General features: G+C 69.3%; 52 protein-coding genes and 1 tRNA gene (2 of these 53 running past the window's edge). 25 read left to right on the forward strand and 28 right to left on the reverse strand.

Features of this window, described 5'->3' with window-relative positions; translation table 11 throughout:
- Positions 1-71, forward strand: the final stretch of a protein-coding gene (locus tag HQ308_RS00760) for a DUF2398 family protein (protein ID WP_222645222.1). The gene continues 1261 nt to the left of window position 1, outside the view; only the last 71 of its 1332 coding nucleotides appear in the window; the start codon falls outside the window, past its left edge; the stop codon is at positions 69-71.
- Complete coding sequence (locus HQ308_RS00765; RefSeq protein WP_222645223.1) at positions 68-4210, forward strand: TIGR02680 family protein; 4143 nt, start codon at positions 68-70, stop codon at positions 4208-4210. Before HQ308_RS00760 ends, HQ308_RS00765 begins: the two co-directional genes overlap by 4 nt.
- Positions 4211-4287: 77 nt before the next feature.
- Here HQ308_RS00765 and HQ308_RS00770 read toward each other — a convergent pair whose 3' ends face one another.
- The 6 genes from HQ308_RS00770 to HQ308_RS00795 all read right to left on the reverse strand — a co-directional run bounded on the left by HQ308_RS00770 (position 4288) and on the right by HQ308_RS00795 (position 9698).
- Positions 4288-5115, reverse strand: a complete 828-nt coding sequence (locus HQ308_RS00770; protein WP_222645224.1) for a DUF559 domain-containing protein — start codon at positions 5113-5115, stop codon at positions 4288-4290.
- A 177-nt stretch (positions 5116-5292) separates the two neighbouring features.
- Positions 5293-6531, reverse strand: a complete 1239-nt coding sequence (gene mshC, locus HQ308_RS00775; RefSeq protein WP_222645225.1) for a cysteine--1-D-myo-inosityl 2-amino-2-deoxy-alpha-D-glucopyranoside ligase — start codon at positions 6529-6531, stop codon at positions 5293-5295.
- Positions 6532-6578: 47 nt separating this feature from the next.
- Positions 6579-7418, reverse strand: coding sequence for an SCO1664 family protein (locus tag HQ308_RS00780; protein ID WP_373425285.1), 840 nt, complete (start codon positions 7416-7418; stop codon positions 6579-6581).
- The gene (locus HQ308_RS00785) at positions 7415-8011 is read right to left on the reverse strand and encodes a DUF3090 domain-containing protein (RefSeq protein WP_027505335.1); all 597 of its coding nucleotides are present in this window, start codon (positions 8009-8011) and stop codon (positions 7415-7417) included. Before HQ308_RS00785 ends, HQ308_RS00780 begins: the two co-directional genes overlap by 4 nt.
- Before the next feature lie 65 nt (positions 8012-8076).
- Positions 8077-8805, reverse strand: coding sequence for a histidine phosphatase family protein (locus HQ308_RS00790; RefSeq protein WP_222645226.1), 729 nt, complete (start codon positions 8803-8805; stop codon positions 8077-8079).
- Between the two features lie 47 nt (positions 8806-8852).
- Positions 8853-9698 (reverse strand): undecaprenyl-diphosphate phosphatase, encoded by an 846-nt coding sequence (locus HQ308_RS00795; protein ID WP_027505333.1) that lies wholly within the window; start codon positions 9696-9698, stop codon positions 8853-8855.
- A gap of 161 nt (positions 9699-9859) precedes the next feature.
- Here HQ308_RS00795 and HQ308_RS00800 point away from each other — a divergent pair, with 161 nt between their 5' ends.
- Entirely contained in the window at positions 9860-10789 is a 930-nt protein-coding gene (locus HQ308_RS00800; protein ID WP_222645227.1) for an aldo/keto reductase, read from the forward strand.
- 3 nt (positions 10790-10792) lie between these two features.
- Here HQ308_RS00800 and HQ308_RS00805 read toward each other — a convergent pair whose 3' ends face one another.
- Positions 10793-11149, reverse strand: coding sequence for a hypothetical protein (locus HQ308_RS00805; protein WP_027505331.1), 357 nt, complete (start codon positions 11147-11149; stop codon positions 10793-10795).
- Positions 11150-11289: 140 nt separating this feature from the next.
- On the opposite strand from HQ308_RS00805, the gene HQ308_RS00810 reads away from it, so the two are divergent.
- The 3 genes from HQ308_RS00810 to HQ308_RS00820 are packed head-to-tail and all read left to right on the forward strand — an operon-like array spanning position 11290 to position 13741.
- Positions 11290-12333: a hypothetical protein gene (locus HQ308_RS00810; protein ID WP_222645228.1), complete on the forward strand. Its 1044-nt coding sequence runs from the start codon at positions 11290-11292 to the stop codon at positions 12331-12333.
- A gap of 48 nt (positions 12334-12381) precedes the next feature.
- Positions 12382-12600 carry a DUF5703 family protein gene (locus tag HQ308_RS00815; protein ID WP_037185612.1) on the forward strand — a complete coding sequence of 73 codons (219 nt, stop codon included), beginning with the start codon at positions 12382-12384 and terminating at the stop codon, positions 12598-12600.
- Between the two features lie 55 nt (positions 12601-12655).
- Positions 12656-13741: a quinone-dependent dihydroorotate dehydrogenase gene (locus HQ308_RS00820; protein WP_307108861.1), complete on the forward strand. Its 1086-nt coding sequence runs from the start codon at positions 12656-12658 to the stop codon at positions 13739-13741.
- Positions 13742-13752: 11 nt separating this feature from the next.
- On the opposite strand, the gene HQ308_RS00825 is transcribed toward HQ308_RS00820, so the two are convergent.
- A complete protein-coding gene (locus tag HQ308_RS00825; RefSeq protein WP_027505328.1) occupies positions 13753-14283 on the reverse strand; it encodes a YbhB/YbcL family Raf kinase inhibitor-like protein in 531 nt (176 codons plus the stop codon).
- Positions 14284-14316: 33 nt separating this feature from the next.
- A complete protein-coding gene (locus HQ308_RS00830; RefSeq protein ID WP_081821196.1) occupies positions 14317-15681 on the reverse strand; it encodes a M20/M25/M40 family metallo-hydrolase in 1365 nt (454 codons plus the stop codon).
- A gap of 153 nt (positions 15682-15834) precedes the next feature.
- On the opposite strand from HQ308_RS00830, the gene HQ308_RS00835 reads away from it, so the two are divergent.
- The 6 genes from HQ308_RS00835 to HQ308_RS00860 all read left to right on the forward strand — a co-directional run bounded on the left by HQ308_RS00835 (position 15835) and on the right by HQ308_RS00860 (position 22881).
- Positions 15835-15920 (forward strand) — tRNA-Leu (locus HQ308_RS00835).
- A 78-nt stretch (positions 15921-15998) separates the two neighbouring features.
- Positions 15999-17471: an SDR family NAD(P)-dependent oxidoreductase gene (locus HQ308_RS00840; protein ID WP_037185609.1), complete on the forward strand. Its 1473-nt coding sequence runs from the start codon at positions 15999-16001 to the stop codon at positions 17469-17471.
- Between the two features lie 57 nt (positions 17472-17528).
- Entirely contained in the window at positions 17529-19025 is a 1497-nt protein-coding gene (locus HQ308_RS00845; RefSeq protein WP_222645229.1) for a glutamate-cysteine ligase family protein, read from the forward strand.
- A 38-nt stretch (positions 19026-19063) separates the two neighbouring features.
- Positions 19064-20365, forward strand: coding sequence for a trans-acting enoyl reductase family protein (locus HQ308_RS00850; RefSeq protein ID WP_222645230.1), 1302 nt, complete (start codon positions 19064-19066; stop codon positions 20363-20365).
- Positions 20362-21825: a CoA transferase gene (locus tag HQ308_RS00855; RefSeq protein ID WP_222645231.1), complete on the forward strand. Its 1464-nt coding sequence runs from the start codon at positions 20362-20364 to the stop codon at positions 21823-21825. Before HQ308_RS00850 ends, HQ308_RS00855 begins: the two co-directional genes overlap by 4 nt.
- A 12-nt stretch (positions 21826-21837) precedes the next feature.
- Complete coding sequence (locus tag HQ308_RS00860; protein WP_222645232.1) at positions 21838-22881, forward strand: nucleoside hydrolase; 1044 nt, start codon at positions 21838-21840, stop codon at positions 22879-22881.
- 2 nt (positions 22882-22883) lie between these two features.
- On the opposite strand, the gene meaB is transcribed toward HQ308_RS00860, so the two are convergent.
- The 3 genes from meaB to HQ308_RS00875 are packed head-to-tail and all read right to left on the reverse strand — an operon-like array spanning position 22884 to position 28104.
- The gene (gene meaB, locus HQ308_RS00865; RefSeq protein WP_027505321.1) at positions 22884-23894 is read right to left on the reverse strand and encodes a methylmalonyl Co-A mutase-associated GTPase MeaB; all 1011 of its coding nucleotides are present in this window, start codon (positions 23892-23894) and stop codon (positions 22884-22886) included.
- 2 nt (positions 23895-23896) lie between these two features.
- Positions 23897-26176: a methylmalonyl-CoA mutase gene (gene scpA, locus HQ308_RS00870; protein WP_235578919.1), complete on the reverse strand. Its 2280-nt coding sequence runs from the start codon at positions 26174-26176 to the stop codon at positions 23897-23899.
- Positions 26173-28104: a methylmalonyl-CoA mutase family protein gene (locus tag HQ308_RS00875; RefSeq protein ID WP_222645233.1), complete on the reverse strand. Its 1932-nt coding sequence runs from the start codon at positions 28102-28104 to the stop codon at positions 26173-26175. Before HQ308_RS00875 ends, scpA begins: the two co-directional genes overlap by 4 nt.
- Before the next feature lie 274 nt (positions 28105-28378).
- Between HQ308_RS00875 and HQ308_RS00880 the strand changes: the two genes are divergently transcribed.
- The 3 genes from HQ308_RS00880 (at position 28379) to HQ308_RS00890 (ending at position 30292) form a co-directional block, all read left to right on the forward strand.
- On the forward strand, positions 28379-29002 hold the full coding sequence (locus HQ308_RS00880) for a TVP38/TMEM64 family protein (protein ID WP_285186007.1): 624 nt from the start codon (positions 28379-28381) through the stop codon (positions 29000-29002).
- Between the two features lie 115 nt (positions 29003-29117).
- The gene (locus tag HQ308_RS00885) at positions 29118-29714 is read left to right on the forward strand and encodes a hypothetical protein (protein WP_027505318.1); all 597 of its coding nucleotides are present in this window, start codon (positions 29118-29120) and stop codon (positions 29712-29714) included.
- Positions 29714-30292 carry a hypothetical protein gene (locus HQ308_RS00890; protein ID WP_037185388.1) on the forward strand — a complete coding sequence of 193 codons (579 nt, stop codon included), beginning with the start codon at positions 29714-29716 and terminating at the stop codon, positions 30290-30292. The genes HQ308_RS00885 and HQ308_RS00890 overlap by 1 nt, the downstream gene beginning before the upstream one ends.
- Before the next feature lie 3 nt (positions 30293-30295).
- Here the strand turns inward: HQ308_RS00890 and HQ308_RS00895 are convergent, their stop codons facing one another.
- The 3 genes from HQ308_RS00895 to HQ308_RS00905 form a co-directional block, all read right to left on the reverse strand.
- Complete coding sequence (locus tag HQ308_RS00895; RefSeq protein WP_051613228.1) at positions 30296-31525, reverse strand: SPFH domain-containing protein; 1230 nt, start codon at positions 31523-31525, stop codon at positions 30296-30298.
- The gene (locus tag HQ308_RS00900; protein ID WP_027505316.1) at positions 31526-31957 is read right to left on the reverse strand and encodes an NfeD family protein; all 432 of its coding nucleotides are present in this window, start codon (positions 31955-31957) and stop codon (positions 31526-31528) included.
- Between the two features lie 63 nt (positions 31958-32020).
- Positions 32021-32869, reverse strand: coding sequence for a DUF3097 domain-containing protein (locus HQ308_RS00905; RefSeq protein WP_056444639.1), 849 nt, complete (start codon positions 32867-32869; stop codon positions 32021-32023).
- Between the two features lie 133 nt (positions 32870-33002).
- On the opposite strand from HQ308_RS00905, the gene HQ308_RS00910 reads away from it, so the two are divergent.
- Positions 33003-33824 carry a hypothetical protein gene (locus HQ308_RS00910; RefSeq protein WP_222631088.1) on the forward strand — a complete coding sequence of 274 codons (822 nt, stop codon included), beginning with the start codon at positions 33003-33005 and terminating at the stop codon, positions 33822-33824.
- Between the two features lie 103 nt (positions 33825-33927).
- Here HQ308_RS00910 and HQ308_RS00915 read toward each other — a convergent pair whose 3' ends face one another.
- The 8 genes from HQ308_RS00915 to HQ308_RS00950 form a co-directional block, all read right to left on the reverse strand.
- On the reverse strand, positions 33928-34980 hold the full coding sequence (locus tag HQ308_RS00915; protein WP_222645234.1) for a ferrochelatase: 1053 nt from the start codon (positions 34978-34980) through the stop codon (positions 33928-33930).
- 63 nt (positions 34981-35043) lie between these two features.
- Positions 35044-35868, reverse strand: a complete 825-nt coding sequence (inhA, locus tag HQ308_RS00920) for an NADH-dependent enoyl-ACP reductase InhA (protein ID WP_222637578.1) — start codon at positions 35866-35868, stop codon at positions 35044-35046.
- Between the two features lie 68 nt (positions 35869-35936).
- A complete protein-coding gene (gene fabG1 / locus HQ308_RS00925) occupies positions 35937-36695 on the reverse strand; it encodes a 3-oxoacyl-ACP reductase FabG1 (protein WP_037185384.1) in 759 nt (252 codons plus the stop codon).
- A 108-nt stretch (positions 36696-36803) separates the two neighbouring features.
- Positions 36804-37799, reverse strand: coding sequence for a VWA domain-containing protein (locus HQ308_RS00930; protein ID WP_027505310.1), 996 nt, complete (start codon positions 37797-37799; stop codon positions 36804-36806).
- A complete protein-coding gene (locus HQ308_RS00935) occupies positions 37796-38800 on the reverse strand; it encodes a DUF58 domain-containing protein (protein WP_222645235.1) in 1005 nt (334 codons plus the stop codon). Before HQ308_RS00935 ends, HQ308_RS00930 begins: the two co-directional genes overlap by 4 nt.
- Positions 38801-38802: 2 nt before the next feature.
- Positions 38803-40035, reverse strand: coding sequence for a MoxR family ATPase (locus HQ308_RS00940; RefSeq protein ID WP_222645236.1), 1233 nt, complete (start codon positions 40033-40035; stop codon positions 38803-38805).
- Between the two features lie 95 nt (positions 40036-40130).
- A complete protein-coding gene (locus tag HQ308_RS00945) occupies positions 40131-41741 on the reverse strand; it encodes an NlpC/P60 family protein (protein WP_374197704.1) in 1611 nt (536 codons plus the stop codon).
- Between the two features lie 289 nt (positions 41742-42030).
- Positions 42031-42600 (reverse strand): DUF6676 family protein, encoded by a 570-nt coding sequence (locus HQ308_RS00950; RefSeq protein WP_231476272.1) that lies wholly within the window; start codon positions 42598-42600, stop codon positions 42031-42033.
- Between the two features lie 379 nt (positions 42601-42979).
- Between HQ308_RS00950 and HQ308_RS00955 the strand changes: the two genes are divergently transcribed.
- Both HQ308_RS00955 and HQ308_RS00960 read left to right on the forward strand, forming a co-directional pair.
- A complete protein-coding gene (locus tag HQ308_RS00955; protein WP_308115428.1) occupies positions 42980-45784 on the forward strand; it encodes an aconitate hydratase in 2805 nt (934 codons plus the stop codon).
- 134 nt (positions 45785-45918) lie between these two features.
- Positions 45919-46488: a TetR/AcrR family transcriptional regulator gene (locus HQ308_RS00960; RefSeq protein WP_027505306.1), complete on the forward strand. Its 570-nt coding sequence runs from the start codon at positions 45919-45921 to the stop codon at positions 46486-46488.
- Positions 46489-46494: 6 nt separating this feature from the next.
- On the opposite strand, the gene HQ308_RS00965 is transcribed toward HQ308_RS00960, so the two are convergent.
- Entirely contained in the window at positions 46495-48126 is a 1632-nt protein-coding gene (locus HQ308_RS00965; protein WP_027505305.1) for an ABC-F family ATP-binding cassette domain-containing protein, read from the reverse strand.
- 140 nt (positions 48127-48266) lie between these two features.
- Here HQ308_RS00965 and HQ308_RS00970 point away from each other — a divergent pair, with 140 nt between their 5' ends.
- From HQ308_RS00970 to HQ308_RS01000, 7 genes are all read left to right on the forward strand, one after another.
- A complete protein-coding gene (locus tag HQ308_RS00970; protein WP_222631078.1) occupies positions 48267-49037 on the forward strand; it encodes an SDR family oxidoreductase in 771 nt (256 codons plus the stop codon).
- Positions 49034-50161: a lycopene cyclase family protein gene (locus HQ308_RS00975; RefSeq protein ID WP_222645427.1), complete on the forward strand. Its 1128-nt coding sequence runs from the start codon at positions 49034-49036 to the stop codon at positions 50159-50161. Before HQ308_RS00970 ends, HQ308_RS00975 begins: the two co-directional genes overlap by 4 nt.
- A 43-nt stretch (positions 50162-50204) precedes the next feature.
- On the forward strand, positions 50205-51227 hold the full coding sequence (locus HQ308_RS00980) for a Ku protein (protein ID WP_027505303.1): 1023 nt from the start codon (positions 50205-50207) through the stop codon (positions 51225-51227).
- 183 nt (positions 51228-51410) lie between these two features.
- Complete coding sequence (locus HQ308_RS00985) at positions 51411-52661, forward strand: SDR family oxidoreductase (RefSeq protein ID WP_261775613.1); 1251 nt, start codon at positions 51411-51413, stop codon at positions 52659-52661.
- 40 nt (positions 52662-52701) lie between these two features.
- Positions 52702-52941, forward strand: coding sequence for a hypothetical protein (locus tag HQ308_RS00990; RefSeq protein ID WP_155956982.1), 240 nt, complete (start codon positions 52702-52704; stop codon positions 52939-52941).
- Positions 52938-53699: a phosphatidylserine decarboxylase gene (locus tag HQ308_RS00995; RefSeq protein ID WP_222645237.1), complete on the forward strand. Its 762-nt coding sequence runs from the start codon at positions 52938-52940 to the stop codon at positions 53697-53699. The genes HQ308_RS00990 and HQ308_RS00995 overlap by 4 nt, the downstream gene beginning before the upstream one ends.
- Complete coding sequence (locus HQ308_RS01000; protein ID WP_222645238.1) at positions 53696-54886, forward strand: GNAT family N-acetyltransferase; 1191 nt, start codon at positions 53696-53698, stop codon at positions 54884-54886. The genes HQ308_RS00995 and HQ308_RS01000 overlap by 4 nt, the downstream gene beginning before the upstream one ends.
- Positions 54887-54893: 7 nt before the next feature.
- On the opposite strand, the gene HQ308_RS01005 is transcribed toward HQ308_RS01000, so the two are convergent.
- The 4 genes in view from HQ308_RS01005 to sufC are tightly spaced (each overlapping or abutting the next) and all read right to left on the reverse strand, a layout consistent with a single transcriptional unit that may run on beyond the window.
- Positions 54894-55241, reverse strand: coding sequence for a metal-sulfur cluster assembly factor (locus HQ308_RS01005; RefSeq protein WP_027505300.1), 348 nt, complete (start codon positions 55239-55241; stop codon positions 54894-54896).
- On the reverse strand, positions 55238-55708 hold the full coding sequence (sufU, locus tag HQ308_RS01010; protein WP_222645239.1) for a Fe-S cluster assembly sulfur transfer protein SufU: 471 nt from the start codon (positions 55706-55708) through the stop codon (positions 55238-55240). Before sufU ends, HQ308_RS01005 begins: the two co-directional genes overlap by 4 nt.
- The gene (locus HQ308_RS01015; RefSeq protein WP_222645240.1) at positions 55705-56973 is read right to left on the reverse strand and encodes a cysteine desulfurase; all 1269 of its coding nucleotides are present in this window, start codon (positions 56971-56973) and stop codon (positions 55705-55707) included. The genes sufU and HQ308_RS01015 overlap by 4 nt, the downstream gene beginning before the upstream one ends.
- On the reverse strand, positions 56970-57671 hold the 3' portion of the coding sequence (gene sufC, locus HQ308_RS01020) for a Fe-S cluster assembly ATPase SufC (protein WP_027505297.1). It continues 72 nt past the right edge of the window; the window shows 702 of its 774 coding nt (coding positions 73-774); the start codon falls outside the window, past its right edge — the gene reads right to left on this strand; its stop codon occupies positions 56970-56972. Before sufC ends, HQ308_RS01015 begins: the two co-directional genes overlap by 4 nt.

The raw sequence follows: 57671 nt of genomic DNA on the forward strand, positions 1-57671 counted from the left end.
TCCGAGAACAGGCGTCCGCCGGCCTCTTTCCCACCGATCACACGAGCACCCTCGAGGAGCACACCCCGTGACGCGCAGCACCCGATTCCGGCCCACGCGCGCCGGCATCATCAACCTCTGGGACTACCGCGATCAGGAGTTCTCGTTCGCCGACGGTCGGCTGGTGTTGCGTGGCCCCAACGGATCCGGCAAGACCAAGGCACTCGAGGTGCTGTTCCCGTTCGTGTTCGACGGCCGGATCGAGCCGCGTCGCCTCAACCCGTTCGCGGGTGAGGAACGCACCATGAAGTCCAATCTGCTCTACCGCGGCCAGGATTCGGCGCACTCGTACGTGTGGATGGAGTTCGCACGTGGCGATCGGGACGAGCCCGAAGCGGTGACCGTCGGCATCGGCATGCGTGCGACACGGTCGGCGGACAAGGTGACGCGCTGGTACTTCGTCGCCGACGGCCGCGTGGGCGTCGACTTCTCGCTGCTGGGCACCGACGACAGGCCGCTGACGAAGAAGCAACTGGCCGAGCAGATCGGGACCGACGCCATCGTCGATCGGCCGGTGGACTACCGCGCCGCCATCGACGCGCGACTGTTCGGTCTCGGCGCCGAGCGGTACGACCAGCTCATCACCCTGATTCTCACGCTGCGACGCCCGCAGTTGGCGAAGAATCTCGACCCGAAGGGCTTGTCCCGTGCACTGTCCGACGGACTGCGCCCCCTCGACGAGCACCTCGTCCTCGAGGCGGCGCGCTCCTTCAGCGACATGGAGGAGGTGGGCCGCGCCCTCGAGGGACTGGTGCAGGCCGACCACGCGTCGAAGAGGTTCGTCGAGGTCTACTCGAAGTACCTCGCCGTCCAGGCGCGCACCGACGTCGATCAGGTCGGTCGACGTCTCGAGGCCGTCGACCACGCCACGGTCGCCCTCTTCGCCGCCAAGGGCTTGCGTGAACGACGACGGGTCGAGCGCGTCGAGGCGGAGAAGCGGTACGAGGCAGCCGAGCGCGCACTCGATCTCGCCGTCGCCGACCAGCAGACCCTGCAACGGTCCACCGCTTACGAGGGCAAGCAGCAGCTCGACGATCTCGCGGATGCGGTCCGCAAGCTCGAGGTGTCCACCGCGCAGCAGCGCGACAAGGCTCGCAAGGCGACGGAGGCCGTCGACGTCCGGCGACGAGAGGCGGACGAGGCCGCAGTGGCGCTGCGGGAGTCGACCGCGTCGATCGTCCGCGCCGAGGACGAGCTCCTCGCGGCCGCCGAGGACGCCGGCATCGCCTGGACGCCACTCCCCCGCGACGCCCGTACCGACCAGATCACGGCAGCGGTACGCGGTCATGCCGAGGAGCGGGACGGGGACGTCCGGGCCGTACGTGCCGCGCTGTCCGTCGTCGACCGTGCCACCACCGAGCGTGCCCGTACCGAACGGGCCGCCGACCGCGCCCACACACTGCACGACGCCGCGGTGGCCTCCGTCCGCGAGGCCGAGGCCGCCGTCGAGTCGTCCCGTGCCGCGACGGCGGAATCGCTGCGGGCGTGGTGGGCCACGCACGCCTCGGTGCTGGACGACGGCGAGATCCTCGAGTCGTTGCACACCGCGCTCGCACGCGTCGGCGAGGACGACACACCCACGCTCGGCGAGGTACTCGGCGACGGAGTTCGCGAGCTGCTCGACACGGTGCGGGACCGACGGAGTGCTGCACTGCAGGACCGGGACGACGCGGCGCGCACCATCACCGAGGCCACGGCCGAGCGCGCGTCGGTCGCCGCCGAGCACGACGACGCTCCCCCGGCGCTGCGCACCCGTACCGGCGACCGTGCGGGTCTCGACGGCGCACCGTTCTGGACACTCGTCCGCTTCGCCGACGACGTCACCGCCGACGATGCCGCGGCCCTCGAGGCCGCGCTCGACGCGGCCACACTGCTGGACGCGTGGGTCGCCGACACGGCTCCGACGGGGCTCGTCTCGGATCAGTACCTGACCGCCACCGCACCGGTGACCGGGCGATCGCTGGCCGACGTCCTCGTGGTCGAGGACGACATCCCCGTGCAGCACAGCACCGTGCGGGCGATCCTCGACTCGATCGCGCTGGACGACGTGGGCAGTTCTGCGGGTGTCGGACGGGACGGGAGCTTCGCGCACGGTCTCGTGCGCGGCGCGCACCACAAGGACGCCGCCGAGTACATCGGCGCGACGGCACGAGCTGCACGGCGCACGTCCCGCATCGCGGAGATCGACGAGGCCCTCGAGGTGGCCACCGCGCGGCGCGACGAGGCCGATCGAGTCGCCGAGCAGTGTCGAGAACGTCTCGACTCGATCCGCGCCGCCGTCTCGACGGTTCCTCGTACGTCGGAGGTCACCGCGGCGCTCCGGGCGGTCACGTCGGCCGCCGGCGCTCTCCGATCGACGACCGAGTCGGTCGCGTCCGCCGACCGAGAACTGGACCACGCGATCGCCGAACTGTCTGCCGCCGAACGACGTCTGCGGACGGACGCCGTCGCGCGGCGGGCTCCGTTCACGCCGCGAGACCTCGACGCGCTCGCGGCGGCGATCCGCCACTTCGAGAACACCGGTTCTGCCATCCTGCGCCACCGCGGCGACGCGGACCGGTCCGCCGAGCGCGACCGGGAAGCTGCCGGGCGCCTCGACGAGGCCATGATTCTGGCCGAGGAGTACGCGGAGGAAGCGGCCATCGCCGAGTCCGACTACGAGCAACAGCACGCCAAGTTGGAGATGCTGCGGGACTCGCTCGGTGCGAGCGCCGAGAAGATCGACGCCGAACTCGACGCGATCAGGATGCGCATCGAGGCGTGCAAGACCGAGCAGCGCGCCGCCACGAAGGCGGACCGTGAATCGGGCGAGGCCATCGGCAAGGCGGAGGGCGCGCACGAGACGGCCGTCGCCGGACTGACGACCGCGTTGACCGAAGCGCTCAGCGACGCCGCGCGACTGGCTCCCTACGCGCACCGCGATCTGCTGGCGGTGCTCGGTGCGGCGCGCGACTGCTCCTGGCCGGCGAGCGACGCGGCCTGGTCGACGGTCGAGCAACTGCTCTACCGAACCGACACGGCTGCCGGGCCCGACGAGGCCCCGGACGTACTGCCCCCGGAAGTGCACCGACTGCACACCGAGCTCACCGAGGCGACGGCGCAGGTCAAGGTCAGCGATGCGAGCCGACGCTCCACACGCAGCGCGCTGACGGCGGCGTTGCAGGAGTTCGACGCTCAGCTGGCCGCGTCGGGTCAGGATTTCCGGCTCAGTTGGGACGCGGCCGACGGGGTCACGGTGGTGCGGGTGCAGGACGAGCAGGGCCACTCCACCATCGCCGACTTCGCGGATCGCATCGACGCGGCACGACGCGACCAGGAGACGCTGCTCACCGATGCCGAGCGCCGCATCCTCGAGGACGCTCTGCTCACCGGCCTGGCGCAGCAGATCCACGAGCGCACGGTCGACGCCCGCGAACTGATCGCCCGTATGGGATCGGAGATGAAGCAGCGCCGCATGTCGTCGGGCAACACCATCGGCGTGCACTGGGTGCTCGCGGACAACCTCGACGACAGCACCCGTGCCGTGTCGAAGCTGCTCGAGCGGGACGCCTCCGCGCTCGGACCCGAGGAACTGGCCGAGATGCGTGTGCACTTCGCGGCACAGATCCGGACGGCGCGGGCGCAGCATCCCGAGCGCTCGTACCCCGAGATCCTCAGTGCCGCACTGGACTACCGGCAGTGGCGCGTCTTCGCGTTCACGCTCATCTCCGGTGACGGCTCCGAGGACAGGCTCACCGTCGCACGCCACAGTGCGCTCTCGGGCGGCGAGCAGTCGGTGTCGCTGCACCTCCCGCTCTTCGCGGCGGCGCACGTGATGCTGTCGTCCGCGGACCCGCACTCACCGCGGTTGCTCGCACTGGACGAGGCGTTCGCGGGTGTCGACGACAACGGTCGCAGCGAACTCCTCGGTCTCAGTGTGCAGTTCGACCTGGACTTGTTCATGACCGGCTACGACCTCTGGATCACGTACCGCGACGTGCCCGGGTGCGCCCACTACGACCTCGCGCACTCGACGGTCGAGAACACCGTCAGCGCAGCGCTTCTCGTGTGGGAGAACGGGGAGTTGCTCGCGGAGCACGACGGGTCCGACCTCGCCGCGGCACTGGGCTCGCCGTTGAGCCGCCGCGTCGACCTCCCCGCGGAGGGTGGGCTGGACTTCGCCGAGGTGTGATGGTGGGTGTGGTGCTCCTCTCGTGACCCCATTCGAGCGGGAACCCGCTTGAAAGCTGGGCGAGCGGAGCAGAACCATCACCGCCGCGCGTGCCGGCGACGTCGTACCTCTGCGACGATCTCGTCGGCGACGGCACCGGGATCCTTCAGCACGTCGAACGCGGCATACCGCAGAACTCGCAGATCGCCGAGGATCAGAAAGTTCTGCCGTCGCCTGTCGTGGCAAAACACCTCCGGTGCACTGTGGAATGCGTACCCGTCCACCTCCACCACCAGGTTGGCGAGCTCGTCGTAGAAGTCCACCACGAACGCACCCACCCGGACATTGGTCTGCATGCGGAGATGTCGCCGAATCAGCTCACGCCCGAGAACTCGCTCGGGCTCGGAGGCGAAGCCGCGCGCAGCGGTGTCGACGAGGCGCCGCGCACGGATGTGCCCGCGCCGGCCAGGTAGTGCGTCGAGGAGCGCGCGAACGCGGTTCTCGTCGACCTCGTGCACCAGAGCGTCGTCCACGAGTCGCTCGGCAGCGGCATCGCTCAGCACCGCCGCGCAGTCGATGAGGGTCTGCTCCCGAGTGGTGACCGGCAACCCCAGCACCTCGTCGCAGGCACCCTGCCTGCGTCTGTGCACCGTCAACCATTCAGGTGCCCGTGGCCTTGCGAATTCGCCGACCAGTGCGTGAACACCGGACGGTTCGCCGATCCACCCGTACAGCCGGGCAGCACTCGTATGACTCAGCAACGCGTCGGGGCGCCACAGAGTCACGGCCAGGCAGCGGTCGAACCAGGCGGGCTCCTCCTGGCAGAAGACTCCGGGCAGCACGCGGTGGAAGCGTCGACGAATCGTCGTGGCGGACATTCCGGCACCGGTCAACTGGGCGAGGGTCGACACTCGAGTGACGGGCACAGCATCGACGATGGCCCATCGCGGACACTGCCCGATGACGGCGATCTGCGGCGATGGTCGACCCCGGGGACGGACGGCTACCTGTGGATGTGGAGTTTCTGCTCCGCTCGAGCGCCGAATCGGCGGGATCCCGCTCGATATCGCACCGAGAGGAGCAAAAACACCACTCCCGACGAGCTAGAGCTTCACACCCAGCAGCGCGTCCACCGCCAGCGACACCAGCCCCGGCGCCGCGGGGTCGGAGCCGCCGAGCGTCACGGCGTCGTGTGCCCACGCATCGATCGCGTCGAGTGCCTTGGCGGAGTCGAGATCGTCGGCCAGGTGCTGGCGTACGCGGGCGACGGTGTCCTCGGCGGACTGTGCCGACTCGAGCGCCACGGCCTTGCGCCACAACGCGAGTCGGTCCTGCGCAGCGGCGAGGATCTCGTCGGTCCAGGTGCGGTCCTGCCGGTAGTGGCCGGCGAGGAGACCGAGGCGGATGGCACCGGGATCGACACCCGCAGCGGTGAGCTTCGAGACCAGGACGAGATTGCCCAGCGACTTGGACATCTTCTCGCCGTCGAGGCCGATCATGCCGGTGTGCACGTAGTGTCGCGCGAAACGGTCTGCGCCCGTGAGCGATTCGGCGTGAGCCGCGGAGAATTCGTGGTGCGGGAAGATGAGGTCACTGCCGCCACCCTGCACGTCGAAGCCGGATCCGATGCGGTTCAACGCGATCGCCGCGCACTCGATGTGCCAGCCGGGGCGCCCCGGACCGAACGGCGAGGGCCACGACGGCTCGCCCGGACGCTCGGCCTTCCAGACGAGGGCGTCGAGAGGGTCGCGCTTGCCGGGGCGGTCGGGATCTCCGCCGCGATCGGCGAAGAAGGTGTCCATCGTCGCCCGGTCGTACCCGGACTCGTAGCCGAACTGCTCGGTGGCGTCCGCGCGGAAGTACACGTCGGGGTACTCGGCGTCGTCCACCACGTAGGCGGCGCCCGAGGCGACGAGCTTCTCGACGAGCTCCACGACCTCGGTCACAGACTCGACCGCGCCGATGTAGTCGCGCGGCGGGATGACGCGGAGCGCGGTCATGTCCGACCGGAAGAGGTCGGTCTCGCGCTGTCCGAGCGACACCCAGTCGTCGCCGTCGCGTGCCGCGCGCTCGAAGAGCGGGTCGTCGACGTCGGTGACGTTCTGGACGTAGTGCACGTCGTGGCCGGCGTCGCGCCAGACCCGGTTGACGAGGTCGAACGTCAGGTAGGTGGCCGCATGGCCCAGGTGCGTCGCGTCGTACGGGGTGATGCCGCAGACGTACATGGTGGCGGTCGAACCGGGCGCGACGGGACGCACGGCGCGATCGGCCGTGTCGTACAAACGGAGCGGCGGGCCCTCGCCCGGCACGCTGGGAACGTCCACTTCGGGCCACGACTGCATGGGTGAAGACTATCCGGTCGGGCCGGAGCCGCCGCCGCGTGCCCGGTCTAGAACGCGGGCCAGGGAATGGGCCTGCTGGAGTCGGGCGCCGGCATGACCGGTTCCGCGAGCAACCGCGACACGCGACCGGCCAGCGCCTCGATCTCCTCGTCGGTGATGTGTGGCGCGAGGGTGTCCCCGAAGGCACCGCGCAGGTCGCGGGAGAAGTCGACGAGGTCGGCCACCAGAGCGGCGTCGACGGGTCGACCGGCCCACCCCCACAGCACGGTCCGCAGCTTGTTCTGCCGGTGCAGGGCGATGCCGTGGTCCACGCCGTACACGGAGCCGTCGAGTGCCTCGAGCACGTGTCCGCCCTTGCGGTCGGCGTTGTTGATGACGACGTCGAGAACAGCCATCCGGTGCAGCCGCGGATCGTCCGCGTGCACCAGTGCCACCTCGTCGCCGGCATCGTCGTAGGCCCGGAGCACGGGGATGTAGGACGAGGGCACGAGGTCGGGGCGGCAGAGGTCCACCATGTCGTAGCCCTCGCCCTTCTCGGGGAGGCGCTCGACGGTGTCGATCCACCGCTGCACCATGCCGACACCGAGCGGACCGTCCCGTAGCACGGTCGTGGGCACGACGCCCCAGCCCAGTGCGTCGGAGATCAGGTAGGACGAGATCTCGCGGCCCGCCAGCGTGCCGTCGGGGAAGTCCCACAGCGGCTGTTCCCCGCGCACCGGCTTGTAGACACATCGCAGTGCCGGCGCCGGATCCTCACGCTCGATCTCGCACACGAGCGTCGCGTTGGACGCCTGCACCACGCGACCGACGATGGTCATCTCGCCGTGCGCGAGCAGGTCCGTGTCGTCGTCGGTCCAGGGCGCGGTGGCGTCGCCGGCGGAGGTCAGGACTCGTCCCCGAACTCGGTGGTGTCGCTTCCCAGCACGGTGCCGCGCCGGTACCCGTTGGTCCGCACGCACATGTGACCACCGGGCGCGAGGGGCTCCCCGCAGAGCGGGCACGGGGGCCGACCGGCAGCGATGACGCGCTCGCTGCGCGCGGCGAACTCACGGGCCTGCTCCGGACTCAGGAACACCCGCACGGCGTCCGGACCCTCGTCGGTGTCGTCGAGCACCACCGACTCGTCGATCTCGGTCTCGGTGATGGCGAGCAGCTCCACCACGACGGCGCCGGCGTCGGCGTCCCAGCCCAGACCCATGGTCCCGACCCGGAACTCGGCGTCCACGGGCATCACCAGTGGGTCGACGTCGCTCGGATCGGCTTCCTCGGGTGGCACATCGGTACCGAAGCGCCTCGCCACCTCGTCGAGCAGGAGCCCGACACGGTCGGCCAGGACCTGAACCTGCTGCTTCTCGAGCGCCACCGACACCACTCGGGCGTCGTGCACTGCCTGGAGGTAGAAGGATCGATCGCCGGGCTCACCCACCGTTCCGGCGACGAACCGGTCGGGGGTGCGAAAGACGTGAATCGCGCGTGGCATATCTGCACCTCCAAAGATCGCGCCGCCGAACTGCCGCGGCTGTGACTCCCATTATCCGCGTGTTGTCACTGTCCGGTGGAACCACCGGGGACGGCGTCCGATTCCGACGCGGTCGGAGCCTGGTCGGACGGGGCCTCGGCAGTGGTGTCCGTCTCGGCGGGCGACGTCGGAACGAACTGCGTCAGATCCCCACCGAGATCGCCGAGACGATGGACGAACGGCCGCGTCTCGGTGTACCGGACGACACTGATCGACGCCGGGTCCACCACGATGCGCTGGAACTGGTCCAGGTGCGACCCCAGAGCATCGGCCAGGACGGACTTGATGACGTCGCCGTGCGAACAGGCCACCCACAGCACGTCGGCGCCGTGCTCGGCGGCGAGCCGCGCGTCGATCTCGCGGATCGCGCGCACCGCCCTGATCTGCACATCGGCGAGGCCCTCACCCCCGGGGAAGACGGCAGCGGACGGGTGCTGCTGCACCACCTTCCACAGCGGCTCCCCCACGAGATGCTTGATCGGCTTGCCGGTCCACTCGCCGTAGTCGACCTCGAGCAGCCGATCCTCCACGACGGGTTCGAGCTCGCGCGCCGCAGCGAGGGGCGCGACCGTCTGTTCGCACCGGAGCAACGGTGATCGCACGATCGCCGCGAGCGGAAGCACCTCGAGACGGGCGACGACACGCTCCGCCTGCTCCCGACCGAGATCGTCGAGTTCCACGCCGTCCGACCTGCCCGCGAGCGTGCCGGCCGTGTTGGACGTCGAGCGTCCGTGGCGCAGAAGTATGACCGTCATGACCTCAGCCTAGTGAGACGCGAGGGGCGCCCGGCGTCGCGGTGGCGTCAGTTCGCTGCGACGACACCCGTGGCGAGGAGGCCGAGAACCGCGACGCCGACGACGATGCGGTACCCGACGAACCAGTACAGCGAGTGGTTCTCGACGAAGCGCAGCAACCAGGCGATGGAGGCGTACCCCAGTACGAAGGCCACGAGCGTCGCCACGACGAGCTGGGATCCCGACGCCTGCAGACCTTCGCCCGCCGGTTCGAAGGCATCCGGCAAGGAGAAGAGTCCGGACGCGGTGACGGCCGGGATCGCGAGCAGGAACGAGAAGCGGACCGCGGCGGCACGCGTCAGGCCCATGAACAGACCGGCACTCGTGGTGGCGCCGGATCGGGACACGCCCGGGATGAGCGCGAGACACTGCGCGGCGCCCATGACGAGGCCGTCGCGGGTGGTGAGCTTCTCGATCGGTCGCGTCTGTCGGCCGACCTTCTCCGCGACGGCGATGACCACGGCGAACACGATGAGCAGCGTCGCGATGATCCACAGGTTGCGCGCACCCGTCCGAATCGCGTCCTTGAAGACGAAGCCGAGCACCCCGATCGGGATGGTGGCGAAGATGACGTACCACCCCATGCGGTAGTCCAGCGTGTCGCGCTGGGACTTGTCGGCGATACCGCGGAACCACGCCGCGACGATGCGCCCGATGTCGCGGGCGAAGTAGAGCAGGACCGCGGCCTCGGTACCGAGCTGCGTCACCGCGGTGAACGACGCGCCGGCGTCGTCACCGAAGAAGACCTCGGAGACGATGCGCAGGTGTGCAGAGGAGGAGATGGGGAGGAACTCGGTCAACCCCTGCACGGCGCCGAGCACGAGGGCCTGCACCCAGGACATCGATTCCGCGATCATCGCTGCTCTCCTGCCGTCCGATTCCGCGGCGCGCAGACGCCACCGACGAGGTTTCCTGTCGAAGTCACGAGGCACGACCGTACTAGGGTCGTGCCTCGACCACCGTGTCGGCAGGACGAGACACGGACGGAACACGGCGAAACGGATGCACTGCCTTCATGAAGCACAGAACGGTCGGGAGCAGCGGGCTGCGGGTGTCACGCCTGGGACTCGGAACGGGTGAATGGGGACGCGGAGTCGACGGTGACGACGCCGCGGCGCAGGTGACGGCGTTCGTCGACGCGGGCGGGACCCTCGTCGACGCGTCCGCCTCCTATGGAGACGGACGCGCGGTGCGGGTGTTGGCCGAGATCGTCGACGACGTGGTTCCGCGCGGTGAGCTGGTGCTCAGCATCGATTCCGGCGTCTCGCGTCCGGACACCTCGGGGCACTGGACCGTCGACTGCTCGCGGCGCGCGCTCCTCGCAGACCTGGACAGGACACTGCGCGAGCTCGGCACCGATCACCTCGATCTGTGGAGCGTCGGCGCGTGGGATCCGCAGACCCCTCTCGGTGAGGTGGCGGCGACTCTGGAGCACGCGGTCTCGTCCGGGCGGGTGCGCTACGCGGGTGTTCGCGGCTTCACGGCGTGGCAGCTGGCCACCGTGTCGGCGTCCGTCGACATCACCGCGGCGCAGGCGGAGTACTCCCTGCTCGCGCGCGGCGCCGAGGACGAGCTGTTCCCCGCGGCCGACCACCACGGCGTGGGCGTTCTCGCGGTGTCGGCTCTGGCGGGCGGCGTGCTCACGGGCAAGTACCGGGACGGTGTACCCGCGGATTCACGCGGCGCGGACGATCACCGACGCCACGCGCTCGCACCCTTCCTCGGTGAGGACGGCGGGAAGGTGGTCGAGGCTGTCATCACGGCGGCCGACGGTCTGGGCACGTCGCCACTCGCGGTGGCTCTGGCGTGGGCCCGAGATCGCCCCGGTGTCGCGTCGGTCGTGGTCGGGACGCGGGACATCGGTCAGCTGACGGGTGTGTTGGCCGCCGAGGACGTCGCGCTTCCGTCGGCCATCACCTCCGCGCTGGACGACGTCAGTTCCTGACCGTCACTTCGGGTCGATCGCGTTGCCAAGCCGCCCGAGCAGCGATCGCAGGAGTGTGGTGTCGGGCGGCTGCGGCGAGTCGAGCGGACGGACGTCGGCGACCGCGTCCCGGACCGCGGCGACGATCGAGCGCTCGTCCGAGAGGTCGACGTCCGTGACATCGCGCTCCGCGACCGCGTCGACGTCGAGATCGTCGGGAACGGCCTGCGCCAGGTCGGAGCGGTAGACCTCCACGCGCAACGACTTACCGCGTACCCGGAAGGCGAAGCTCCGCCCGTCCGGAGTGGACCCGAACCCGTGGGCGTGCGCCCCCACCGACACGTCCTCCACCGAGAACTCCGCATTGCTCGGCCCCGTCATGCGCCCTCCCTCGCTCTCTCTCGTCGACAGGCACTCGTCGAAACGTACAGACGCGTCATGGTGGACACATCCCTCCCCTGTGCTCGCGCCGGGACGGCGAGATGATCGGATGAGAGAAGACCTGAAGGAGAATCACCCCCATGGCACCCCGACCGACCAGTGCCCACTCGGCACGACGCAGCAGTACCCGTTTCGTCCTTCTCGGCCTCGCCCTGGTGACGACGGTCACAGCAGGATGCGCGAACTCCGACGATCCGGAGCAGCTGAACACGCGTGAGCCGGAGGTCGCCGCGGTGTCCCCCGACACGACCGTCACGCCGGCGGGCGTCACGGCCGACCCGCGCTTCGGCGGTCCGGCCACCGTCGACGGCCTCGCGATCGAGCCTCGCGACCGGATCGCCGGGATCCTCACCGACGACGGTACGACGCTGCTGCTGACCCCGCTCGACTCGGAGGAGAATCCGCGCTCGGTGCGACTCTCCGCACCCGGCACGTCCGTCTCCGCCGGCAGGGACGGCGAACTGTTGGTCACGTCGTCGTCGGGCATCAGCCGGGTGGACGCGCAGTCCGGTGCGACGACGGACGTCGCGGTCGACGGCGGCGCCGCCTCGGTGACGCCGTGGGACGACGGGTACGCCATCGGGACGCCGACCGGAACCGTCGTGATCACGGGAGCCGACGGCGCGGTCGAGAGCACCATCCCCGGTCAGGCGTCGGTCGACGGTCTCGTACGCACCGGAGACGATCTGGCGTCCCTGGACACCCGGCAGACGTCGGTGACGTCCGTGAACGTCGGTGCCGAACGTCTCGGCGCCGCGCTGCGCGCAGGCGACGGGGCCACCCGCATGACCGGATGCGCCGACGGTGCCGTCGTGGTCGCCGACACGACCGACGACGAACTGCTCGTCTTCACGGGCGACCCCGATCTGATCATGCGACAGCGCTACCCCGTCGCCGGCTCCCCGTTCGCCGTCGCGTGCGAGGACGACGGCACCGTGTGGGTGACCGTGACCGCACTGAACGAGGTGGTGGGATTCGACATCACCTCCGGAATTCCTGTCGAGTCGGCACGGTTCCCCACAGTGCGCCAGCCCGACTCGCTCGCCGTGGACTCGCAGTCCGGCGAACTTTTCGTAGGCTCGAACAGTGGCGCCGGGGTCCAGGTGATCCCGACCCGGGCGTGAGTGCCCGCGAGGACGAGAGCGAGATCCGTGAACCGGAACAACCGTGCGATGCCCGTCGGCTGGGAGACCCAGTCGGACGACTGGGAGTACGTGCCCATCAAGCTGCCGCCGGACGTCACCCGAGTGACGGCCTCGATGCGGCTGGCCATCTCCGCCGAGTTCGGTGGGTGGGAGCTCTCCCGGGTCCGGCTGTACACCGACGGCAGCAGGCGAGTACTTCTCAAACGACGCAAGACCGCGCACCACGTGCCCGATCCCGGTCTCTGACCGAGTGGCGGCGCCGCACCACCGACGAGATTCCCCGACGAGAGGTTTCCAGGCTGTGAGCCCGTACCGGCTGCTGCTCCGCGCGATGTTCCTGCTCCCTCCGGAACGCATTCATCACCTCGCATTCGCGGCGATGGTCGCGGTGACTCGATTCGCGCCCCTGCGTGCGCTGGTCTCGCGCGTGCTCTCGGTCCGAGATCCGGCACTGCGGACGACCGCCTTCGGCGTGACGTTCCCCACCCCGGTCGGGCTGGCCGCCGGTTTCGACAAGACCGGTGAGGGTGTCGACGCGTGGGGTCCGCTGGGGTTCGGTTTCGCGGAGGTCGGCACCGTGACCGCGCAGGCGCAACCCGGAAACCCACAGCCTCGACTCTTCCGGCTTCCCGCCGACCGAGGCCTGCTCAACCGCATGGGTTTCAACAATCCGGGTGCTGCGGCGGTGGCCGAGCGTCTGCGCGGACGACGCGGGGACATCCCGGTCGGCGCCAACATCGGCAAGACGAAGGTGGTTCCCGCGGCGGACGCCGCGATCGACTACACGGAGAGTGCGCGGCTGCTCGGCCCGCTGTCGGACTTCGTCGTGGTCAACGTGAGTTCGCCGAACACCCCCGGACTGCGGGATCTGCAGGCGGTGGAATCGCTGCGGCCTCTGCTGGCCGCCGTGGCGAGCGTCGTGACGGTGCCCGTCCTGGTGAAGATCGCGCCCGACCTGTCGGACGACGACGTCGACGCGGTGGCAGACCTAGCCATGGAGCTGGGATCCGCCGGCATCGTGGCGACCAACACGACCATCGGGCGCGACGGGCTGCGGACGGCCGGGGCCGCGGATCTCGGAACGGGTGGCGTCTCCGGCCCGTACGTCGCGGACCGATCACTCGAGGTGCTGCGCCGACTGCGTGCACGCGTCGGGGACTCGATGACGCTGATCTCGGTCGGCGGTGTCGAGACCGCCGACGACGCGTGGGAACGCATCCTCGCCGGTGCCACCCTCGTGCAGGGGTACACCGGCTTCGTCTACGGCGGTCCGTTCTGGGCGCGTCGCGTCGCCGTCGGCCTGGCTCGACGAGCCCGGGCCGCAGGATTCGCCTCGGTGGCCGACGCGGTCGGCACGGAGACTGTCCCGCGGCCCGGGCCGCGCTGATTCGGTTCTCGTCAGCTCTGCTCGTACGTGCCCACGATGACGGCACGCGCGATGGCGTGACTGAAGAGGTTGAATCCGAGGTACGCAGGTGACGCACTCTCGTCGATCTCGAGCTTCTCGACGTCGACGGCGTGTACCGCCACGAAGTAACGGTGCGGTCCGTGTCCCTGCGGGGGTGCGGCACCGATGAACCGGGCCAGGCCCGCGTCGTTGCGCAGCGTGATCGCGTCGTTCGGCAACCCGGTGGAGCTGTCGTCGCCCGCTCCGGTGACCAGGGTGGTGGTCGAGACGGGGATGTTCGCCACCGCCCAGTGCCAGAAACCGGACGCCGTCGGCGCATCGGGGTCGTAGACGGTGACGGCGAAGCTCTTGGTCTCCTCCGGAAAGCCCGACCACGACAGCTGCGGCGAGTTGTCGTGGCCGCCCGCGCCCATGATGCCGCTGACCTGGTCCTCGTGGAGCGGCTGACCATCGGTGACGTTGTCCGACGTGAGCTCGAACGACGGCAGCGACGGCAGTGCGGCGTAGGGATCGTGTGACATGAGGTCCTCTCGGGAGATATGGGTTCGGGGTTGTCAGCTGTGCAGAAGGAAGTGCTCGAAGACCTTGGTACCGAAGATCAACGACTCGACGGGTACCCGTTCGTCCACGCCGTGGAACAACGCCGCGAAGTCGAGCTCGGGCGGCAGCTTGAGCGGCGCGAAGCCGAAGCAGCGGATGCCCAGCTTGGCGAACGCCTTGGCGTCGGTGCCGCCGGACAGCATGTAGGGCACCGTGCGACCGTTCTCGTCGAACGCCAGGATCGCGTCGTTCATCGCGTCGACGAGGTGCCCGTCGAACGTGGTCTCGTACGGCTCCAGGTCGGTGATCCAGGACCGTTCGACGTGCGGACCGATGAGCGCGTCGACCTCGCGCTCGAACTGCGCCTTGCGTCCCGGCAGGACGCGGCAGTCGATGGTGGCGGAGGCCGTCTGCGGGATGACGTTGGCCTTGTACCCGGCCGAGAGCATCGTGGGATTTGCCGTGTCGCGCAGTGTCGCGCCGACGATGCGGGCGATGCTGCCGAGCTTGGCGAGGGTGCCGTCGATGTCGGGCGACTCGGGGTCGAAGGCCAGGCCGGTCTCCGAGCTCACGGCGGCGAGGAACTCGGTCACCGAGTCCGTCATCACCAGCGGGAACTGGTGGTTACCCAGTGCTGCAACGGCTTCGGCGAGGTACGTCACGGCGTTGTCCTCGTGCAGGAACGATCCGTGACCGGCGCGAGCCTTGGCCGTCAGACGCATCCAGGCGAGCCCCTTCTCCGCCGTCTCGACGAGGTAGAGGCGACGCTCGTCGCCCTCGGGGGTGGACACCGTCAGCGAGAAGCCGCCGACCTCGCCGACGGCCTCGGTGACACCCTCGAACAGATCGGGCCGGTGCTCGACGAGCCAGTGCGACCCGTACCTGCCGCCGGCCTCCTCGTCGGCCAGGAACGCGAAGACCAGGTCGCGGGGCGGGACGGTGCCGGCCGACTTGAACTGTCGGGCCAGCGCCAGGGCCATGCCGACCATGTCCTTCATGTCGACGGCGCCGCGTCCCCACAGGTAGCCGTCCTCGACGGCACCCGAGAAGGGATGCACGCTCCAGTCGGCGGGCTCGGCCGGAACGACGTCGAGGTGGCCGTGCACGAGCAACGCGCCGCGTGAGCTGTCGGCGCCGGCCAGTCGGGCGAAGACGTTGCCGCGGCCGGGCGCACCCGACTCGACGTACTCGGTCTCGTACCCCACGGCCTCGAGCTGGCGCGCCACCCACTCGGCGCACTCCTTCTCGCCGGCGGTGGTCTCGAGCTCACCGGTGTTGGAGGTGTCGAAGCGGATCAGCGACGAGACGAGGTCGACCACCTCGTCCACGGCCACGGTCTGCTTCTCGGTCTGGTGGTCGTTCTCTCCTGTTGCGGACACAGCTCGTTCCTACCACTCCAGGTGCCTCGGCAGGTGCTCCGACGTGCGGTTTTGGTCCAGGGCGCGGTATCGGCTAGATTTAGCGACCGCACCGAGAACACGGGTGCGACGCGATCATGAACTGTGTGTGACCAGCAGGGTGTGACGTGGGTTGTCCGAGTGGCGGAATGGCAGACGCGCTAGCTTGAGGTGCTAGTGTCCTATTAACGGACGTGGGGGTTCAAGTCCCCCCTCGGACACCGAAGACAGACCGACGAAAGCCCCGATTCCTCACGGAATCGGGGCTTTCGTCATGACACGGGAGCGTGGAGGCGGCGATGACGGAGCACAGCGTGACGGGCATCGACCCCGACGAACTTGCCGCGTGCCTGCGCGTGCTCGACCGCGCGGCGGCCCTGGACGACGATCACCCCGACGCCGTGACCGTGCAGCGTGCCACGGCCGGCATGTTCAAGGCCGCGAAGAAGCGTCGCCGCCTGGAGTCGCGCGCCCGCGTCGCCGACGCCGACCGCGCCGTCGTCGCCGCCACGGCGACCGGATCACCCGACCGCATCGACGACGAGACCGCCGGGCTGGCGCTGACGTCGGCCACCACCACCGAGACCGCGGGCACACTGCAGCGTGCGCGTCCCTGCTACATCTGCAAGCAGCGGTACACGACGGTGGACGCGTTCTATCACCAGCTCTGCCCCGAGTGCGCCGCCCTGAACCACGCGAAGCGGGACGCCCGGACCGATCTCACCGGCCGCCGCGCCGTGCTCACCGGCGGGCGCGCGAAGATCGGCATGTACATCGCGTTGCGCCTGCTGCGCGACGGTGCTCACCTGACCATCACGACGCGCTTCCCCGCGGACGCGGTGCGCCGGTTCTCCTCGATGTCCGACAGCCACGACTGGATGCATCGACTGTCCGTCGTCGGCATCGACCTGCGTGATCCCGCGCAGGTGGTCGCGTTCGCGGACTCCGTCGCGGCGGAGGGCCCGCTCGACATCCTGATCAACAACGCCGCTCAGACCGTCAAGCGGTCCGCCGGCTCGTACACCGCCCTCGAGGACGGTGAGCACGGCGTCGATCTGGCAGCGCTCGGGGTGCGCACGTTCGGCGCGACGAGCGATGCCCATCCGGCAGCGCTGGTGGGGGCGTTCGGCGAGACCGACGGCGACACCGTCGCTCTCGACACCGCCGTCATGGCGAACATGGGGCCGTCGCAGGTGACCTCCATGGCCCTCGTCGCCGGTTCGGCGTCCCTGCAGCGCATGGCTGCCGGAACGGCGATCGACGCGGGTGGGCTGGTACCCGACGAGGCGCCGACCAACAGCTGGGTGCACACCGTCGACCAGGTGGATCCCGTCGAGCTGCTCGAGGTTCAGCTGTGCAACTCGGTGGCGCCGTTCATCCTCGTCTCGCGCCTGCGCGCCGCCCTGGCGGCGTCGCCGCATCGCCGGTCCTACGTCGTCAACGTCTCCGCGATGGAGGGCCAGTTCGGCCGCGGCTACAAGGGACCGGGGCATCCGCACACCAACATGGCCAAGGCCGCACTGAACATGCTGACGCGCACCAGTGCGAACGAGATGCTCGACGACGGCATCTCGATGAGCGCGGTGGACACCGGCTGGATCACCGACGAACGCCCGCACCCGACGAAGATCCGCCTCGCCGACGAGGGTTTCCACGCGCCCCTGGATCTGGTGGACGGCGCGGCTCGTGTCTACGACCCCATCGTCCAGGGTGAGCTCGGTGTCGATCTGCACGGGAAGTTCCTCAAGGACTACGCGGCCTCGCCCTGGTGACACCGCCGAACCCCCGTGTCGTGCGCCTGGCGGCCGCCCACGTGGTGCAATGTCGTGATGGGCGACGAGGTCGAGCAGCGCACGTTCAGCCGTAAGGACCGGCAGATGTTCCGGCACAAGGTGCAGGAGTGTCTGGACGCCCTGGCGGCGATGTTGGCGGACGACACCTTCCGGGTGGACGAGCCACGCCTGGGCATGGAGATCGAGCTCAACCTGGTGGACGAGTCGATGCAGCCGGCCATGGCCAACGCGGCCGTGCTCGAGGCGATCGCCGATCCGGACTTCCAGACCGAGCTGGGCCAGTTCAACATCGAGATCAACGTGGCCCCGGAACCGCTGGCGGGCGACCGGATGCGCATCCTGGAGAACGGATTACGCACCTCTCTGGACACCGCGGACGCCCGTGCTCGTGAGCAGGGATGCGCCCTGGCGATGATCGGGATGCTGCCCACGCTGGGCAAGGATCACTTCGCCCACCAGTGGTTGTCCAGCAATCCGCGATACGACCTGCTCAACCAACAGATCTTCGCGGCGCGCGGCGAGGACATCGAACTGTCGATCACCGGGGTCCCTCTGCCCGGCAGCCACGACATCGAGTCGTTGAACGAGATCTCCGACACGATCCTCCCCGAGGCCGCGTGCACCTCCGTGCAACTACACCTGCAGGTCTCGCCGACGGAGTTCCCCGCGCACTGGAACGCCGCGCAGGCGCTGGCGGGAGTGCAGGTGGCACTGGCCGCCAACTCCCCCTTCCTCGCCGGCAAGGCACTGTGGCACGAGACCCGGATCCCCCTGTTCGAACAGGCGACGGACACGCGCCCACAGGAACTCAAGAACCAGGGAGTTCGACCCCGCGTGTGGTTCGGCGAGCGCTGGATCACGTCGATCTTCGATCTGTTCGAGGAGAACTCGCGGTATTTCCCCGCGCTGCTGCCGGTCGTGTCCGACGAGGATCCGATGGCCGAACTCGCGGCGGGCCGAGCGCCCGGCCTGACCGAGCTGAAGATGCACAACGGCACCGTCTATCGATGGAACCGTCCGATCTACGACACCTCGAACGGCGAGCAGCACATCCGCCTCGAGAACCGCGTTCTTCCCGCGGGGCCGACCGTGCTCGACATCCTCGCCGACGCGGCGCTGTACTACGGCACCCTGCGGTCGCTCGTCGACGCGGACCGGCCGGTGTGGACGCAGATGTCGTTCGACGCCGCCGTGGAGAACCTGCACTCGGCGGCCCGCGGCGGGTTCGACTCGCGGCTCTACTGGCCGGAGGTCGGCTGGATCTCGCCGCAGGAGCTGGTCCTGCGCCGACTGCTGCCCATGGCCGAGGCGGGTCTCGCGTCGTACGGCGTGGACACCGAGGTGCGCGACCGCTACCTCCGGGTCATCGAGGGTCGATGCCTGCGCCGTCAGTCCGGATCGGTGTGGCAACGCAATGCCGTCGTCGCACGCGAGCGTGCCGGGGAGTCGCGCGAGCGCGCCGTGGCGGGCATGTTGTCCGATTACCTGCAGCTCATGCACGAGGGCGAGGCCGTCCACACGTGGTCGTGGTGAGTGGTGGTGGGTCACAGGAGCGCTTGTAGGCTCGGGTGATGGCCGAGACTTCCGCACCTGACCCATCCGAACTCGACACTGCGTCCGATCTCGACACGGCAGGGGATCGCGAGTTGGACGTCGTCGTCTACGGCGCCACCGGTTTCGTGGGCGCGCTCACCGCCGAGTACCTGGCGAATCATGCCCCGCAGGGCACGTCGATCGCACTCGCGGGCCGGTCCCGATCCAAGTTGGAGTCGACCCGTCGCGGTCTGCCGTCCCGCGCCGCCGACTGGCCACTGCTCGTCGCGGACGCGGACGACGAGGCCGCGCTCACCGACATCGCTTCTCGCACACAGGTCGTCATCACCACGGTCGGGCCGTACGCGAAGTTCGGACGCACGCTCGCGCACGTCTGCGCGGCGCACGGCACGGACTACGTCGACCTCACCGGCGAAGTGCTGTTCGCTCGCCTCAGTGCCGACCAGAACCACGATCTCGCACACTCCACCGGCGCTCGGATCGTGCACTCCTGCGGCTTCGACTCGGTGCCGTCCGACATCGGCGTGCACGCGCTCTACTCCAAGGTCCACGAGGACGGAGCAGGCGACCTGACCGACACCACCCTCGTCGTGACGTCGATGAGCGGCGGAGTCAGCGGCGGCACCATCGACTCGCTGCGCGGCCAGATCGACGAGATCACGAAGGACCGCGCCGCGGCGAAGATGGCGGCGAGCCCCTACTCGCTCAGCCCCGACCGCTCGATCGAGCCGGATCTGGGACGCCAGAGCGACACCCCCATCGTCAAGGGCGCCGACATCCACCCCGATCTCAAGGGGTGGAAGGCACCGTTCGTGATGTCCTCGTACAACACTCGGGTCGTGCGCCGCACGAACGCGCTGCTCGGATACCCGTACGGCAAGAACTTCCGCTACAGCGAGGTCATGAGCGTCGGCTCGTCGCCCGCCTCCCCGGTGATCGCCGGTGCCGTGCTCGCCGGACTGGGCGCCTTCGTCGCGGGCATGGCCTTCAAGCCCACCCGTTTCCTCCTCGACAAGATCCTGCCCAAGCCGGGCGACGGTCCCAGCGAGAAGACCCGGCAGAAGGGGCATTTCACGATCGACGTCTACACCACCACCAGCAGCGGTGACCGGTACGTCTCGCGCGTGAAGGCGAAGGGCGATCCCGGCTACGCGGCCACCGCCATGATGCTGGGCGAATCGGCACTGGCGCTCGCGCTCGACCGTGACGCACTCCCCTCCGTCGGCGGCGGCGTGCTCACCCCGGCCTCCGGAATCGGTGACGCGCTGATCCACCGACTCCGCGGCGCCGGCATGGAGATCTCCGCGCGCAAGGTATGACCGACCTGCTGCACCGGTACCAGGCCGACCTGGGTCTCGCTCAGGCCGCCGACATCACCGTGCGACCCGTGTCCGAGGGCGTGTTGTCGTCGACCCTGCCGGTGGCCGCGCTGGCCGTCGGTGCGGTCGCTGCACTCGGTTCCGCGGTCGACCGGTTCCGCGTCGCCTCGGGGCTGACCGCACCGTCACCGCGCGTGGTGGTCGGCGATCGGGTCGCCGCGTCGTTCGCGGGAGACAGACTGTTGCGCATCGACGGGCGGCCGGTCGCAGGGTTCGCCGCCCTGTCCGGCTTCTTCCGCACCGCGGACGGGTGGGTGCGCACCCACGCCAACTACCCGCACCACCGGGCGCGACTGCTCTCGCTCCTCGAGCTCGCCGACGACGCCGACCACACCGCCGTCGCGGCGGCTCTGCTCCTCCACGAGGCTCTGGACGTGGAGGAGCGTGCAGCAGAACTCGGCGCGCTCGTCGTGGCGGTGCGGACCCCGGACGAGTGGTTCGGCTCGGCGCCCGGCCGTTTCACGCGTTCCGGCCCCATCGTCTCGTCCACCGTGCGTCCCGACGGTCTGCCGTCGCTTCCCGAACCACCGACCGACCCGATGCGACCGCTGGCCGGGGTGCGCGTACTGGATCTCACGCGGGTCATCGCCGGCCCGGTCGCCACGCGCGATCTGGCCCTCCTCGGTGCATCGGTACTGCGGGTCGACTCCCCACTGCTGCCGGAGATCGAAGCCCAGCACCTCGACACCGGCGCCGGCAAGTACTCGACTCTCCTGGACGTGCTCGTCGACGACGACGACGAGCGACTGACGGCGCTGATGTCGTCGGTGGACGTGGTGGTCGGCGGCTACCGGCCGGGCTCCTACATCGACGACCACCTCCGTGCGCACCGGCCGAGCGGAGCGATCATCGGGACGGTGAGTGCGTGGGGCGGCCGGGGGCCGTGGGCACGGCGGCGCGGATTCGACAGCCTGGTGCAGGCGGCGTCCGGCATCGCGAACATGTGCGGCGGGAAGGCCGGAGGCCGGTCGGATGACGGCGGGAAGGCCGGAGGCCGGTCGGATGACGGCGGGAAGGCCGGAGGCCGGTCGGATGACGGCGGAAAGGCCGGAGGCCGGTCGGATGACGGCGGGACGGCCGGGGTTCCGGGGGCGCTGCCGGTGCAGGCGCTCGATCACGCGTCCGGCCATCTGCTGGCGGCGGGAATCGTCGACGCTCTGACCCAGCGCCTCGACGGTGGCATCGGTAGGACGGTGTCGGTCTCGTTGGCACGCACTGCCGCCTGGCTGCTCGATGCCGACGGCAGGGTCGACACTCCATCCGACCCCGTGCTGCCGACGGACGAGCACACCGTCCTCCACGACGACGTCCGCACGGCCCGACCGGCGCTCGCGGAGTACGACGATCACCCCTTCCCGGCCCGCCCGTGGGGACGCGACGAGCCGCGCTTCCCGTCCTGACAGGATGGCGGCATGACCGACGTCGACTCCCCCGCCCGCACTCGACTCCTCGTCGACGTCGACACCGGAATCGACGATTCCCTCGCTCTGGTCTATCTGGCTGCGAGTCCGGAGGCCGAGATCGTGGCCGTGTGCTGCACGGCGGGCAACGTGCCCACCGCGCAGGTGACACGGAACACGCTGTCCTGGTTGGAGATCTGTGGTCTGACCGACGTGGAGGTGGCCGTCGGCGTCGACGCACCGCTGGTCGCCCCGCTGATGACGACGGAGGACACGCACGGTCCGCTGGGAGTGGGCTACGCGAATCTGCCGGCGCCCACCATGACCGTCTCCGATCGGACGGCGGCGCAGGCGTGGGTGGACCTTGCGCGCGAGAACCCGGGCGAGCTGGTCGGGCTGGTGACCGGTCCGATGACGAATCTGGCTCTGGCACTGCGGCTCGAGCCCGCACTGCCCGTGCTGCTGAAGCGTCTGGTGATCATGGGCGGCAGCATCGATCACCCGGGGAACACGACGCCCACCTCCGAATGGAACGTGGCGGTCGACCCGGAAGCTGCGAAGGAGGTGTTCGACGCCTTCGACGCGGTGCCCTCGGGCCGGGAGCCGATCGTGTGCGCCCTGGGCCTGACGGAACGGATCGAGATGCATCCGTCGCACGTGGCACGTCTGGCAGAGATCGCCGGATCCGTTCCGGTGGAGCACCTCTCGATCGACGAGGTGGGAGCACGCTCGACGGCGTCCGTGCCCGTCGTGCGATACCTGACGGACGCGGTGCGGTTCTACATGGAGTTCCACCACGCGCAGGGTGAGGGATACCTGGCGCACATGCACGACCCGTTCGCGGCGGCCGTCGCACTGCACCCGGAGATCGCCGAGTACGCCCTGGCCACCGTCGACGTCGAACTCGTCGGGACCCTCACGCGGGGAACGACGGTGGCCGACCGGCGCGGGTTCTGGGGACGTCGCCCCAATGCCGCGATCGCCGTGTCGACCGATCCGGACGCCTTCTTCGATCACCTGCTCGCGACGGTCGGGGCGTTCGCCGCCGGGCGCTGAGTTCAGCCGTCGAAGGCGGTCAGGATCTCCTGCGCACCCAGGGCCGCGGTGAGAGACCCGTCGGCCACGCGCCTCTCCACGTCGGCGCGGACGGCGGTCACCGCGGGACTCGACGACAGTCGGCGCATCAGCTGGTCCTGCACCATGGTCCACACCCACTGGACCTGCTGGTCGCGGCGGCGGGCGTCGAAGTCGCCTGCCGCGGTGAGGACGTCGCGGTGGCGGCACACGGTGTCCCAGAACTCCGTGAGTCCGGTCTCCTCGATCGCGCTCATCGTCAGCACGGGCGGCGTCCACAGGGCGTCGTGCGGGTAGATCAGTCTGAGCGCTCCGGCGAGTTCGCGCGCGGCACCCTTGGCGTCGCGGAGATGGTTCCCGTCGGCCTTGTTGACGGCGACCACGTCGGCGAGTTCGAGGACACCCTTCTTGATGCCCTGCAGCTGATCTCCCGTGCGCGCGAGCGTCAGGAAGCAGAAGGTGTCCACCATGCCCGCGACCGTGATCTCGGACTGCCCGACCCCGACGGTCTCCACCAGCACGACGTCGTAGCCGGCCGCCTCGAGCAGCACGATCGTCTCGCGGGTCGCCTTCGCGACACCGCCGAGGGTTCCCGACGTCGGGGACGGCCGGATGTACGCCTCGGGCGCGACCGTGAGCCGTGCCATCCGCGTCTTGTCCCCGAGGATGGAGCCCCCGGTACGGGTCGACGACGGATCCACCGCGAGAACCGCGACGCGGTGGCCCTTCTCGATGAGCGTCATGCCCAGGGCGTCGATGAACGTCGACTTGCCGACTCCCGGTACGCCCGTGATGCCCACCCGATGTGACCCCCCGGCGTGCGGAAGGAGCTCGAGCAGCATCTGTTGGGCGAGGTCGCGATGGTCGTCGCGGGTGGACTCGACGAGGGTGATGGCACGCGCCAGCCCGGCACGCTCACCGGCCCGCACCGAGGCCACGAGCGCGTCGAGATCGATCGCCGGACGCGTGGGACGTGCTGCGGTCGCGTCGGACATGCTCAGGCGTTCGCTCCTGCGTCCGAGACGGCCGCGCCGTGACCCAGGCTCTCCGCGAGCTGGCCGATGAGATCGACCGCGGCGTCGGCGATCACCGTGCCGGGCGGGAAGATCGCGGCCGCCCCGGCCTCACGCAGCGCGTCGAAGTCGCCCGGCGGGATGACGCCGCCGACCACGACCATGATGTCGGACCGGCCGACGGCGGCGAGTGCTTCCCGCAGCGCCGGAACCAGCGTCAGGTGACCGGCGGCGAGCGACGACACCCCGATGACGTGGACGTCGTTGTCGGCGGCCTGGTTCGCCACCTCCTCGGGGGTCTGGAACAGGGGGCCGACATCGACGTCGAAGCCGATGTCGGCGAACGCCGTCGCGATGACCTTCTGTCCGCGATCGTGTCCGTCCTGCCCCATCTTCGCCACCAGGATGCGGGGTCGGCGGCCCTCCGCCTTCGCGAACGCCGTCGCCAGCTCGCCTGCATGCACCATGTTCGTGGCCTTCCCCGCCTCGTCCCGGTAGACACCGCTGATCGTGCGGATCTCGGCGCGGTGCCGTCCGTAGACCTTCTCGAGTGCGTCGGAGATCTCGCCCACCGTCGCCATGGCCCGCGCCGCGTCGACGGCGAGGGCGAGCAGGTTGTTCTCCATCCCGCCGTCGGTGGACGCGGCCGCCGCGGTGAGGGCGGACAGCGCCGCCTCGACGCGGCCGGGGTCGCGCTCCTCGCGCAGTCGCTCCAGCTTCTCGATCTGCTCGGTGCGCACCCGCGAGTTCTCGACCTTGAGCACCTCGATGGCGTCGGGCTCGTCGGGAACGTACTTGTTGACACCCACCAGCGGCTGCCGACCGGAGTCGATGCGCGCCTGCGTCCGCGCCGCCGCCTCCTCGATGCGGAGCTTCGGGATGCCCTCGCCGATGGCCTTGGCCATTCCGCCGGCCTCCTCGACCTCGGCGATGTGCGCGCGGGCCCGATCGGCGAGCTGGTGGGTCAGCCACTCCACGTAGTACGAGCCGCCCCACGGATCGATGGGCCGCGTCGTGCCGGACTCCTGCTGCAGCAGCAGCTGGGTGTTGCGGGCGATCCGGGCGGAGAAGTCGGTGGGCAGCGCGAGCGCTTCGTCGAGCGCGTTGGTGTGCAGTGACTGCGTGTGTCCCTGCGTCGCGGCCATCGCCTCGATACACGTGCGGGAGACGTTGTTGAAGACGTCCTGCGCCGTCAGCGACCAGCCGGACGTCTGCGAATGTGTGCGCAGCGACAGTGATTTCGCGCTGGACGGGTCGAACTTCTGCACCAGCTCCGCCCACAGCAACCGGCCCGCGCGCAGTTTGGCGACCTCCATGAAGAAGTTCATGCCGATGGCCCAGAAGAAGGACAGCCGCGGGGCGAACGTGTCGATGTCCATGCCCGCGGCCAGCCCGGCGCGGATGTACTCCACCCCGTCGGCGAGGGTGTACGCGAGCTCCAGGTCGGCCGTCGCGCCGGCTTCCTGGATGTGGTAGCCGGAGATGGAGATCGAGTTGAACTTCGGCATGTGCGTCGAGGTGTACGCGAAGATGTCGGAGATGATCCGCATCGACGGCTCGGGCGGATAAATGTAGGTGTTGCGCACCATGAACTCTTTGAGGATGTCGTTCTGGATGGTGCCGGCGAGCTTCTCGGGTCCGACGCCCTGCTCCTCCGCCGCGACGACGTACAGCGCCAGGATCGGCAGCACGGCGCCGTTCATGGTCATCGACACCGACACCGACCCCAGGTCGATCCCGTCGAAGAGTTGGCGCATGTCGTAGATCGAGTCGATCGCGACACCCGCCATGCCGACATCGCCCTGCACGCGCGGGTGGTCACTGTCGTAGCCGCGGTGCGTCGCGAGGTCGAACGCGACCGACAGCCCCTTCTGACCGGCAGCGAGGTTGCGACGGTAGAACGCGTTGGACTCCGACGCCGTCGAGAACCCGGCGTACTGACGAATCGTCCACGGCTGGTTGACGTACATCGTCGGGTACGGACCGCGCAGGAACGGAGCCGTGCCCGGGTAGGAGTCGAGCGGGTACCCGGCCTCGGCCGCCTCCGCCCGGTCGGCGCCGGTGTACAGGGGTCGGACGTCGATGCCCTCGGGGGTGGACCACACCACCTGCTCGGGCGAGTAGCCGTGAGCCGCCGCGGCCGCCTCGACGTGGGCGCGCGCATCGTCGGCCGCCGGCGCTGCCGCGTCCGCACCGCGGGGGTCGACGAGCGGAACGTCCGCGAAACTGCCCACGGGGCCCATGTCACCAGCGTCGTCGGTCATGCGGTGTGTCCTTCCGTACGAGCCTCGCCGGTGAGTGCATCGAGAAGAGCACTCAGTTCGGCGACGGCATCGATGGTGAGCGTGAGATGTCCGTCCGGGGTCTGTTCCGGCGACGCGTCCGCGAAGGCCGAGGCACCGCCGGCGACGAGCACCGTCCGCACCCCCGCCGACCGCAGAGCGGCGACGGCGTCCGGTCCCTCGGCTGCGTACCGCTTGTCGGTGCCGCACAGCACGGCGATCGGCGAGGCGGTCTCGCGTGCCACCGCGGCGAGATCGGCTCCCGCACCGGGGTTCACCGCCTCGATCCCGCCCGACGCCATGAGGTTCGCCGCGAACGTGGTGCGTCCGTTGTGTTCCGCGACGCTGCCCAACGGCGCCAGCAGCACCACCGGTCGACTGCCCTTGTCCGCCAGCACCGCGTCGCTGCGATCACGCAGCGCCTCGAACTCGGCGGCGTACCGCGTCGCGGGACGTCCGGCGACGGTGCCGTTCCCCGAGGCCGCGGGCGACGGCTCCTGCAGGTTCGGGAACTCGTTGACACCGGTGACCGCGGTGCGGCGGTGGGCGATGTCGCTCGCACGGGCGGCTCGGGTCCCCTCGACCCGGCGCGCGATCTCACCGGATTCCAGCGCGGCGCGGTAACCGCCGGCGGCCTCGACCGCCTGCAGAACCGACCACGCCGAGTCCGCGAGCGCGTCGGTGAGCGACTCGACGTACCAGGAACCACCGGCCGGATCGACCACCCGACCAAGGTGGGACTCCTCGAGCAGGAGCAGCTGGGTGTTGCGCGCGATCCGTGCGGCGAATGTCTGCGAGACGTCCGCGGCGCCGCCGGGAATCGCGGCGTCGAACGGCAGGACGGTCACCGCGTCGGCTCCGCCCACACCGGCGCCGAACGCGGCCAGCGTCGTGCGCAGCATGTTCACCCAGGGATCGCGCTGCGTCATCATCGCCGCCGAGGTGACGGCGTGCTGTGGGGCCCCGCCGTGCTCCGGCGCCCCGAGCACCTCGGCCACCCGGGCCCAGACCCGCCGGGCCGCACGGAACTTGGCGATGGTCTCGAACTGCTCGTCGGTGGCCGCGAGCCGGAACTCCACCTGTCCCAATGCCTCGACAGTGGACAGTCCCGCCGCCGTGAGCGCACGCAGATACTCGAGTCCGGCCGCGACGGTCAGACCGACCTCCTGCGCGTCTGCCGACCCGGCAGCGTGGAACACGGTGCCGTCCAACGTGATCGCGCGCACCCGCTCGGTGCGCGCCACTGCCCGCACCGCGAGATCGATCGCGTCCTGCTCGCTCGCACCCGGGAGGTCGGCGAATCGATCGGTCAGCGGTGACGCCCCCAGTCGGACGTCGGCGGCGGCACCGCGCTCGTCCAGGAGCGCGAACAGCGCGTCGGCCACCGCTGTGACGTCCGCACCCGCGTCCAGCGTCAGGGGCGCGAGGTCGAGCAGGACCCCGTCGAGTGCGCGGGCCAGGCCCTCGGCACCCACGGACGCCGTGTCGAGCCACAGGGCGCTCGTGCCGTTCTGCAGCGCGTCGAGGAGCTGGTCGTTGAGCGTCGCCGCGTCCGAGTCCGCACCGGCGGGACGGCCGAACCGACCGGCGACCAGCCACCCGACGTTGACGTCGCGATGCGCGTCCGTGCCACGCGTGAAGGGGAAGGTGCCGGGCAGCGGAGCCTCGGCAGTCTCGTCCAGCGGCCCGTACAGGGGCCGCACCGTGACCCCGTCGTACGTGGTCACCTCGAGCAGCGTCTCCGGATGCTCGGGGAGCTCCGAGACGTCCACCCGACGAGCCTTGGCCAGCACCCCGGCCACGCCGCGGCGCCAGGTCGCGAAACCCTCCTCGGCGCTGCTCACCGGTACGGCCGCGCCGACGTCCTCGGCAGCGACGGAATCCGGTGTCCCGGTGTGTGACGTGGCCATGTGTCCCTTTCGCGCCTGCGGATGCTGTGATGTTAACCGCACTCCGGGCACGCTATCCCGAGTCCCATCACAGTGGCCTGAGACAAACTTCACACTAGTAGGGCGTCCGAGCATCGGTCCTCCTAGTGACCGTTCCGACCGCGTCGACGAGCACCGCCCGCATCGCTCTTCGGTAGCGTGAGCAGACGTGACGACCCCCGACATCGACCCGCACGACACAGTGCCGTCGGAGGAGTCGATCGTCCTCGGAGGCCGCCGCGCGCTCGTGCTCCGCGTGGCCGCGACCGTCACCGTGCTCGCCGCCCTGATCGTCGTGGCACTGCTCGTACCCCTCCCCACCATCGACCGCGTGCGGGAGTGGGCCGTTGCCGTCGGGCCGGCCTTCCCCCTCGTCTTCTTCGCGGCGCACGCGATCATCACGGTGGCGCCGATCCCCCGCACCCTGTTCACGGTGTCGGCGGGTGTGCTGTTCGGACCCGTGACGGGGGTCGGTGTGGCGGTCGCAGCGACGACCGTGAGTGCAGTGCTCGCGTTCCTGCTGGTCCGAGCACTCGGCCGCGACGTGGTGACCGCACGCTGGGACCATCCGGTGATCCGGGCCGTCGATTCCCGTCTCGCGCGACGGGGATGGTTGGCGGTGGGGAGTCTTCGACTCATCGCGCCGGTGCCGTTCTCGGTGGTCAATTACTCCGCCGGCCTGTCTTCGGTGGCCGTGGTGCCGTTCGCGCTGGCGACGGTGGTCGGGGTGATCCCGGGAACGGTCGGCATCGTGTTGCTCGGCGACGCTCTGGCCGGTCACGGCGATCCGGTCCTGCTCGCGATCTCGGGGGTCTGCATTGCCGTGGGCGTCGTGGGACTGATCCTGGACGCGCGGATGCCGGTGGCCGGCGATCGATGAGGTCAAGGTCACGGGCTTGATGTGGCCGGATCAAGGTCGACGATGAACTCTGTGCGTCGCAACGCATCAAGACTCGAGGCTTGATTACGACTGATCAAGCTTCTAGGGTTGATCGATGTTCGTTCTGACCGTGGACCAACGCGGAAGTCGACGCGACATCGATCGCGTCGCCGACATCCTCGACCGAGCCACCGACCTGGTGCGCCCGTTCGAACGCACGGCCGGCGACGAGGTCCAGGGTGTGGCGGACGACGCGTCTGTGGCACTCGACCTCGCCCTCGACTTCCTCGAGGACGGGCACTGGAGCGTCGGGATCGGGGTGGGGGCCGTGGAGGATCCGTTGCCACGCTCCACCAGAGCGGGTCGGGGCCCGGCGTTCGAAGCCGCGCGGGACGCCGTCGACAGCGCCAAGAACGCCGTCGCCCACATCGCGGTCCGCGGCGGTGACGCCGAGTCCGCCGGCGATGCCGACGCCGTGGTGGCACTGCTGGCACTGCTCCTGGTCCGGCGCACCGAGCAGGGCCGCGCCGCGGTCGACAGTGTCCGCAGGCTCGGATCGCAGACCGCCGTCGCCGAGGAACTGTCCATCACACCGCAGGCAGTGTCCCAACGACTGGCCGTCGCGGGGTGGCAGGCCGAGCGTGCAGCACGACCGGTCGTGGCGCGGATGCTCGCGCTCGCCGATCTGCGCGCACGCGGAACGGACGCCTGATGGCGACCACCCTCGCGCTGCTCGCACTCGCGCTCTCCGCCGGAGCAGCACTGCTTCCCGCCCGACCGGTGCCGACGATCCCACCGACGGCTGCGCCGGGACGCCGCGTCCGGTGGCTGCCGCCGCTGCGCTGGTGGATTCCGGCACTCCTGTCCGCCGGGATGCTCGCACTGGCGGGTCTCGCCGCCGCGATCGCCGGCGCACCGGTCACCGGGCCACCACTCGTCGTTGCGATGGTCCTGGTCGTCGCGGTCGCCGTCACCGGCGGCACCGTCGTCGTTCCCGCGGTCTTCCATCTCGCGCGCCGACGGCCCGAGCCCGGAGACGGCGATGCCGACGACGAGCGCCCCGTCCTGCGTGGGGGGCTCGTCATCGGCACACTCGAACGCATCGCCGTCGTGGTCGCAGTGCTCACGGGGTGGCCCGAGGGCATCGCCGTGGTGCTCGCGGTGAAGGGACTCGCGCGCTACCCCGAACTCCGCGATCCGCGGGCGTCCGAGTACTTCATCATCGGCACCTTCACCAGCGTGCTCTGGGCACTCGCCGCGGGCGGCATCGGCGCGGGTCTGGCTGCCTGACCGTCAGCGGTCCAGTTCGCGCGGTGCGTCGTCGCCCGACCCGGACCCGTCCGGCGTGGAGGCCTCGACGGCCTTTGCGGGCTCCGGAGCCGAGTCCCGCGCCGGGTTGGGTGCGGCGGCCAACGACGTGTCGACAGGCTTGCGTGCCACGGCCTCGGCGTCGGCCACCGCCCGAGCGATGGCCGGGTCCGTCTTCGTGTCGAACCAGTCGGCCACTTCCGCGGAGTCGTCCTCCGGCTTGGAGTGCGTCTCGCCCTGGTCGCTGGGCTCGAAACGGAAGACGCCGTCGTCGCCCGGCGCACCGAGATTCTTGGCAAAGCCCTTCAGGGCATCACCGAAGTCGGACGGCACCACCCACATCTTGTTCGCATCACCCTGCGCCATCTTCGGCAGCGTCTGCAGGTACTGGTAGGCGAGCAACTCGGGCGTCGGCTTGCCGGCCTTGATAGCCTCGAACACCTTCTCGATGGCCTTCGCCTCACCCTGTGCGTTGAGGTACTTGGCCGCCCGCTCACCCTGCGCACGGAGGATGCGGGACTGACGCTCACCCTCGGCGGAGAGAATGGCGGCCTGCTTGGCGCCCTCCGCGGACAGGATCTGAGACTGCTTGTCACCCTCGGCCGTCTTGATGGACGACTCACGGTGTCCCTCGGCCGTGAGGATGGTGGCGCGCTTCTCGCGGTCCGCCTTCATCTGCTTCTCCATCGACTCCTGGATGGAGGGCGGCGGATCGATGCTCTTGAGCTCCACTCGGGCGACACGCAGGCCCCATCGCCCGGTGGCCTCGTCCAACACTCCGCGGAGCTGGCCGTTGATGGAGTCACGCGAGGTGAGCGTCTCCTCCAGGGTCATACCGCCGACCACGTTGCGAAGCGTCGTCGTGGTGAGCTGCTCGACACCGACGATGTAGTTGCTGATCTCGTAGACCGCGGCCTGCGGGGTGGTGACCTGGAAGTACACGACGGTGTCGATGGACACCGTCAGGTTGTCCTGCGTGATCACCGGCTGCGGTGGGAAGGACACGACGCGCTCACGCAGGTCGACCTTCGCTCGGACACGGTCGACGAACGGCACGAGGAACGTGAGCTGCCCGGAGACCGTCTTGGAGTATCGGCCCAGACGCTCGATCACCGCGGCCTCGGCCTGCGGCACGAGCGTCACCGACTTCGCCACCACCACGGCGACGAACAGCACCACCACGGCAAGGGCGATCAAGGCGGCATAGTCACCCATCTAGGGTCCTTTCCACACGACGGCCGTGGCGCCGTCGATCTTCATCACGGTCACGGTCGTTCCGGCCGCGTACACCTCGGTGGGATCGAGCGGACGAGCCGTCCACACGTCACCGTCCAGCCGCACCGTGCCGGAGTGCTGATCGATGGCATCGAGCACCTGCGCGGATCGCCCGGTGAGCGCGGCGATCCCGGTGGGGGTCGGCGGGGGCGTCGAGAACCGGCGGGTCAGCACCGGTCGGACACCCAGGATCAGGGCTCCGGACAGGATCGCGAACACGATCGCGTCGCCCCACACGGGGAAGTCGGTCAGCGCCGAGATGCCCGCGGTACCCAGGGCCCCGCCGGCCAGCATGAGAAGGAAGAAATCTCCGGACAGCGCTTCACCCGCAGCGAGAATCACCGCTCCGACGAGCCACAGAAGTGCAACCACGAACTCCACAGTAGCGACGAACGACGAGCCCGTGGGGTGCGCGCGACCGTCGTGGGGAGATCGTTACCGACCTGTCTCCCCGTTCTCGTCACCCAGGGTGACGAAGTCGACGAGGCGCTCCACCGCGCCGATGAGCGGCGCCTCGAGATCGCGAAAACTGGACACCGCACCGTAGACCCGGCGCCACCCGTCCTGCGGTGTGCCCCAACCCAACTCGCGGCAGATGCCGGTCTTCCAGTCGGTGCCGCGCGGGATCCGTGGCCATGCCTCGATGCCCACCGCGGCGGGCTTCACCGCCTCCCACACATCGATGTAGGGGTGTCCCGTGACCGTCACGTACGGGCCGAGCGACCGCGTCAGGCGGTCCTCCTTCGAGCCGTCGACGAGGTGGTCGACGAGAACCCCCACCCTGCGTCCCGGCCCGGGTCCGAACTCCTGCAACCGCTCTGCCAGGTTGTCCAGTCCCTCGAGATGCTCGACGACCACACCCTCGACCCGCAGGTCGTGGCCCCAGACCCGTTCGACGATGGCGGCGTCGTGAATGCCCTCCACCCAGATACGGCTGGGCAGAGCCACTTTCGCTCGTACGTTCTCCACCCGCGTCGACCCGGAGGCCGAGCGGGTCGGAGCGACGGCACGGGTCGGCGCCGGACGCGTCAGCGTCACCGGGCTTCCGTCGACGAGGAAGGCGGCCTCGCGCATCGCGAAGAGCCTCCGTACGCCTCGGCCGTCCTCGAGCCGGACGAAGTCACCGTCGTACGTGCGCTCGAAACCCACCACGGCGCCGCAGAATCCGGTCGCCGCGTCCTCGACCACCACGTCCCGTTCGGCCGCCATCGTCGGGACCACGCGTCGCGCTCGCCTCGCGTGCCCGGCGAAGATGTCGCCGCCGTACCGGTTGTCCGCTGTCATCGTCTTCCCTCGCCCTCCGCGCTCACTCCCGGGACAGGACTGTCGGGTCACCGGGCCGTCCCACGGTATCGGCGCCGCGCACTCCCCGACCGCAGCCACGCCGGTCGCCTCCGACGCCGCCTATGATCGGACGGTGTCGTCCCCATCCTCGAGCCTCGCCATCTGGTGCGGCGCCTGGCTCGCCGGAGCCGCGCCGCCCGACGACGTGATCGATGCCCTCACCGAGTGGGCACCGTTGGCCCTCGTCGTCGCCGCCGATCCCGAGACAGCCGAGCGGCACGACCTCCCGTGGCCCACTCCTCGTGACATCGGCATCGCCCAGTTGCTCCGAGTCGTCCGCGCCGCGGCGCCCGTCGGCGACCGCGAGGTGACCGTCGACATGGTTCTTCCCGCCCCCGGTGACGTCGCCGGGCTGCCGACCGACTCCGCGTTCTCGGCCGCCGCCGTGCTCGCGGGCGAAGGCGTCGTCATCGGAGTGCCGGGTCAGCCGGGTGTCGGACTCGTCCCCACCGACGAGGGCCCCGACGTCATGCGGTGGACGGTGTTCACCGTCACCGTGCCGGTCACCTACCAGGAGCTGGCGCTCGGGGAGATCGAGTACTCGATGCGGGACACCGTCCGGAGTGCGGCCGAGGCCCTCACCGCGGTGCAGACGGTCGACACCGGCCGTTCCGGCGGCGACCCGCACACGATGATCGCCGAGCGCCTCGCCATCGCGAGCCGCCATCGCTACCCGCCGCTCCCCGAACGCACCACCCGAGTTCTCGACACGGCCGACCGGGTGGACGCCATCCTCGCGGCCGCGCAGACGTCGGCGCCCTCGGAGGCACCCAGCAGCAGCGGTGCCGAGGCCCGCGAGGCCGTGCTCCGACCGTTGCGTCGCGCCGTGCGCGCCGCGCGACGTGCCGCCGTGCGCGCCGCCGTGGACGGATACCTGTCGCCCGATCGACGCTAGCGGTACCCCCTCGCGCGAGTACGTCCGTAGTGTCGCGATCCATGCCCGGATCACGACACTTTCGGCGTACTCGCGGGTGGGTGGTTCCGGGATGTTCGAGCTGTCAGGCCGGGCGGCGACGCACCGGGGGCTCGCAGCAGCCGGGATTGCACGGCGTTCCGTCGACGGTCGTCCCGAAGGCGGGCTCGGAACCCAGACGCAGCGGTGCGGTGCCCGCGGTGCGTTCCTCGACCAGCGTCCGCACGAGCCGGGCAAATCGGGGGTCCGCACCCGGCGTGCCTGCGCGCTCGAGAGCGATGCCCAGTTCCTGCGCCTTCTCGACGGCCTCGGTGTCCAGGTCCCACACCACCTCGAGGTGATCCGAGACGAATCCGACCGGGCAGATCACCACGGCGTCGACGCCCGTCTCCGCCAGGGCCTCGAGGTGATCGCAGATGTCGGGATCCAGCCACGGGATCTGCGGCGGTCCCGACCGGGACTGCCACACGACATCGAACTCGTCGACACCTGCTGCGGCGGCGCACAATCGGGACGCCTCGGTGACCTGACGGCTGTAGAGGTGGCCGCCCGCCGACGGCGGACCCGCGGCCTCGTCCGCCGAGACGGGCACCGAGTGCGCCGTGAAGACCACGCGAGCACCGGCCCGGCGATCCGCCGGAAGCCTGCCGATCGCCGCGCGGATCGCGTCGGCGAAGGCATCCACCATGAGCGGATGGTCGTAGTACTGCCGCAGTTTGGTGAGCTGCGGAGCGCCCTCCCCCACGGCGGCACGGGCGCGGGCGATGTCTTCGTGGTACTGCCGACAGCCCGAGTACCCGCCCCAGGCCGAGGTGGGGAACACCAGCGCGTTGCGCACGCCGTCGGCCTGCATCGCGGCGACGGTGTCCTCCGCCATGGGGTGCCAGTTGCGGTTACCGAAGTACACCGGCAGATCGATGCCCGTGAGCGCGAACTCGGTCTCGACCGCGGCGATGATCTCGCGGTTGAGTCGGTTGATCGGCGAGACCCCACCGAAGTGGTGGTAGTGCTCGGCGACGGCATCGAGGCGCTCGGGCGGGATTCCGCGGCCACGGGTGACGTTCTCCAGGAACGGCCGCACCTCGTCCGGCCCCTCGGGCCCACCGAAGGACAGCAGCAGAAGCGCGTCGTAGGTCATGACGCCATTGTGCCGGAACCCGTTTCGGTGGACCCGAGAGGATGCTCGGATCGAGGCGAGATGTCAGAGATTCTCGGGCAACCAGGTGTTGTGGCTCGCGCCGCCGTCGACGTAGACGATCGACCCGGTCGTCGCCGGCAGCCAGTCCGACAGCAGCGCGCAGATCGACTTGGCCACGGCCGTCGGGTCGTTGAAGTTCCAGCCGATCGGGGACGCACCGTTCCAGTACTCGTTGAGCTGGTTCATCTTGTCCGCGTCACCCGTCGCGGTACCCGCGATGGCCTTGGCGGCGAGCGTCTTGATCGGGCCCGCGGCGACCAGGTTGGAACGGACCTTCTTGGCCTCGCCGACCTCGCGGGCGACGTAGCGGTTGACCGACTCGAGCGCAGCCTTCGCCACGCCCATCCAGTTGTAGAACGGCATCGCCGTGCGCGGATCGAAATCCATGCCGACGATCGATCCACCCTCGTTCATGACGGGGAGCACGGCGCGTGCGAGCGAGGCGTAGGACCAGGCAGAGATCTGGAACGCGGCGGCGGCGTCGGGACCCGGTCCCTCCAGGAACGGCTTGGACCCCGGGCCCATCAGGGTGCGCGGAGCGAACGCGATGGAGTGCAGAACGCCGTCGATGCCCTCCGGAGCGACCTCGGAGATGCGACCGGCGAGTGCGGCGAGATGCTCCTCGTTCGTCGCGTCCAGCTCGATCGCCGGCGGCACGGGCGCCGGAAGTCGCTGGGCGATCCTGTCGATCAGTCGCAGCCGGTCGAACCCGGTGATGACGACCTTGGCTCCCTGCTCCTGCGCGACCTTGGCCGCGTGGAACGCGATGGACGCGTCGGTGATGATCCCGGTGATCAGGATGGTCTTGCCTTCGAGCAGTCCGCCCATGTGCGTGTGCCTTTCGTGTGAAGTCTGGTGGGCCCGAGTCGATCGGGCAGGAGTCGGGACGAGGTGGGCTAGTGGCCCATGCCCATACCGCCGTCGACCGGGATGATCGCGCCGGAGACGTAGCTCGAATCGGGTGACGCGAGGAAGCTCACCACCGCGGCGACGTCCTCGGGAGTACCGAGTCGCTTGAGCGGGATGTACTCGCGCGCGGTGTCCCGGAGTTTGTCGTCGAGCTCGGCCGTCATGTCGGTCTCGATGAACCCGGGTGCCACGACGTTCGCGGTGATCGAACGCGAGCCCAGCTCACGGGTGAGCGAGCGCGCCATGCCGACGACACCCGCCTTGGAGGACGCGTAGTTGATCTGGCCGGGTCCGCCGGCCTGACCGACGACGGAACCGAGGAAGACGAACCGTCCGAAGCGTGCCCGCAGCATCGAGCGGCTCGCTCGCTTGGCCACCCGGAACGCGCCGGTGAGATTGGCGTCGATGACGGAGGTGAACTGCTCCTCGGTCATCCGCATCAGCAGGGTGTCGTCCGTGATGCCCGCGTTGGCGACGAGCACCTCGACGGGGCCCTGATGCTTCTCCACCTCGGTGAACGCGGCATCGACGGACGCGGTGTCGGTGACATCGCACTGCACCCCGAACAGTCCGTCCGGTGCACCCGAGCTGCGGTGCGTGACCGCGACCTTGTGGCCGTCCGCGGCGAGTCGGCGGGCCACGGCCAGGCCGATGCCCCGATTACCGCCGGTGACGAGCACGGACCGGGAGACGAATCCCCCGCCGGCCGTCGCGTCGGGTGTCGCGGACTCGGGCGCAGAGGACATACGGATGAACCTTCTCTCTCGGGGGTGCTGCTCGCAGCAACGGCCAGTCGGTGGGCGATCACGGACGTCGTCGATCGCCGCGACCCGCGCGTACTTTACCGATGCGTGTCAGGGGACTCGCTGGCGTAGTGACAATGCTGTGACAAGTCCCGCCGACACGAACAGCACTCCGGCGATCAACCAGGGCCGACTCGCGTCACCGCGGGTGGTCTCGTAGCCGATCTGCTCCTCGAGCGTGTCGTACACCTCGGTGAGTTCCTCGAGACTCGACGCGGTGAAGAAGTTGCCACCGGACAGGCGTGCGATCTCCTCGAGCGACGGGTCGTCGACGGGCACCGCGACGCGCTGGGTGTCGCCCTGCTCGTCGGTGATGTCCACCGTGCCGTAACTGGTGCCGAACGAGATGGTGGAGACCGGGATCCCCTTCGTCTCCGCCTCGCGGGCCGCCGTGTACCCACCGCGCGGGTCGTCCGGGTTCTCGGGAACGGTCTGCTTGCCGTCGGACAGCAGCACGATCCGTGCCGGCGGCGCCGCGTCCGATCCACCGAGCACCGCGCCGAGTGTCTCGATCGACTGCATCGCCGTGAAGATGGACTCGCCCGTGGCGGTCCGCTCGGCCAGCTGCAGCCGATCGATGGCCGATTTCGTCGCCTCACGATCGGTGGTCGGTGAGACCAGCACCGATGCCGTGCCCGCGAACGCGACGAGTCCGAGGTTGATGCCGGGAGTCAGGCCGTCGGCGAACTGCTTGCCGGCCTCCTGCGCCGCTGCCAGTCGCGTCGGCTGGACGTCGGTGGCCTCCATCGACAACGACACGTCGATGACGAGCATGACCGTCGCCCGATTACGCGGAACCCGTTGATCGGACGTCGGTCCGGCCAGCGCGACGGTCAGGAAGAGCAGCCCCACGAGCACGAGCGCCGTGGGGACGTGGCGCACCAGTCCGGGGCGCTGCGGTGCGACGCGTTCGAGCAACTCCATGTTGGTGAAGCGCATGGTGTTGCGCTGACGGCGGCGCTGCGCGAGCACGTAGGCCACCACCAGGCCCGCGACCACGAGGAGGAAGAGCAGCCACCAGGGTGACGAGAAATCGGACAGGCTCACCGCGTACTCGCTCCCATGCTCGCGCCGTGGCGTCGCCGGGACACGAAGCGGACGACGTCGGCGATCCAGTCGCCGTCCGTCCGCAGGGTGAGCCGAGGCGCGCTGCAGCCACGCAGGATCTTCTCGACGTTCGCGCGGTGCGCCGCAGCGGCGGCCGCGAAGTCCTCCCGCAACCGGGGTGTCGTGCTGAACTCCCGCGTCCGTCCCGTCTCCGGATCGTGCAACACCACGTCACCGACATCCGGCAGCTCGAGGTCGCGGGGGTCGACGACCTCCACGGCCAGCACGTCGTGGCGCGCCGCCAGGGCGCGGAGCGGACGCTCCCAGTCCGTCGGACCGAGGAAGTCGCTGACGACGACCACCATGCCGCGTCGACGTTCGGGCCGTCGCAGAGCGTCGATGGCGCCGACGAAGTCGCCGCGGGTGCCGTCGGGTGCGTGCGGTGTGGTGGCCACGGTGCGGAGCAGGGACTGGATGTGCGCCCGACCGCCCCGCGCGGGGACCCGGACGACGCGTGCGCCCGTCGCGACGACGGCGCCGATGCGGTTGCCGCCGCCACTGGTCAGATGCGCGATGGCCGACGTGGCCGCGACGGCGAGGTCACGCTTCTCGCACCCCGCGGTGCCGAAGTCGAGGGAGGCCGACAGGTCGATCGCCATCCACGTCTCGAGCTCGCGGTCCGCGACGCTCTGCCGGACGTGGGGGTGCGTCGTCCGGGCGGTGACGGACCAGTCCATCTGACGTACGTCGTCGCCCGGCTGATACTCGCGTGCATCGCCCGGCTCGGAACCCGGGCCCGGGATGAGGCCCAGATGATCGCCGTGCAGTACGCCGTCGAGGCGCCGACGAACGGTCAGCTCGAGGGTGCGCAGCGCAGCCGACAACCGAGGGTCCTCCAGCGATCCCGAGGCGAAGGACGGGGGCGTACCGCGCAACGACTGCTGCACGGCGGGTGCGCCGAACACCGGATCACCGGGCCGGTCACCCGTGGGTGACGCCATGGTCACCGCGTGGGATCGGTCGCGGGGGTCTGCTTCTGCATCCACGGCGCCGGGCCACCCTGCTGGGGACCGTTCTGCTGGGGGCCACCCTGCTGCGACGGTCCGTCGGGACCGGGCTGCGGGGGTCCGGGCTGGAACTGCTGCGGTCCGCCCGGTCCCGCCTGCTGGGGCCCGTTCTGCTGAGGACCGTTGTGCTGCGGACCGTTGTGCTGGGGAGCCGGCGCCTGCTGCTGGACCGGCTGGGCGCCGACCTGCGGCAGACCCACGGTCTGCAGGATGCGCGTGATGATCTGCTCGGGCGTGATCTCGTCGGCCAGGGCGTCGTACGAGAGCACGAGACGGTGCCGCAGCACGTCCGGCACCACGTCGAGGACGTCCTGCGGCACGACGTAGTCCCGTCCACGCAGGAACGCCAGCGCACGGGAGGCACTGATGATGCCGAGGGTCGCTCGGGGTGATGCGCCGTAGGCGATCCAGCCGGCCACGTCGTCGAGGCCCACGTCGCGCGGAGTACGGGTGGCGGCGATGACGCGCACGACGTAGTCGACCAGAGCATGGTGGACGAACACGGACGCCGCGACGTTCTGGAGGCGCACCAATTCGACCGGGTCGAGGATCTGCTTGGGCTTCGGTGCCGCGACGCCCATGCGGTAGACGATCTCGCGCTCCTCCTCGACCGTCGGGTAGTCCACGACGATCTTGAACAGGAAGCGGTCGCGCTGCGCCTCGGGAAGGGGGTACACGCCCTCGTTCTCGATGGGGTTCTGCGTCGCCATGACCAGGAACGGATCCGGCATGGGGTACGTGTGACCACCGATGGAGACGTGGCGCTCGGCCATCACCTCGAGGAGAGCCGACTGCACCTTGGCCGGAGCTCGGTTGATCTCGTCCGCGAGCACGAAGTTCGCGACCACCGGGCCGAGCTCGGTGTCGAATTCTTCTTTGCCCTGACGGTAGATGCGCGTACCGATGAGGTCGGTGGGCACCAGGTCGGGCGTGAACTGCACGCGGGAGAACGAGCCCCCGACCACCGTCGCGAACGTTTCCACCGCCAACGTCTTCGCCACACCGGGAACACCCTCGAGCAGGACGTGCCCACGTGCGAGAAGCCCGACGAGGATGCGTTCGACCAGTCGGTCCTGACCAACGATGACGCGTTTGACCTCGTAGACGGCCTTCTCGAGCGTCTGCACGTCCCGAGAGATGTCGGTCGTGTCGGTCTCTCGTGACGTCACCTGTGGAACCACCGCTTTCTACCCGGACTCTGCTGCCGAGCACCACTATTGCAGGTGGCGAGGACACATGACGTTCTACCTGCTCGGACGGGGTGTCACTCCACCATGCGGACGGCGTACGGCGTCATGCCGTCGAAACGGACGGGCGACACCTTCACCACCGATCCCGACTGCGGAGCCTCGAGCATCTTGCCGTCACCGAGGTAGAGGGCGACATGCTGCGAGGCGCCCGGACCGTAGAAGATCATGTCGCCGCGGCGCATCTGGGACGACGGCACCTGCTTGCCGGCCGTGTACTGGTAGCCGGTGTAGTGCGGGAGCGAGATCCCGAGACCACCGAAGGCGTACATCATGAGGCCGGAGCAGTCGAAGCCCACCTTGTTGTAGTCGCCGTAGCTGTCGGCGACACCGCCGTCGCGGATGCCCTTGGTCGGCCCGTTCTCGTTGCCGCCACCCCACGAGTAGGGGGTGCCCAACACGGACATGCCGCGGTCGATGACGAGTTCGATGGCTGCGGACCCGGTGAGCGACGGATCCTTGGTGGCGGTCCCGCGACCGCCGCCGGACGACGTGCTGCCCGACGACGTGCTGCCCGACGACGTGCTTCCCGACGACGAGGTACCCGAGGACGTGCCGCCCGAGGACGTGCCGCCCGAGGACGAGGTACCGGACGACGTGCCGCCCGACGAGGTGCCGCTCGACGTCGATCCGGTCAGGTCGGTGTGGTCGCGCTCCCCGTCCACCAACGCTGCGGCACGATCGGCGGCGGCCTGGTTCGCGGCCACCCGGGCGGCCGCGGCCACCGCTGCCTCCTGCGCTGCCTGCGCGGCTGCCGCGGCGGCGGCTTCCTCCGCCTGACGCTGCTGGTCCCACTGCGAGTACGCGTCGCGCTGTCCCTCGAGCCCCGCGGCGTCGTTGCGCGCCTGCTCGAGCTCGGCGGAGGCGCTGTCCCGCTGTGCCTCGACGGCCGCTTTCTGCGCTGCCTGCTCCTGCTGTGCGGTCACGGCCGCGGCGATGGCCTGTTCCGCCTCGTCCTTCTTCGCGTCCGCTTCCGCGGAGGCACGGTCGGCCTCGATCTTGCTCTGGCGTGCGGTGGAGTCTCGGTTGGCCTCCTCGGTACGCGCCCGCTGCAGGCTGTCCAGGGTGGCGTTCTGCTTGGCGGACAGCATCCGCAGGATCTGCGCGCGATCGAGCACGTCCTGCGGCCCCTGCGCGTCCAGCAGTGAGGAGACACCGGCGGACCCGGTGCCCTTGACGTAGTCGGTGACGGCGAAGGCGTCGAACTTCTTCTGCGCGTCGGAGATCATCTGGCCGGCGTCGCGGAGGGCCTGTTGCGCGATGCCGACGGCCGCGGCGGCGGCGTCGGCGACGGTGCGAGCGTTCTGCAGGTCGACGAGGGCCTTGTTGACGTCCTCGCGCTTGACGGCCACCTGCGCGTCGATCGCGGCGAGCTGCTGGTTGGCCGAGGCGACCTGGTCGATGAGTCGACCGACTCGTCCGAGCTGGTCCCCCACGCGCGCACCGGCGGCGGCGATGTCGGAGTCGGAGGGATTGGGCGGGGGCGGCGGCACGGCGGACGCGAGACTCGGTGCGAGGAACCCCGTCCCGGACAGCAGCAGCGTCGTCGCGACGACGGCGCCCCCGATCGTGCGACGCAGAGCCCGCGATCGACCGACGTGCCGTCGACCTCCGGAGTATCGCTTCACCTGTTCGTCTCCCTCACGTCCGCAGTGCGGATTCACCCACCGCACGCGTGGGGAGGACACGACGCAGCGTGACAGGATCCCGGACCACAGCCGACAACGGCCGACCCGGGAGCAACGACCAGCCCCTCTGCGACACTTCTTCCCCAAGCAGTGCCATGCGAACCGTACGACACTTCGAACGCTTAAGGAACTCCAGTCACAAATGACACATGTGTCATTCCGCCGACCGCATCCGCGCTGATCAGGACGTTGTCCGAGAAAGATTCGTTGAGACTTTTTTTGGGAACGGTCACTGCCCGTCGGGCGTGACGGCCTCTCGATCGGTGACATCTCCCGAACGATGTCGGCGTTCGTTCACCCACCAGGTGCCGCCGAGCACGGCGACGACCACGAGAACGAGGCCCAGAGTGATGCCGGTCCACGGTGGGCCGGGCTCGACGAGCACGTCGAGGAAGTTGTCCGCGGACTGCACCGCGTTGCCGGTGTACGCCTGATCCTGACCCGCTTCGAGCGTCACGCGATCGATCGAGTCGCTGAACGTGCCGACCTGTCCCGGACCGATCACGAGGACCGTCCCACCGTCGGTGGCACCGACCGACGTGGCGAGATCGCGGAGCTGCGAATCGAGCGGCGCCGGCGCGTCGAGCACGACGATGCTCAGGTCGATACCGTGCTCGCCGGCGCGCGCCACGACACCCTCGAGCCCGACGACGTCCTGACCCGGCGCGGCCACCCCGTCGTCCGCGACGTCGGCGAGGGTCGCCTGCAGGTCGACGAACGTCGGCACCTCGCTGATCATCGGGAGGGCGACCAGCGGCTGATCACTCAGCGGTAGGGCCGGGAGAGGAGAGAGAGACATCGTCCGTCCGTTGTCGTCGATCGCGAGGCGATGCGGTGGATCGCGAGGCGATGATGGTCGAAGTGTGTGCGCCGTCGAGCGGGACCCTACGGGACGGGACCGTCGCCGAGTCCGAGGCGCACCGAGGTGCACGGAGGCAGCCCTTCGTTGCGCCCGGAACGCTGCCGGGGAACGATGAGTGCGCACCACGGTGAGAGCGACACGGCGATTCGGCCACTCGTTCTCACAGGACAAGCGTACTGTTAGAATCGAAACACCGAGACTGCGGCGGCCTCGACGCCACCCGGGTGCACCCTCACCCACGGCGATGTCCGCCCGCTCTCGCCACGCCGTCGACACAGCCCCGTCGACGGCAGCCCAGAAGACGAGTGGAGCTGACGTGACCGCAAGTATCGATTCGTTCGGCGCCAAGGGAACGCTGGAGGTCGGAGAGAACTCGTACGAGATCTTCCGCCTGAAGGCCGTCCCCGGCACCGAGAAGTTGCCCTATGCCCTCAAGGTCCTCGCGGAGAATCTCCTGCGCACCGAGGACGGCGCGAACATCACCAAGGACCACATCGACGCGATCGCCGCGTGGGACCCGTCCGCCGATCCGAGCATCGAGATCCAGTTCACGCCGGCCCGCGTGATCATGCAGGACTTCACCGGTGTCCCCTGCATCGTGGACCTCGCGACCATGCGTGAGGCCGTCACCGCTCTCGGTGGCGACCCGGAGAAGGTCAACCCGCTCGCTCCGGCCGAGATGGTCATCGACCACTCCGTCATCATCGACGTGTTCGGCCGCGCGGACGCCTTCGAGCGCAACGTCGACATCGAGTACCAGCGCAACGGTGAGCGCTACCAGTTCCTGCGGTGGGGCCAGGGTGCGTTCGACGACTTCAAGGTCGTCCCGCCCGGCACCGGCATCGTGCACCAGGTCAACATCGAGCACCTCGCCCGCACCGTCATGGTGCGGGGCGGTCAGGCCTACCCCGACACGTGTGTCGGCACCGATTCGCACACCACGATGGTCAACGGCCTCGGTGTGCTGGGCTGGGGCGTCGGCGGCATCGAGGCCGAGGCGGCCATGCTGGGCCAGCCCGTCTCCATGCTCATCCCGCGCGTCGTCGGCTTCAAGCTCAACGGCGAGATCAAGCCGGGCGTCACCGCGACCGACGTGGTGCTCACCGTCACCGACATGCTGCGCAAGCACGGCGTCGTCGGCAAGTTCGTCGAGTTCTACGGCAAGGGCGTGGCCGAGGTCCCCCTGGCCAACCGCGCGACGCTCGGCAACATGAGCCCCGAGTTCGGTTCCACCGCGGCGATCTTCCCGATCGACTCGGAGACCGTCGACTACCTGCGCCTGACCGGACGCTCCGACGAGCAGCTCGCGCTCGTCGAGGCGTACGCCAAGGAACAGGGCATGTGGCACGACCCCGAGAACGAGGCGACGTACTCCGAGTACCTCGAGCTCGACCTCGGCGACGTGGTGCCGTCCATCGCCGGACCGAAGCGTCCGCAGGACCGAATCCTGTTGTCGGAGTCCAAGATCGCGTTCCGCAAGGACATCCACAACTACGTGGGTGGCGAGGACGTCGACGCCACCCCGTCGAAGCTGGACGAGGCACTCGACGAGACGTTCCCGGGCTCGGATCCGGCCACGCTGTCCTTCGCCGACGACGATGCGGCTCCGCTGCACTCCGCCGCCGGCAACGCCGAGGGTCGCCCGACCAACCCGGTGCGCGTCGACTCGGACGAGCAGGGCTCGTTCGTCCTCGACCACGGCGCCGTCGCCATCGCGTCGATCACCTCGTGCACCAACACCTCGAACCCGTCGGTCATGCTCGGCGCTGCCCTGCTGGCCAAGAAGGCCGTCGACAAGGGTCTGACCAGCAAGCCGTGGGTCAAGACCTCGATGGCGCCGGGCTCACAGGTGGTCACCGACTACTACGACAAGGCCGGCATGTGGCCGTACCTGGAGAAGCTCGGCTTCTTCCTCGTCGGATACGGCTGCGCCACGTGCATCGGTAACTCGGGACCGCTCGATCCCAAGATCTCCGAGGCCATCCAGGACAACGACCTCACGGTCACCGCGGTCCTGTCCGGTAACCGCAACTTCGAGGGTCGCATCTCCCCCGACGTGAAGATGAACTACCTGGCGTCCCCGCCGCTCGTCATCGCCTACGCGCTGGCCGGCACCATGGACTTCGACTTCGAGCACGACGCACTCGGTCAGGACAACGAGGGCAACGACGTCTTCCTGAAGGACATCTGGCCCTCGCCCAAGGAGATCCAGGACACGATCGACTCGTCCATCTCCAAGGAGATGTACACCAAGGGCTACGCCGACGTCTTCAAGGGCGACGAACGCTGGCGCGGACTGCCCACCCCGGACGGCAAGACGTTCGAGTGGGACCCGCAGTCGACCTACGTGCGGAAGCCCCCGTACTTCGACGGCATGCCCAAGGACCCGGAAGCCGTCACGGACATCTCCGGTGCGCGCGTGCTGGCGTACCTCGGAGACTCGGTCACCACCGACCACATCTCCCCCGCCGGCAACATCAAGGCAGGAACGCCTGCTGCGCAGTACCTCGACGAGCACGGTGTCGAGCGCAAGGACTACAACTCCTTCGGCTCGCGTCGCGGCAACCACGAGGTCATGATCCGCGGAACGTTCGCGAACATCCGGCTGCGCAACCAGCTCCTCGACGACGTCTCGGGTGGCTACACCCGCGACTTCACGCAGGACGGTGGCCCGCAGGCCTTCATCTACGACGCGTCGCAGAACTACCAGAACGCCGGCATCCCGCTGGTCGTCCTGGGCGGCAAGGAGTACGGCTCCGGATCCTCGCGTGACTGGGCTGCCAAGGGCACCCGCCTGCTCGGCGTCAAGGCCGTCATCACCGAGTCGTTCGAGCGCATCCACCGCTCCAACCTCATCGGCATGGGCGTCGTCCCGCTGCAGTTCCCCGCCGGCGAGTCGGCGGCGTCGCTGAAGCTCGACGGCACCGAGACCTTCGACATCTCGGGCATCACCGAGCTGAACGAGGGCCGCACGCCGAAGACGATGCACGTCACCGCGACGAAGGACGACGGCTCTGCCGTCGAGTTCGACGCCGTGGTCCGCATCGACACCCCCGGCGAGGCGGAGTACTACCGCAACGGCGGCATCCTGCAGTACGTGCTGCGCAACATGATCGGCTGATCACCGCAGTGATCACTGCCCCGTGAGGGGAGCAGAACGCGCACGACCGCGCCGCGATACCGCGTGTATCGCCGGTTCGGTCGTGCGCGTTCTGCGATCAGCACGATGTCCCCAGCACACGACAGGAGCACCGAGTGCCGAAGGTCAGTGACGACCATCTCGCGGCGCGCCGAAGTCAGATCCTCGACGGCGCGCGCCGCTGTTTCGCCGAATACGGTTACGAGGGCGCCACGGTGCGGCGACTCGAGGAGGCCACCTCGCTCTCGCGAGGAGCGATCTTCCACCACTTCAAGGACAAGGACGGGCTGTTCCTCGCGCTCGCCCGCGACGACGCGCGCCGCATGGCGGACGTCGCCGCCGAGCAGGGGCTCGTCCAGGTGATGCGGGACATGCTGGCCGCTCCCGACCAGTTCGACTGGCTCGGTACACGTCTGGAGATCGCCCGACGGCTCAAGACCGACGCCGAGTTCCGGGCCGGGTGGTCGGAGCGCTCGGTCGAGCTGCAGGACGCCGTCCTGTCACGTCTCGAGCGTCAGAAGTCTGCGGGCCGACTGCGGGACGACGTGCCCACCGCGGTACTGCTGGGATACCTCGACCTCGTCATGGACGGTCTCGTGACCCGCATCGCGTCGGGCCAGGGCACCGAGAATCTGTCGGCCGTCCTCGATCTGGTCGAGGAGTCGGTCCGTCGCGATCGGCCGTGAGCCGACTCAGGCGAGCGTGATCAGGTCGAGGTAGTCCTGCGACCAGTGGTCCTCGTTGCCGTCCGGCAGGAGGATCACTCGTTCGGGAGACAGCGCCTCGGCCGCACCCGGATCGTGCGTCACCAGCACGACGGCGCCCTTGTAGCTCCGCAGCGCCTCGAGGACCTGCTCACGCGAGATCGGGTCGAGGTTGTTGGTCGGCTCGTCGAGCAGCAGCACGTTGGCCGCCGACGAGACCAGGCCGGCGAGCGCGAGTCGCGTCTTCTCACCGCCGGAGAGAGTGCCGGCCGGCTGTTCGAGCTGCGGGCCGGTGAACATGAACGCACCGAGCAGCGACCGCAGCTCCTGCTCCGGGGTGTCCGGTGCCGCGTGCCGCACGTTCTCCCAGACCGACGCCATGTCGTCGAGGGTGTCGTGTTCCTGGGCGAAGTAGCCGATGCGTAGACCGTGACCGGGCTCGATCTGGCCCGAGTCGCTCTTCTCCGTGCCGGCGAGGATGCGGAGCAGCGTCGTCTTGCCGGCGCCGTTGAGGCCGAGCACCACGACGCGGGAACCGCGGTCGATGGCCAGATCCACACCCGCGAAGATCTCCAGGGACCCGTACATCTTGGTGAGGTTCGACGCCATGAGCGGCGTCTTGCCGCACGGTGCGGGCTCGGGGAAGCGGATGTGTGCCACCCGGTCGGACACGCGTTCCTCGTCGAGGTTCGCCATCAGCTTGTCGGCACGCTTGGCCATGTTCTGGGCGGCCACGGCCTTGGTGGCCTTCGCACCCATCTTGGCGGCCTGCGCGCGCAGAGCGCCGGCCTTCTTCTCCGCGTTGGCACGCTCGCGGCGACGACGCTGCTCGTCCGTCGAGCGCGCGTCGAGGTACTTCTTCCAGTTCATGTTGTAGACGTCCGGCTCGCCGCGGACGGCATCGAGGAACCACACTCGGTTCACGACGTCGTTCAGCAGCTCCACATCGTGACTGATGACGATGAGCCCACCCTCGTGGCTCTGCAGGAAGCCGCGGAGCCAGGTGATGGAATCGGCGTCGAGGTGGTTGGTGGGCTCGTCGAGCAGCAGCGTGGTGGCCGAGCGACCACCACTGCCGTCGGACGCCGCGAACAGGATGCGTGCCAGCTCGACGCGGCGGCGCTGACCGCCGGAGAGGGTGCGTAGGGGCTGCGCCAGGACACGGTCGGGAAGTCCGAGGCTGTTGCAGATGCGCGCCGCTTCGCTCTCGGCCACGTAGCCGCCGAGCGAGGCGAAACGCTCCTCGAGCTCGCCGTATCGGCGGACGGCCTTGTCGAGGCGATCCTCGTCGGCCACCTCGGCCATGAGCGCCTGCTGCTTCTCCATGTCGTGGAGCAAGGTGTCGAGTCCGCGGGCGGACAGGACGCGGTCCTTGGCCAGCAGGTCGAGGTCGCCCTCCTTGGGGTCCTGCGGCAGGTAACCGATGTCCCCGGTGCGGGTGACCGAGCCGGCGTAGGGCTCGCCCTCTCCTGCCAGAATGCGGAGAGTGGTGGTCTTCCCGGCGCCGTTGCGGCCCACGAGGCCGATGCGGTCGCCGGCCTGCACGCGCAGGGCGGGCCCGGGAGCGGACAGAAGAGTACGCACGCCGGCACGAACCTCCAGGTCGGTGGCGGTGATCACGGTGCGAACTCCTCGATCGTCGTAGTTGTCCGGTGGCAGACCGGGCGCAGCGCGAAGTCGACTGCGCAGCAATCCCTCATTTTAACGCCTCCGCGGGCTCCCACGGTCCACGCAGACGTGACTCCGCTAACGTTCGACGCATGGAGAAGGAACAGGATCTGCAGGGGCGTGTCGCCGTGGTCACCGGCGCGAGCCGCGGAATCGGTCGGGCCATCGCGGCCGACCTCCTCGCTCGCGGCGCCGCCGTGACGGTGACCGCCCGCAAGAAGGAGCAGCTCGACGCCACCGCCGAGGAGTTGCGCGCCGCGGTACCGGGGGCCACCGTGCTCGCCATCGCCGGCAACGCCGGGGACGAGGAGTCCCGCCGCGAGACGGTCGACCGCACGGTCGCCGAGCTCGGCTCACTCGACATTCTGATCAACAACACCGGCATCAATCCGGTGTACGGATCGCTGATGGAGGCCGATCTGGCCGGCGTCCGCAAGATCTTCGAGGTCAACGTCGTCGCGACACTCGGCTTCATCCAGGAGGCGCACCGAGCGTGGATGGGCGAGCACGGCGGCTCGGTCGTGAACCTCGCCAGCGTGGCGGGAATCCGATCCACCGGAGTCATCGCCGCGTACGGCTCGTCCAAGGCGGCGCTCATCCGGCTGACCGAGGAGCTCGCGTGGCAGCTCGGACCCTCGATCCGTGTGAACGCGGTGGCCCCGGGCGTCGTCAAGACCAAGTTCGCCGAGGCACTCGTCGCCGATGGCGAGGAGGCGGCGGCCGCCGGCTACCCGATGAAGCGGCTGGGAACGCCCGAGGACGTGGCCTCGCTCGTCGGGTTCCTCGTGTCCGACGCCGCGTCGTGGATCACCGGCGAGACGGTGCGCGTCGACGGCGGACTGCTGGCGACGGGAACGTTCTGACCGACGTCCTCGTCGTCGGCGCCGGCCCGTCCGGCCGCGCGGCGGCACATCGCTGCGCGGCCGCGGGGGCAACGGTGACTCTCGTCGACCCCCGTCCGGATCGTCGATGGATCAACACGTACGGGATGTGGACCGACGAGATTCCGGACTGGGTGCCGGAGTCGACGCGCGCGTCCACGTCCTGCTCCCCCGTCGTGGTCGGCACACGCCGACACGTGGTGGACCGGGGGTACTCGGTGCTCGACACCGGACGACTGCAGGACGACCTCACGCTCGACGGAGTGTCGGTGGTCGCGGAGTCCGCGGCGGAGGTCACGCCCACGTCGGTGACCCTGCGGAACGGCACCTCCCTGTCCGGCGGCACGGTGATCGACGCCCGCGGCTCGGCGGTCGGACCCGGAGTCCCCGAGCAGACGGCCCACGGGGTCGTGGTCGACGAGGACACCGCCGCACGTGCCTGCGGCGGCGAGTCCGCGGTGATCATGGACTGGCGGCGGGACAACGGTGCGGACGCGGACGCGGTGCCGTCCTTTCTGTACGTCGTGCCGCTGGGCGGCGGCGCGGTGTTGCTCGAGGAAACCTGCCTGGTCGGCCGGCCCGGCCTCACCTCACCCGAGCTCGCGCGTCGGCTGCTCGCACGACTGGCTGCGCGGGGTGTGACTCTGCGCGGCGACGAGCCCGTCGAGCGGGTGCGCTTCGCGATGCGTCCGCCGACCCGTCCGACGCGCGGGGTCGTCACCACCGGGACGCGGAGTCCGGCTCTGCACACCGCCACCGGGTACAGCGTCGCTGCCTCCCTGCGCCGAGCGGACGTCATCGCGTCGGCCGTGCTGGACGGCGGCGGCGTCGACTCGGCGGGATCGCGGGCGGTCACCCGGCTGCGGTCGGTGGGCGCGGACGCTCTGCTGTCCTTCCCGCCCGATGCCCTCGCGCCGTTCTTCGACCGATTCTTCGAGATGCCGTCGACGCTGCAACGCGCCTATCTGTCGTCGGACGACGACGTCGCCGGCATGTCCCGGGCGATGCTGACGCTGTTCTCGCGGATCGGTTCGTCCGACCGCCGCGTGATCCTCGGAGCGGTCCGTCGGGCGATGTTCTCCGCAGCGGTGGGGACGCGTTCGTGACGGGTGGTGGAAATGTGACCGGGCGTGCCCCAAGATTGGACACATGCGATCGATCTGGAAAGGCTCCATCGCCTTCGGCCTGGTGAACGTCCCGGTCAAGGTGTACACGGCCACCGAGGACCACGACATCAAGTTCCATCAGGTCCACGGCAAGGACGGCGGTCGCATCAAGTACGACCGGAAGTGCTCCGTGTGCGGTGAGTCGGTGCAGTTCGCCGACATCGACAAGGCCTACGAGACCCCCGACGGCGACCGGGTGATCCTGACCGATCAGGACTTCTCGTCGCTGCCCGCCGCCGAGAAGCACGAGATCCCGGTTCTCGAGTTCGTGCCGACCGACCAGATCGATCCGATCCTGTTCGACAAGAGCTACTACCTGGAGCCGGACTCGACGTCCCCGAAGGCGTACGTGCTCCTCCGGGAGACCTTGTCCACGACCGATCGCACCGCACTGGTGCACTTCACGCTGCGACAGAAGACGCGCCTCGCGGCCCTCCGCGTGCACGACGACGTGCTGATGATCCAGACGCTGCTGTGGCCCGACGAGGTGCGGGCCGCCGAGTTCTCCTCGCTCGACGACGTCACCGCGCCCCGCCCCAACGAACTGAAGATGGCGGGGGCACTCGTCGAGAGCATGTCGGGCGACTTCGACCCGTCCGAGTACACCGACGACTACCAGATCGAACTCCGCAAGGTCCTCGACGAGATGATCGAGAACGGCGGCGAGAAGGTGGTGCACGCCGAACCGGAGGACACCGACTCGGGAGAGGACGCCGAGGTCGTCGACCTGGTCGCGGCACTCCAACGCAGCGTCGAGGCGGCGGGCCGGTCCGGCCGTGGTCGTCGCGGCGACACCGACTCGGCATCGACGAAGGACGAGTCGGGGAACGAAGAGTCCGCGACGAAGGCTCCGGCGAAGAAGGCAGCCGCGAAGAAGGCACCGGCCAAGAAGGCGGCGGCGAAGAAAGCGCCCGCCAAGAAGACGGCCGCGAAGAAGGCGGCGGCGAAGAAGGCCGGGAGCGGCACGTCGTCGGGCGACGAGGACCAGCAGCGCAAGGGGGCGTGAGGTCTCACGACCACGGCGTGCGCGTCCGCACGGGCCTCACAATCAAGTGCCCACGGAACCGTATGTCTCACAACGCCAAACGTGGTTGATCACCCCAAGGATGCTTTTACTCTCTCTGGAGAGACACAGCGAGTCGTCCCGGTCACACCGGCGACGGGCGCCGCATCCATCGGGGGAGATCACATGTTCGACGAGTACACGTTCAGCACTGTCGCCAACGACGGGCACCTGGTCAGTCCGGTCGTCGCTCTGACGGGCGACGCGCCGTCGCTGTTGTTCTCGCGAAAGTATGCGGACGTCGCGGCGCTGTCGGCCGGCGACCACGAGCTGCTGCGACCTATCGTCGATCCGAGCACCGCCGAGCAGGTGCGCTCCATGGCGCCGCCCGCCGACGAGGTCGCGCTGGTGTTCGGTGCCAACGGCTTCGTCGGAGCGCATCTCGTCGCGGAACTGTCTCTGCGCCCCGGAATCACGACGGTCTACGCCGGTGTCCGATCCGCCGGCGACTCCTCCGCCGCCGAGCGTTTCGAGGAGACCGTCGCCCAGTACTCGATCACCGGGATCGATCTCGCGAAGATCGTCGTCATCGAGGCGGTTCCGACCCGGACGAACTTCGGTCTGGACGAGGACACCTACCTGCGGCTCCGCGGCACCGTCGACCAGGTGTTCAACTCGGCGAGTTCCACCGACTACGACTCCAGCTACCTCGAGTTGCGACAGGACTGGTTCGTCTCCCTGCTGCGCGTCGTCCAGTTCACCCTGGAGGACCGTCGCAAGCACCTCACCTACATGGGGTCGATCGGCGCCTTCATCTACACCAGCCCGGAGGACTTCCTGCGTCCCGATTCCTGGTGGTACTCGGGCTACTGCCAGATGAAGTGGATCAACGGTCAGCTCCTCGGATGGCTCGCACGGGACGGCGTCGCCTCCGTCACCCTGGTCGAGTCGCCGTACGTGCTCGGCAGCACCACCGTCGGCAAGGACCCGGGTCGCGTCTACAGCTTCTGGCGCGCGATCGAGCTGGCGAACAGTGTCGGTGCGATGTGGGACGGACCGGGCATGAACTACGCGCCCGTCGACGTGCTCGCGCGCGTGCTGGCGGACAACGCTCTCGGCGACGGCACGCTCCCCCACCTCGTGCCGTCCAATCCGGTGCCCTACAGCAACGCCGTCCTGGCATCGGCTCTCGGCCTGGACCTCGTGCCGTGGGCGGAGTTCAAGGCGATCGTCGACAGCAAGATCCCGGCGGAGAAGACGGCGTCCCTGCTCGGGTCCGACGTCAACGACCTCATCCGCCGTTCCAACGCACCGTCGCTCATGCCGTCGTCCTTCGACGGATCCTCGTGGGATCACGATGCGCTCTTCGCGCTGTACCTGTCGGTCATCCAGTTCCGCGACGCGACGGCGCGCCGACCCCGACTGGTCACCGCGTGAGCAGAAGCGCACAGACCCGCGACGTCCTCGGTCGTGCACGATGAGTCGCGTCCCGCCGCAACCGATGTTCCTGGAAACCGGCGCGAGGTACCGGGTCCGGGTGTTCCTCGGCGATTTCGTGAACTTCACGCTCGGGCTCGTCTACTACGTCGCCTGCGCGACCCTCGGGGTGCTCGCCGTCGCGATCGACGCCGTGCTGCGCACCCATCTCTACGACGCGTTCATCGCACTGGTCGAGCGCATCGACCACGGTAAGGAGACGGTGGTGGAGCCGTCGTGACCAGAGCAGCCACCACCGCCGGAACCGTGGCTCTCGCCGCGCTCGTCGGCGGGTACTCGTACTGGCGCAGCGCCGCCTTTCTCCGTGATCCCGAGCGGTCGGTGCCCCCGGACCCGTCGTCCATCGTGTCGGCGGCCGACGGCTACATCACCTACGTCAAGCGTGTCGAGTCGGGCCAGATGCCGGTCGCCGTGAAGAAGCGGCGCACCATCCGGCTGTCCGAGTACGCCGGGATCGACTCCGACGCGAGCGGGTGGCTCGTCGGCACCTACATGACCGAGCACTCGGTCCACCGCAATCGCGCACCGATCGAGGGGGCGGTGGTGGTGCGTGAACACCGCGGCGCGGCGCCGTTCAACAGGTCGATGGCTCGCATGACGGCGAACCTGTTCCTGCACCGCACGCCCTACGACGAGGGGTGCGAGTACCTCCTGACCAACGAGCGACTCACCATCGGTGTCCGGCACGCCGACGGTCCCACCGTCTTCGTCACACAGATCGCCGATCTGTGGGTGGACCGGATCGTCGCCCACGTCGAGGTCGGTGAGAATCTCGCTCGCGGCGAGCAGTACGGCCTGATCCGCTTCGGGTCACAGTGCGACGTGTTCCTTCCCGACGCTCTGCTCGACGGCGACGTCCTGGTACGGCCGGGGCAGTACGTGTGGGCCGGTGAGTCGGTGCTCGCCCGGTCCGTCGTGCGGCCGGCACCGACGACCCGGAGCCCGATGCAGGACGACCTCGAGGAGGCCCTCTCATGACCTCACGTACGGTCGGTCGGCCGGTCACCACCGCGGCCGTGACCATCACAGCGGTACGCACCCGTCGCGACTGGTCGGCCTTCGCGAAGGTCCCGTTCACGGTCTACCGGGACGACCCGAACTGGATCCCCGGCGACATCGCGGACGTGGGCTCGATGCTGCGTCGGCCCTCTGAGGAGACGCAGAGCCGGATGACGAGTCAGGCGTTCCTCGCGTATCGCGGTCCGCGGCTCGTGGGGCGGATCGCGGCCATCGCCGACCTGGTCTTCATCTCGCACTACGAGGAGCAGACCGCGTACTTCGGCTACTTCGAGTGCCTCGACGACCGGGAGGCCGCGCACGCTCTGCTCGACGCCGTGGCCGCCTGGGCTCGGGGGCGGTCGCTGAGCACCGTGGTGGGTCCGATGAGCCCGTCATTGCTGTGGAGCGCGGGAGTGCTGGTGCACGGCAACGACATTCCGCCGCTGGTCGGGATGCCCCACAATCCCCCGTATTACGCCGATCTCCTCGAGTCGTGGGGTATGACCAGCATCAAGGAGTTCCACAGCTTCTATCACGACGACCCGCACACGCTCGTCCAGTCGCCGCCGTTCGCACGCAAGTACGCGATGGGCCAGAGGTGGAAGGCGCGGTCGTCCGTCGTCGTCCGGCCGATGAATCCGGCGACGTTCGACGAGGACGTGGCCAAGCTGCGCGTGCTCTACAACACCGCATTCGCGTCGTTCTGGGGATTCACGCCCGTGGAACCCGACGAACTCGATGCGCTCGTGGCGACCATGCGTCCGATCCTCGATCCCGAGATCGTGCTGTTCGCCGAACTCGACGGCGAGGTCGTCGGCTTCGTCATGGGGATCCCGGACGTGAACAAGGCGGCCCTCGGAGCGGTGCGCTCACGGTTCGGCATCGTGCGCGATCTCCACACGATCGCGCGGTGGCGGGGGCCCGGCGGACGCAGACACCGCACGCACGTGCGGCTCGACATGATGTTCGTGGACCCGAGCTGCCCCGACAAGGGCACCTCGGCACTGCTGATCTTCGAACTGTTCCAGCGCCTCCACGACGGCGGATACGCCTCCGTGGAAGCAGCCCCCGTGCTGGCGGACGGAGGCTGGTTCCACTCGGTGCGTTCGTCCTACCCGGTGGACCCGAGCAGGACGTACCGCATCTTCTCGCGTGAGATCGGGTGAGCCGGCTCTAGACGGTGAAGCCGAGCGCGCGCAGCTGCTCGCGGCCGTCGTCGGTGATCTTGTCCGGTCCCCACGGCGGCATCCAGACCCAGTTGATCTTGAGGTCCTCGGCCAAGCCACTGCGCACCAGGGCGGTGCGGCTCTGGTCCTCGATGACGTCGGTCAACGGGCACGCCGCGGACGTCAGCGTCATGTCGAGGGTGACCACGGCCTCGTCGTCGATGGTGATTCCGTAGACCAGTCCGAGGTCGACGACGTTGATGCCGAGCTCGGGGTCGACGACGTCACGCATGGCCTCCTCGAGGTCTTCGATGACGGAATCGGGCGCCACTGCGCCGTTGTCGGTATCGGTCATGATCGTCCTCCACTGTTCGCGTGCTCGTCCTGCGTCTCCGCAGTACGAACAACGGCGTCCTTGAATGCCATCCATCCGAGCAGCGCGCACTTCACGCGTGCCGGGTACTTCGCCACACCCGCGAAGGCGATGCCGTCGCCGATGACGTCCTCGTCACCCACGACGGTGCCGCGGCTGCCGACCATCGCCGAGAAGGCGTCCACCGTGAGAAGCGCGTCCTCGACGGAGAGTCCGACGACCTGGTCGGTCAGGACCGAGGTGGCCGCCTGACTGATGGAGCACCCCTGCCCGTCGTAGGACACGTCGGCCACGACACCGTCGGCGACGTTCACGCGCAACGTGACCTCGTCACCGCACGTGGGGTTGACGTGGTGCACCTCGGCGCCGAACGGCTCGCGGAGCCCACGACCGTGCGGGTGCTTGTAGTGATCGAGGATCACTTCCTGGTACATCTGTTCCATTCTCACGCGGCACCGCCGACGCCGAAGAACGTCTGTGCCGTGCGGATCGCGTCGCGCAGCGCGTGCACTTCCTCCACCGTGTTGTAGACGGCGAACGAGGCACGGGCCGTCGCGGCCACGCCGAAACGACGGTGCAGCGGCCACGCGCAGTGATGCCCGACGCGGATGGCGACGCCCTCGTCGTCGAGGATCTGCCCCAGATCGTGCGCATGGATGCCGTCGACGACGAACGACACGGCTCCCCCGCGGTCCTGCGTGTCCGTGGGTCCGATGATGCGGAGCCCGTCGATGGTGGCGAGCTCCGACAGTGCGGCAGCAGTGAGCGTCTGTTCGTGCGCGGCGACGGCGTCCATCCCCAGCGCGTTCAGGTACTCCACGGCGGCACCGAGACCGACGACCTGAGACGTCATGGGCACACCGGCCTCGAACCGCTGCGGGGGCGGTGCGTAGGTGGTCTGCTCCATCGTCACGGTCTCGATCATCGACCCGCCGGTGATGAAGGGAGGCATCTCGGCCAGGAGCGCCGACTTGCCGTACAGGACACCGACCCCGGACGGTCCGAGCATCTTGTGCCCGGAGAACGCCGCGAAGTCGACGTCGAGCGCGGAGACGTCCACCGGCATGTGCGGCACCGACTGGCAGGCGTCGAGGACGACCAGTGCGTCGACCGCCCGTGCACGACGGACGAGTTCCTCGGTGGGAGCCACCGCGCCCGTCACGTTGGACTGGTGGGTGAACGCGACCACGCGCGTGCGGTCGGTGAGCTCGAGCGAGTCGAGATCGATCCGGCCGTCGTCGGTGACCCCGTACCACCGGAGCGTCGCACCGGTGCGGCGTGAGAGCTCCTGCCACGGAACGAGATTCGCGTGGTGTTCGAGCTCGGTGATGACGATCTCGTCACCGGGACGCAGCGACCGCGCGAAGCGGTCGTCGCCGAGGACGTGCGTGACCAGGTTGAGCGACTCGGTGGCGTTCTTGGTGAACACGATCTCGTCCGCGCGGGCACCCACGAAGGCGGCAATGCCCGCGCGGGCACCCTCGTAGGCGTCCGTGGCCTCCTCGGCCAGCTGGTGGGCCCCGCGGTGCACGGCGGCGTTGCAGGTGGTGAGGAAGTGCCGCTCGGCATCGAGCACCTGCACCGGACGTTGAGACGTCGCGCCGGAGTCGAGGTACACGAGAGGCTTGTCGTCGCGCACGGTACGACCGAGGATCGGGAAGTCCTCCCGAAGCCTCGCGACGTCCAGGGTGCCGACCGACGCGACGGCCGTCATGCGCCCGCGGTGGTCTTCGTGAAGCGCTCGTATCCGTTCGCCTCGAGCTCGTCGGCCAGCTCGGGTCCACCGGACTCGACGATGCGGCCCGCGGAGAACACGTGCACGTGATCGGGCGTGATGTAGCGCAGGATGCGGGTGTAGTGCGTGATCAGGAGAATGCCGCCGTTCTCCCGCTCCTTGTAGCGGTTGACACCCTCCGACACGACGCGCAGAGCATCGACGTCGAGGCCCGAGTCGGTCTCGTCGAGAATCGCGATCTTGGGCTTGAGCAGACCCAGCTGCAGGATCTCGTGGCGCTTCTTCTCGCCGCCGGAGAAGCCTTCGTTGACGCTGCGCTCGGCGAAGGCCGGATCGATGTCGAGCTCGGTCATCGCCTCCTTGGCCTCCTTCACCCAGTGCCGCAGCTTCGGGGCCTCGCCGCGCACGGCGGTGGCAGCGGTGCGGAGGAAGTTGGACATGGAGACACCGGGAACCTCGACGGGGTACTGCATCGCGAGGAACAGGCCGGCGCGAGCACGCTCGTCCACGGACATCTCCTGCACGTCCTCACCGTCGAGCAGGATGGTGCCCGAGGTGACGCGGTACTTGGGATGGCCGGCGATCGCGTAGGAGAGCGTCGACTTGCCCGAGCCGTTGGGGCCCATGATGGCGTGCGTCTCGCCCGACGAGACCGTCAGATCGACGCCCTTCAGGAT

The sequence above is a fragment of the Rhodococcus sp. BP-241 genome (assembly GCF_019836145.1).
GTDB lineage: Bacteria > Actinomycetota > Actinomycetes > Mycobacteriales > Mycobacteriaceae > Rhodococcoides.

Coding starts and splice junctions, on each gene's coding strand:
- HQ308_RS00860 (WP_222645232.1), top strand. CDS start 21,838: ATGACCGACGTCGACTCCCCCGCCCGCACTCGACTCCTCGTCGACGTC.
- scpA (WP_235578919.1), bottom strand. CDS start 26,176: ATGACCGACGACGCTGGTGACATGGGCCCCGTGGGCAGTTTCGCGGAC.
- HQ308_RS00935 (WP_222645235.1), bottom strand. CDS start 38,800: ATGGCGTCACCCACGGGTGACCGGCCCGGTGATCCGGTGTTCGGCGCA.
- HQ308_RS00815 (WP_037185612.1), top strand. CDS start 12,382: ATGCCCGTCGGCTGGGAGACCCAGTCGGACGACTGGGAGTACGTGCCC.
- meaB (WP_027505321.1), bottom strand. CDS start 23,894: ATGTCCGACGCGACCGCAGCACGTCCCACGCGTCCGGCGATCGATCTC.
- HQ308_RS00785 (WP_027505335.1), bottom strand. CDS start 8,011: ATGCCACGCGCGATTCACGTCTTTCGCACCCCCGACCGGTTCGTCGCC.
- HQ308_RS00840 (WP_037185609.1), top strand. CDS start 15,999: ATGACGGAGCACAGCGTGACGGGCATCGACCCCGACGAACTTGCCGCG.
- HQ308_RS00980 (WP_027505303.1), top strand. CDS start 50,205: ATGCGATCGATCTGGAAAGGCTCCATCGCCTTCGGCCTGGTGAACGTC.
- HQ308_RS00985 (WP_261775613.1), top strand. CDS start 51,411: ATGTTCGACGAGTACACGTTCAGCACTGTCGCCAACGACGGGCACCTG.
- HQ308_RS00790 (WP_222645226.1), bottom strand. CDS start 8,805: ATGACGGTCATACTTCTGCGCCACGGACGCTCGACGTCCAACACGGCC.
- HQ308_RS01005 (WP_027505300.1), bottom strand. CDS start 55,241: ATGACCGATACCGACAACGGCGCAGTGGCGCCCGATTCCGTCATCGAA.
- HQ308_RS00895 (WP_051613228.1), bottom strand. CDS start 31,525: ATGGGTGACTATGCCGCCTTGATCGCCCTTGCCGTGGTGGTGCTGTTC.
- HQ308_RS00905 (WP_056444639.1), bottom strand. CDS start 32,869: ATGACAGCGGACAACCGGTACGGCGGCGACATCTTCGCCGGGCACGCG.
- HQ308_RS00890 (WP_037185388.1), top strand. CDS start 29,714: ATGGCGACCACCCTCGCGCTGCTCGCACTCGCGCTCTCCGCCGGAGCA.
- HQ308_RS00845 (WP_222645229.1), top strand. CDS start 17,529: ATGGGCGACGAGGTCGAGCAGCGCACGTTCAGCCGTAAGGACCGGCAG.
- HQ308_RS00885 (WP_027505318.1), top strand. CDS start 29,118: ATGTTCGTTCTGACCGTGGACCAACGCGGAAGTCGACGCGACATCGAT.
- fabG1 (WP_037185384.1), bottom strand. CDS start 36,695: ATGTCCTCTGCGCCCGAGTCCGCGACACCCGACGCGACGGCCGGCGGG.
- HQ308_RS00805 (WP_027505331.1), bottom strand. CDS start 11,149: ATGACGGGGCCGAGCAATGCGGAGTTCTCGGTGGAGGACGTGTCGGTG.
- HQ308_RS01000 (WP_222645238.1), top strand. CDS start 53,696: ATGACCTCACGTACGGTCGGTCGGCCGGTCACCACCGCGGCCGTGACC.
- HQ308_RS00825 (WP_027505328.1), bottom strand. CDS start 14,283: ATGTCACACGATCCCTACGCCGCACTGCCGTCGCTGCCGTCGTTCGAG.
- inhA (WP_222637578.1), bottom strand. CDS start 35,868: ATGGGCGGACTGCTCGAAGGCAAGACCATCCTGATCACCGGGATCATC.
- HQ308_RS00875 (WP_222645233.1), bottom strand. CDS start 28,104: ATGGCCACGTCACACACCGGGACACCGGATTCCGTCGCTGCCGAGGAC.
- mshC (WP_222645225.1), bottom strand. CDS start 6,531: ATGCAGTCGTGGCCCGAAGTGGACGTTCCCAGCGTGCCGGGCGAGGGC.
- HQ308_RS00800 (WP_222645227.1), top strand. CDS start 9,860: ATGAAGCACAGAACGGTCGGGAGCAGCGGGCTGCGGGTGTCACGCCTG.
- HQ308_RS00810 (WP_222645228.1), top strand. CDS start 11,290: ATGGCACCCCGACCGACCAGTGCCCACTCGGCACGACGCAGCAGTACC.
- HQ308_RS00950 (WP_231476272.1), bottom strand. CDS start 42,600: ATGTCTCTCTCTCCTCTCCCGGCCCTACCGCTGAGTGATCAGCCGCTG.
- HQ308_RS00855 (WP_222645231.1), top strand. CDS start 20,362: ATGACCGACCTGCTGCACCGGTACCAGGCCGACCTGGGTCTCGCTCAG.
- HQ308_RS00990 (WP_155956982.1), top strand. CDS start 52,702: ATGAGTCGCGTCCCGCCGCAACCGATGTTCCTGGAAACCGGCGCGAGG.
- HQ308_RS00915 (WP_222645234.1), bottom strand. CDS start 34,980: ATGACCTACGACGCGCTTCTGCTGCTGTCCTTCGGTGGGCCCGAGGGG.
- HQ308_RS01015 (WP_222645240.1), bottom strand. CDS start 56,973: ATGACGGCCGTCGCGTCGGTCGGCACCCTGGACGTCGCGAGGCTTCGG.
- HQ308_RS00850 (WP_222645230.1), top strand. CDS start 19,064: ATGGCCGAGACTTCCGCACCTGACCCATCCGAACTCGACACTGCGTCC.
- HQ308_RS00970 (WP_222631078.1), top strand. CDS start 48,267: ATGGAGAAGGAACAGGATCTGCAGGGGCGTGTCGCCGTGGTCACCGGC.